General features: G+C 67.6%; 62 protein-coding genes (2 of these 62 only partly in view). 25 read left to right on the forward strand and 37 right to left on the reverse strand.

The window, feature by feature from the left end:
• The 4 genes from CKW34_RS21490 to CKW34_RS21505 form a co-directional block, all read left to right on the forward strand.
• Window positions 1–21: the 3' end of a metal-dependent hydrolase family protein gene (locus tag CKW34_RS21490; protein ID WP_059384034.1), read on the forward strand. The gene continues 1215 nt to the left of window position 1, outside the view; 21 of the gene's 1236 nt are visible here — the last part of the coding sequence; its start codon lies beyond the left edge, outside the window; its stop codon occupies window positions 19–21.
• On the forward strand, window positions 8–433 hold the full coding sequence (locus CKW34_RS21495; RefSeq protein WP_059384033.1) for a nuclear transport factor 2 family protein: 426 nt from the start codon (window positions 8–10) through the stop codon (window positions 431–433). The genes CKW34_RS21490 and CKW34_RS21495 overlap by 14 nt, the downstream gene beginning before the upstream one ends.
• Window positions 430–1518, forward strand: a complete 1089-nt coding sequence (locus CKW34_RS21500) for an acyl-CoA dehydrogenase family protein (protein WP_059384032.1) — start codon at window positions 430–432, stop codon at window positions 1516–1518. Before CKW34_RS21495 ends, CKW34_RS21500 begins: the two co-directional genes overlap by 4 nt.
• A gap of 68 nt (window positions 1519–1586) precedes the next feature.
• Complete coding sequence (locus CKW34_RS21505; protein ID WP_197700708.1) at window positions 1587–2321, forward strand: acyl-CoA dehydrogenase family protein; 735 nt, start codon at window positions 1587–1589, stop codon at window positions 2319–2321.
• A 73-nt stretch (window positions 2322–2394) separates the two neighbouring features.
• Here the strand turns inward: CKW34_RS21505 and CKW34_RS21510 are convergent, their stop codons facing one another.
• A complete protein-coding gene (locus CKW34_RS21510) occupies window positions 2395–2829 on the reverse strand; it encodes a nuclear transport factor 2 family protein (protein ID WP_059384030.1) in 435 nt (144 codons plus the stop codon).
• An 86-nt stretch (window positions 2830–2915) separates the two neighbouring features.
• Between CKW34_RS21510 and CKW34_RS21515 the strand changes: the two genes are divergently transcribed.
• Complete coding sequence (locus CKW34_RS21515) at window positions 2916–3683, forward strand: SDR family NAD(P)-dependent oxidoreductase (RefSeq protein ID WP_016695484.1); 768 nt, start codon at window positions 2916–2918, stop codon at window positions 3681–3683.
• A 139-nt stretch (window positions 3684–3822) separates the two neighbouring features.
• Here CKW34_RS21515 and CKW34_RS21520 read toward each other — a convergent pair whose 3' ends face one another.
• Genes CKW34_RS21520 through CKW34_RS21530 form a run of 3 tightly spaced genes read right to left on the reverse strand, consistent with a single transcriptional unit; the run spans window position 3823 to window position 6764 of the window.
• Window positions 3823–4614: an enoyl-CoA hydratase gene (locus CKW34_RS21520; protein ID WP_016695483.1), complete on the reverse strand. Its 792-nt coding sequence runs from the start codon at window positions 4612–4614 to the stop codon at window positions 3823–3825.
• Entirely contained in the window at window positions 4607–5782 is a 1176-nt protein-coding gene (locus CKW34_RS21525) for an acyl-CoA dehydrogenase family protein (RefSeq protein WP_059384029.1), read from the reverse strand. Before CKW34_RS21525 ends, CKW34_RS21520 begins: the two co-directional genes overlap by 8 nt.
• The gene (locus tag CKW34_RS21530; RefSeq protein WP_059384028.1) at window positions 5766–6764 is read right to left on the reverse strand and encodes an acyl-CoA dehydrogenase family protein; all 999 of its coding nucleotides are present in this window, start codon (window positions 6762–6764) and stop codon (window positions 5766–5768) included. Before CKW34_RS21530 ends, CKW34_RS21525 begins: the two co-directional genes overlap by 17 nt.
• Window positions 6765–6943: 179 nt before the next feature.
• On the opposite strand from CKW34_RS21530, the gene CKW34_RS21535 reads away from it, so the two are divergent.
• From CKW34_RS21535 to CKW34_RS21545, 3 genes are read left to right on the forward strand one after another with little or no spacing between them, the layout of a single operon-like run.
• The gene (locus tag CKW34_RS21535) at window positions 6944–7594 is read left to right on the forward strand and encodes a TetR/AcrR family transcriptional regulator (RefSeq protein ID WP_059384027.1); all 651 of its coding nucleotides are present in this window, start codon (window positions 6944–6946) and stop codon (window positions 7592–7594) included.
• A 46-nt stretch (window positions 7595–7640) separates the two neighbouring features.
• Window positions 7641–8456 carry an acyl-CoA thioesterase gene (locus CKW34_RS21540; protein ID WP_059384026.1) on the forward strand — a complete coding sequence of 272 codons (816 nt, stop codon included), beginning with the start codon at window positions 7641–7643 and terminating at the stop codon, window positions 8454–8456.
• 38 nt (window positions 8457–8494) lie between these two features.
• Complete coding sequence (locus CKW34_RS21545) at window positions 8495–9574, forward strand: NAD(P)H-dependent amine dehydrogenase family protein (protein ID WP_059384025.1); 1080 nt, start codon at window positions 8495–8497, stop codon at window positions 9572–9574.
• Between the two features lie 77 nt (window positions 9575–9651).
• Here CKW34_RS21545 and meaB read toward each other — a convergent pair whose 3' ends face one another.
• Genes meaB through CKW34_RS21560 form a run of 3 tightly spaced genes read right to left on the reverse strand, consistent with a single transcriptional unit; the run spans window position 9652 to window position 13118 of the window.
• Window positions 9652–10533 carry a methylmalonyl Co-A mutase-associated GTPase MeaB gene (gene meaB, locus CKW34_RS21550; protein ID WP_059384024.1) on the reverse strand — a complete coding sequence of 294 codons (882 nt, stop codon included), beginning with the start codon at window positions 10531–10533 and terminating at the stop codon, window positions 9652–9654.
• A 13-nt stretch (window positions 10534–10546) separates the two neighbouring features.
• The gene (locus tag CKW34_RS21555) at window positions 10547–11686 is read right to left on the reverse strand and encodes a thiolase family protein (RefSeq protein WP_026061766.1); all 1140 of its coding nucleotides are present in this window, start codon (window positions 11684–11686) and stop codon (window positions 10547–10549) included.
• Window positions 11679–13118, reverse strand: a complete 1440-nt coding sequence (locus CKW34_RS21560) for a class I adenylate-forming enzyme family protein (protein WP_059384023.1) — start codon at window positions 13116–13118, stop codon at window positions 11679–11681. The genes CKW34_RS21555 and CKW34_RS21560 overlap by 8 nt, the downstream gene beginning before the upstream one ends.
• A 64-nt stretch (window positions 13119–13182) precedes the next feature.
• Here CKW34_RS21560 and CKW34_RS21565 point away from each other — a divergent pair, with 64 nt between their 5' ends.
• Window positions 13183–13950 (forward strand): SDR family oxidoreductase, encoded by a 768-nt coding sequence (locus tag CKW34_RS21565; RefSeq protein ID WP_059384022.1) that lies wholly within the window; start codon window positions 13183–13185, stop codon window positions 13948–13950.
• On the forward strand, window positions 13947–14699 hold the full coding sequence (locus CKW34_RS21570; protein WP_059384021.1) for an SDR family NAD(P)-dependent oxidoreductase: 753 nt from the start codon (window positions 13947–13949) through the stop codon (window positions 14697–14699). The genes CKW34_RS21565 and CKW34_RS21570 overlap by 4 nt, the downstream gene beginning before the upstream one ends.
• Window positions 14700–14771: 72 nt before the next feature.
• Here CKW34_RS21570 and CKW34_RS21575 read toward each other — a convergent pair whose 3' ends face one another.
• Window positions 14772–15707 carry a zinc-binding dehydrogenase gene (locus CKW34_RS21575; protein ID WP_059384020.1) on the reverse strand — a complete coding sequence of 312 codons (936 nt, stop codon included), beginning with the start codon at window positions 15705–15707 and terminating at the stop codon, window positions 14772–14774.
• Between the two features lie 199 nt (window positions 15708–15906).
• Here CKW34_RS21575 and CKW34_RS21580 point away from each other — a divergent pair, with 199 nt between their 5' ends.
• The 5 genes from CKW34_RS21580 to CKW34_RS21600 are packed head-to-tail and all read left to right on the forward strand — an operon-like array spanning window position 15907 to window position 19972.
• A complete protein-coding gene (locus CKW34_RS21580; RefSeq protein ID WP_059384019.1) occupies window positions 15907–16098 on the forward strand; it encodes a ferredoxin in 192 nt (63 codons plus the stop codon).
• A 49-nt stretch (window positions 16099–16147) separates the two neighbouring features.
• The gene (locus CKW34_RS21585; RefSeq protein ID WP_059384018.1) at window positions 16148–17494 is read left to right on the forward strand and encodes a cytochrome P450; all 1347 of its coding nucleotides are present in this window, start codon (window positions 16148–16150) and stop codon (window positions 17492–17494) included.
• 28 nt (window positions 17495–17522) lie between these two features.
• Complete coding sequence (locus CKW34_RS21590) at window positions 17523–18794, forward strand: amidohydrolase family protein (RefSeq protein WP_059384017.1); 1272 nt, start codon at window positions 17523–17525, stop codon at window positions 18792–18794.
• Between the two features lie 49 nt (window positions 18795–18843).
• Entirely contained in the window at window positions 18844–19605 is a 762-nt protein-coding gene (locus CKW34_RS21595) for an SDR family oxidoreductase (protein ID WP_059384016.1), read from the forward strand.
• Between the two features lie 40 nt (window positions 19606–19645).
• The gene (locus tag CKW34_RS21600) at window positions 19646–19972 is read left to right on the forward strand and encodes a DUF4286 family protein (RefSeq protein WP_059384015.1); all 327 of its coding nucleotides are present in this window, start codon (window positions 19646–19648) and stop codon (window positions 19970–19972) included.
• Between the two features lie 47 nt (window positions 19973–20019).
• Here CKW34_RS21600 and CKW34_RS21605 read toward each other — a convergent pair whose 3' ends face one another.
• From CKW34_RS21605 to CKW34_RS21625, 5 genes are read right to left on the reverse strand one after another with little or no spacing between them, the layout of a single operon-like run.
• Window positions 20020–20922 (reverse strand): alpha/beta hydrolase, encoded by a 903-nt coding sequence (locus CKW34_RS21605; RefSeq protein ID WP_080968383.1) that lies wholly within the window; start codon window positions 20920–20922, stop codon window positions 20020–20022.
• Between the two features lie 13 nt (window positions 20923–20935).
• Window positions 20936–21703 (reverse strand): enoyl-CoA hydratase/isomerase family protein, encoded by a 768-nt coding sequence (locus CKW34_RS21610; RefSeq protein ID WP_059384014.1) that lies wholly within the window; start codon window positions 21701–21703, stop codon window positions 20936–20938.
• 1 nt (window position 21704) lies between these two features.
• Complete coding sequence (locus CKW34_RS21615; protein WP_016696164.1) at window positions 21705–22793, reverse strand: acyl-CoA dehydrogenase family protein; 1089 nt, start codon at window positions 22791–22793, stop codon at window positions 21705–21707.
• On the reverse strand, window positions 22780–23685 hold the full coding sequence (locus CKW34_RS21620; protein WP_059384105.1) for an acyl-CoA dehydrogenase family protein: 906 nt from the start codon (window positions 23683–23685) through the stop codon (window positions 22780–22782). Before CKW34_RS21620 ends, CKW34_RS21615 begins: the two co-directional genes overlap by 14 nt.
• A complete protein-coding gene (locus CKW34_RS21625; RefSeq protein WP_059384013.1) occupies window positions 23663–25072 on the reverse strand; it encodes a class I adenylate-forming enzyme family protein in 1410 nt (469 codons plus the stop codon). Before CKW34_RS21625 ends, CKW34_RS21620 begins: the two co-directional genes overlap by 23 nt.
• A 105-nt stretch (window positions 25073–25177) precedes the next feature.
• Between CKW34_RS21625 and CKW34_RS21630 the strand changes: the two genes are divergently transcribed.
• Window positions 25178–26197 (forward strand): ferredoxin--NADP reductase, encoded by a 1020-nt coding sequence (locus CKW34_RS21630; RefSeq protein ID WP_059384012.1) that lies wholly within the window; start codon window positions 25178–25180, stop codon window positions 26195–26197.
• A 52-nt stretch (window positions 26198–26249) separates the two neighbouring features.
• On the opposite strand, the gene CKW34_RS21635 is transcribed toward CKW34_RS21630, so the two are convergent.
• Complete coding sequence (locus CKW34_RS21635) at window positions 26250–26822, reverse strand: TetR/AcrR family transcriptional regulator (protein WP_059384104.1); 573 nt, start codon at window positions 26820–26822, stop codon at window positions 26250–26252.
• Window positions 26823–26910: 88 nt separating this feature from the next.
• Between CKW34_RS21635 and CKW34_RS21640 the strand changes: the two genes are divergently transcribed.
• Window positions 26911–28053 carry an MFS transporter gene (locus tag CKW34_RS21640; RefSeq protein ID WP_059384011.1) on the forward strand — a complete coding sequence of 381 codons (1143 nt, stop codon included), beginning with the start codon at window positions 26911–26913 and terminating at the stop codon, window positions 28051–28053.
• Here CKW34_RS21640 and CKW34_RS21645 read toward each other — a convergent pair.
• The 5 genes from CKW34_RS21645 to CKW34_RS21665 form a co-directional block, all read right to left on the reverse strand.
• Window positions 28034–29455 (reverse strand): apiosidase-like domain-containing protein, encoded by a 1422-nt coding sequence (locus CKW34_RS21645; RefSeq protein ID WP_059384103.1) that lies wholly within the window; start codon window positions 29453–29455, stop codon window positions 28034–28036. The two genes, CKW34_RS21640 and CKW34_RS21645, sit on opposite strands and share 20 nt — an antisense overlap.
• A gap of 110 nt (window positions 29456–29565) precedes the next feature.
• Entirely contained in the window at window positions 29566–30627 is a 1062-nt protein-coding gene (locus CKW34_RS21650; RefSeq protein WP_059384010.1) for a CaiB/BaiF CoA transferase family protein, read from the reverse strand.
• A complete protein-coding gene (locus CKW34_RS21655) occupies window positions 30624–31580 on the reverse strand; it encodes an LLM class F420-dependent oxidoreductase (RefSeq protein WP_059384009.1) in 957 nt (318 codons plus the stop codon). Before CKW34_RS21655 ends, CKW34_RS21650 begins: the two co-directional genes overlap by 4 nt.
• A 46-nt stretch (window positions 31581–31626) precedes the next feature.
• On the reverse strand, window positions 31627–32028 hold the full coding sequence (locus tag CKW34_RS21660) for a cobalamin B12-binding domain-containing protein (protein WP_059384008.1): 402 nt from the start codon (window positions 32026–32028) through the stop codon (window positions 31627–31629).
• Window positions 32028–33605 (reverse strand): methylmalonyl-CoA mutase family protein, encoded by a 1578-nt coding sequence (locus CKW34_RS21665; protein WP_059384007.1) that lies wholly within the window; start codon window positions 33603–33605, stop codon window positions 32028–32030. Before CKW34_RS21665 ends, CKW34_RS21660 begins: the two co-directional genes overlap by 1 nt.
• 86 nt (window positions 33606–33691) lie before the next feature.
• On the opposite strand from CKW34_RS21665, the gene CKW34_RS21670 reads away from it, so the two are divergent.
• Window positions 33692–34525: an SDR family oxidoreductase gene (locus CKW34_RS21670; protein WP_059384006.1), complete on the forward strand. Its 834-nt coding sequence runs from the start codon at window positions 33692–33694 to the stop codon at window positions 34523–34525.
• Window positions 34526–34528: 3 nt separating this feature from the next.
• Here the strand turns inward: CKW34_RS21670 and CKW34_RS21675 are convergent, their stop codons facing one another.
• Entirely contained in the window at window positions 34529–35410 is an 882-nt protein-coding gene (locus CKW34_RS21675; protein ID WP_059384005.1) for a DMT family transporter, read from the reverse strand.
• Window positions 35411–35447: 37 nt separating this feature from the next.
• Here CKW34_RS21675 and CKW34_RS21680 point away from each other — a divergent pair, with 37 nt between their 5' ends.
• On the forward strand, window positions 35448–36851 hold the full coding sequence (locus CKW34_RS21680; protein ID WP_059384004.1) for an aminotransferase-like domain-containing protein: 1404 nt from the start codon (window positions 35448–35450) through the stop codon (window positions 36849–36851).
• Between the two features lie 13 nt (window positions 36852–36864).
• Here the strand turns inward: CKW34_RS21680 and CKW34_RS21685 are convergent, their stop codons facing one another.
• Genes CKW34_RS21685 through fgd form a run of 3 tightly spaced genes read right to left on the reverse strand, consistent with a single transcriptional unit; the run spans window position 36865 to window position 39845 of the window.
• Window positions 36865–37164, reverse strand: a complete 300-nt coding sequence (locus CKW34_RS21685) for a WhiB family transcriptional regulator (RefSeq protein ID WP_059384003.1) — start codon at window positions 37162–37164, stop codon at window positions 36865–36867.
• A 3-nt stretch (window positions 37165–37167) separates the two neighbouring features.
• Window positions 37168–38820 carry a glucose-6-phosphate isomerase gene (gene pgi / locus CKW34_RS21690; protein WP_064059827.1) on the reverse strand — a complete coding sequence of 551 codons (1653 nt, stop codon included), beginning with the start codon at window positions 38818–38820 and terminating at the stop codon, window positions 37168–37170.
• Between the two features lie 20 nt (window positions 38821–38840).
• Window positions 38841–39845, reverse strand: coding sequence for a glucose-6-phosphate dehydrogenase (coenzyme-F420) (gene fgd / locus CKW34_RS21695; protein WP_059384709.1), 1005 nt, complete (start codon window positions 39843–39845; stop codon window positions 38841–38843).
• A 206-nt stretch (window positions 39846–40051) separates the two neighbouring features.
• Between fgd and CKW34_RS21700 the strand changes: the two genes are divergently transcribed.
• From CKW34_RS21700 to CKW34_RS21710, 3 genes are read left to right on the forward strand one after another with little or no spacing between them, the layout of a single operon-like run.
• Window positions 40052–40813, forward strand: coding sequence for a DeoR/GlpR family DNA-binding transcription regulator (locus CKW34_RS21700; protein WP_059384708.1), 762 nt, complete (start codon window positions 40052–40054; stop codon window positions 40811–40813).
• 31 nt (window positions 40814–40844) lie between these two features.
• A complete protein-coding gene (locus CKW34_RS21705; RefSeq protein WP_059384707.1) occupies window positions 40845–41186 on the forward strand; it encodes an ArsR/SmtB family transcription factor in 342 nt (113 codons plus the stop codon).
• A gap of 3 nt (window positions 41187–41189) precedes the next feature.
• The gene (locus tag CKW34_RS21710; RefSeq protein WP_059384706.1) at window positions 41190–41675 is read left to right on the forward strand and encodes an SRPBCC family protein; all 486 of its coding nucleotides are present in this window, start codon (window positions 41190–41192) and stop codon (window positions 41673–41675) included.
• Window positions 41676–41812: 137 nt separating this feature from the next.
• Here CKW34_RS21710 and CKW34_RS21715 read toward each other — a convergent pair whose 3' ends face one another.
• Together CKW34_RS21715 and CKW34_RS21720 are read right to left on the reverse strand one after the other, a co-directional pair.
• Window positions 41813–42754, reverse strand: a complete 942-nt coding sequence (locus tag CKW34_RS21715; protein ID WP_059384705.1) for a L,D-transpeptidase — start codon at window positions 42752–42754, stop codon at window positions 41813–41815.
• A 211-nt stretch (window positions 42755–42965) separates the two neighbouring features.
• Window positions 42966–43595 (reverse strand): hypothetical protein, encoded by a 630-nt coding sequence (locus CKW34_RS21720; RefSeq protein ID WP_059384704.1) that lies wholly within the window; start codon window positions 43593–43595, stop codon window positions 42966–42968.
• 140 nt (window positions 43596–43735) lie between these two features.
• Here CKW34_RS21720 and CKW34_RS21725 point away from each other — a divergent pair, with 140 nt between their 5' ends.
• Window positions 43736–45073: a wax ester/triacylglycerol synthase domain-containing protein gene (locus CKW34_RS21725; RefSeq protein WP_059384703.1), complete on the forward strand. Its 1338-nt coding sequence runs from the start codon at window positions 43736–43738 to the stop codon at window positions 45071–45073.
• A gap of 57 nt (window positions 45074–45130) precedes the next feature.
• Window positions 45131–45568: a PaaI family thioesterase gene (locus CKW34_RS21730; protein ID WP_059384713.1), complete on the forward strand. Its 438-nt coding sequence runs from the start codon at window positions 45131–45133 to the stop codon at window positions 45566–45568.
• Between the two features lie 23 nt (window positions 45569–45591).
• On the opposite strand, the gene CKW34_RS21735 is transcribed toward CKW34_RS21730, so the two are convergent.
• The 12 genes from CKW34_RS21735 to CKW34_RS21790 form a co-directional block, all read right to left on the reverse strand.
• A complete protein-coding gene (locus CKW34_RS21735) occupies window positions 45592–46287 on the reverse strand; it encodes a GAF and ANTAR domain-containing protein (RefSeq protein WP_059384712.1) in 696 nt (231 codons plus the stop codon).
• A gap of 171 nt (window positions 46288–46458) precedes the next feature.
• Window positions 46459–47430: an LLM class flavin-dependent oxidoreductase gene (locus CKW34_RS21740; RefSeq protein WP_059384711.1), complete on the reverse strand. Its 972-nt coding sequence runs from the start codon at window positions 47428–47430 to the stop codon at window positions 46459–46461.
• 48 nt (window positions 47431–47478) lie between these two features.
• Complete coding sequence (locus CKW34_RS21745) at window positions 47479–47790, reverse strand: hypothetical protein (protein WP_231921765.1); 312 nt, start codon at window positions 47788–47790, stop codon at window positions 47479–47481.
• Between the two features lie 158 nt (window positions 47791–47948).
• On the reverse strand, window positions 47949–48263 hold the full coding sequence (locus tag CKW34_RS21750) for a hypothetical protein (RefSeq protein ID WP_059384702.1): 315 nt from the start codon (window positions 48261–48263) through the stop codon (window positions 47949–47951).
• Window positions 48264–48319: 56 nt separating this feature from the next.
• Window positions 48320–48607, reverse strand: a complete 288-nt coding sequence (locus tag CKW34_RS21755) for a hypothetical protein (RefSeq protein WP_059384701.1) — start codon at window positions 48605–48607, stop codon at window positions 48320–48322.
• 42 nt (window positions 48608–48649) lie between these two features.
• On the reverse strand, window positions 48650–48877 hold the full coding sequence (locus CKW34_RS21760; RefSeq protein ID WP_155418986.1) for a hypothetical protein: 228 nt from the start codon (window positions 48875–48877) through the stop codon (window positions 48650–48652).
• 26 nt (window positions 48878–48903) lie between these two features.
• Entirely contained in the window at window positions 48904–50583 is a 1680-nt protein-coding gene (locus CKW34_RS21765) for an FAD-dependent oxidoreductase (RefSeq protein WP_059384699.1), read from the reverse strand.
• Between the two features lie 125 nt (window positions 50584–50708).
• Window positions 50709–50933, reverse strand: coding sequence for a dodecin (locus tag CKW34_RS21770; RefSeq protein WP_016694754.1), 225 nt, complete (start codon window positions 50931–50933; stop codon window positions 50709–50711).
• A 92-nt stretch (window positions 50934–51025) separates the two neighbouring features.
• Entirely contained in the window at window positions 51026–52285 is a 1260-nt protein-coding gene (locus tag CKW34_RS21775) for a serine hydrolase domain-containing protein (RefSeq protein WP_059384698.1), read from the reverse strand.
• An 86-nt stretch (window positions 52286–52371) separates the two neighbouring features.
• A complete protein-coding gene (locus tag CKW34_RS21780; protein ID WP_231921766.1) occupies window positions 52372–52923 on the reverse strand; it encodes a DUF6764 family protein in 552 nt (183 codons plus the stop codon).
• Window positions 52924–53039: 116 nt separating this feature from the next.
• A complete protein-coding gene (locus CKW34_RS21785; RefSeq protein WP_059384696.1) occupies window positions 53040–54092 on the reverse strand; it encodes a DNA polymerase domain-containing protein in 1053 nt (350 codons plus the stop codon).
• 1 nt (window position 54093) lies between these two features.
• Window positions 54094–55158: an ATP-dependent DNA ligase gene (locus CKW34_RS21790; protein ID WP_059384695.1), complete on the reverse strand. Its 1065-nt coding sequence runs from the start codon at window positions 55156–55158 to the stop codon at window positions 54094–54096.
• Window positions 55159–55216: 58 nt separating this feature from the next.
• On the opposite strand from CKW34_RS21790, the gene lppU reads away from it, so the two are divergent.
• Window positions 55217–55384, forward strand: the start of a protein-coding gene (gene lppU, locus CKW34_RS21795) for an LppU family putative lipoprotein (RefSeq protein WP_039585292.1). The gene runs 417 nt beyond the window's last position; only the first 168 of its 585 coding nucleotides appear in the window; it begins with the start codon at window positions 55217–55219; its stop codon lies off the right edge, out of view.

Genomic DNA, 55384 nt, shown 5'->3' on the forward strand with positions numbered 1-55384 from the left:
AAGGTCTATGTCCACAACTGACCGTTCGATCACCGACGACCTCGTCGAGATCAACCAGCTGCTCGCCCGCTACGCGGTGAACATGACGAAGAACGACGTCGAAGGCGTCGTGGCGGTGTTCACCCCCGACGGCACCTACAGCGCCTTCGGCGACGCATTCCCCCTCGATCGGTTCCCCGAGCTCGTCGCGGCCGCACCGAAGGGCCTGTTCATGACGGGCACGGCCCTCATCGAGATCGACGGCGACACCGCGACCGGCACCCAGCCGCTGTGCTTCGTCGAGCATTCCACGCACGACATGCGCATCGGCTACTACAACGACACCTACGTCCGCACGGCCGAGGGCTGGCGTCTGCGCACCCGCGCGATGACCTTCATCCGCCGCAGCGGAACCCACGACTCCGGCATCCCCCACGCCTTCGAACCGGCATGAACGTCACCGAGTTCAGGACCGCCGTCCGCACCTGGCTCGACGAGAACGATCTGACCCCCGGACCGGATCACTCGTTCGACGCACAGGTCGAACAACTCGCCCGCGTGCGGCGGGACCTCTACGACGCGGGCTGGATGCGCTACGGCTGGCCCGAGGAGGTCGGCGGACTCGGCGGCGAGGCCGTCCTGCGTGCCGTGCTCGGCGAGGAGGTCGCGACCCGCGACCTCGCCGAGCCGGGCATCTACTCGATGATCGAGGTGCTCGCGCCCACCATGATCTCCTACGCGCGACCCGAACTCGCCGCGGAGATGGTGCCGAAACTGCTCCGCGGCGAGGAACAGTGGTGCCAGGGCTTCTCGGAACCCGGCTCGGGCAGCGACCTCGCGTCGCTGTCCACCCGGGCCGAGCAACGCGGCGACGAGTGGGTGATCAACGGGCAGAAGGTCTGGACGTCGCTCGCCCAGTTCGCCTCCCGCTGCGTGCTGCTCACCCGTACCGCGCCGGGGCACAAGGGCATCACCGCCTTCTTCGTCGACATGGACACCCCGGGCATCACCGTCCGGCCGCTGCGCACGATGCACGGCGTCGACGAGTTCGCCGAGGTGTACTTCGACGACGTCGTCGTGCCGGCCGACCGCATGCTGGGCAATCCCGGCGACGGCTGGAAGCTCGCGATGGATCTGCTGCCGCACGAACGGTCGACATGCTTCTGGCACCGCATCGCCTACCTGTTCACCCGGTTGGATCGCCTTGTGGACGAGACCGATTCGACGGCGGACGACGAACTCGGCGCGGCCTACCTCGCGCTGCACACCGTGCGGTGCCGGTCGCTCGCCACCCAGCAGCGACTCGCGTCGGGCGCCTCGCTCGGCCCCGAGACCTCCGTCGACAAGATCCTCCTCGCGACCGCCGAACAGCAGTTGTTCGACACCGCACGGGATCTGCTTCCCGGCGTGCTCGAACTGTCCGATACCGAATGGCGGACCGAATTCCTGTATTCCCGTGCGGCGACGATCTACGGCGGCACCGCCGAGATCCAACGCAACATCGTCGCGCGCCGACTTCTCGATCTGGGGGCGGAGTGACGACCTACAGCACTGCACCGGCGCCCGATTCGGACCTCGGCCTGCTCGAGGACGCACTGCGCAAGACCATGGAGAGCACGACCGGTGCCACACTCGACGCGGCGCTGGTCGATCTGGGCTGGCACGACATGCTCACCGAGATGCCCGACGACACGATCCCCATGGTGTTCCGACTGCTCGGCGAGACCGGCGCGCACGCCCCGGTGATCAACGACGTCGTGCTCGTCGACGCGGGTCGTGAGGCCGGTGGGGTCGTACCCCTCCCCTACACCGGCCGACAGTGGATCGAGTGGGCACGCGAGGACCGGGACACCACCGCGCTCGACGCGGAACTGCCGATCGCGACGGTCGGATCCGGTGATCCGGTGCCGGTCGCAGCGGCACGTCGTGCGCTCGGCTGGTGGCTGGTCGGAACGAGCCGAGCGATGCTCGACTCGGCCCGTACCCACGCTCTCGACCGCACGCAGTTCGGCAAGCCGATCGCCGGCTTCCAGGCGGTGCGGCACCGGCTCGCGGAGACGTACGTCGCCGTCGAGGGCGCGGAGGCCACCCTGCGTGCCGCCACCGACGAGCTCGGTTCCCTGCTCGCGAAGGCCGCCGCGGGTCGCGCGGCGATCATCGCGGCACGGCACTGCCAGCAGGTCCTCGGCGGTATCGGCTTCACCGCCGAGCACGACCTGCACCGACACATCAAACGGGCACTGGTGCTCGACGGTCTGCTCGGCAGTTCACGGGAACTGACCCGCGAGGCCGGTGCCCTCATCCGCGCGGAGGGTTCGGCGCCGCGCCTGGTGCACCTCTGACCGTCCGCATGCGACGAAGGCGTGGACACCCTGGAGTACGGGATGTCCACGCCTTTCGTCTACGGACGCGTCGCTACATGTTCTTCGACGGATCGGGATGGTTCGAGAACCACAGGCTCTCCTCGGTGAGCCGGCAACTCTTCCATCCGTCTTCCGTGCGCACGACCTCATGGTGGTAGTTGCCCCCGCAATAGGTCAGGCCGTCGACGCCGGGGAGTTGCATGGGGTTGTAGAACATCGCCCGCACCGTCGCCCGGTCGCCGTCGAGGTCGACCTCGACGTTGGTGACGAAGTGCTGCGACATCGGCAGGTACGACAACGCCTTCTGCAGCTGCGCGAGCACTTCGTCCCTCGGTCCGGGCCGGTATCCCACGGAGCTGTAGTCGAGATGGGCATCCTCGGTGAAGACCGATTCCATCTTCTTCCAGTCCTTGGTGTCCACCGCCGTTGCATAGCGGTAGAGGAGTTCGGTGATGGCGTACTTGTCGCACAGCTCGTCGGGCGTCATGAGGCTCCTTCGACTTCGTCCGGAATTTCATTCTTTCAGAAGAGAACCCCCTTTCCAATACCCTTGTTCTGAGGCATGATCCGTATATGGGACAACTTGACTCTCTTCACGATTTGAGCGGGAAAACTGCTGTCGTCACAGGTGGTTCGCGTGGCATCGGCCGCGCCATCGCGCAGATCCTCGCCGAACACGGCGCCGACGTCGTCGTCGCCTCCCGCAAGCTCGACGCGTGCGAACTCGCCGCGAAGGAGATCGAGGCATCGACCGGCAGCAAGGTGCTCCCCGTCGCCTGCCATGTCGGACAGTGGGACGACTGCAACACGCTCGTCGACACGACCCTCGACCATTTCGGGCGCCTCGACATCCTCGTCAACAATGCCGGAATGTCGCCGCTCTACCAGGATCTCGAATCCATCACCGAAGAGCTGTACGACAAGACCTTCGGCGTGAACCTCAAGGGACCGTTCCGGCTCGCGGTCCGCGCCGGCACGTACATGGCGGAGCACGACGGCGGGTCGATCGTCAACATCGGCACCGCCGGGTCGCTCACGGCGAGCGTGCGCGAACTCCCCTACGCATGCGCGAAGGCCGGCCTGAACGCCCTCACGGTGGGCCTGGCAGAGGCTTACGCACCGAAAGTGCGTGTCAATTCGATCCTTCCAGGTCCGTTCCGCACCGACCTGTCGAAGGCATGGGCTCCGCCGGAAGGCGAGGAGGCATCCTTCGTGCCGTTGCGTCGCATGGGCCGGCCCGAGGAGGTCGCGCCACTCGCACTCCATCTGGCCAGCGACGCGTCGAGTTTCACCACCGGCGCGATCATCCGCGTCGACGGTGGTGTCACCCGTAAGGTCTGAGACACACGCGTGTGGGGCCGCCTCCGGGATTCGGAGGCGGCCCCACACGTAACTGCGTTGTCCATCGGCTACAGGAATCACCATGCGCTACAACAATTTCCGCGGCGAATGGCGAAAGCGGTAGCGAATGCCCCGTGCGCTAGCGGATGTTGTCCTTCATCTCGTCGAGATTCATCAGGACCGGCCACCCACTGTCGCTGAGAGCGTTGCCGTGGCCCGTCTGGTGGATGTCGAAGACCGACTGGATCGCGGCGTAGAAGCCCTGCACGTCGAGGGTCTGGTTGACGGCCCGCTTGGCCTGCCGCAGGCCGAAGGGATGCATCTTCGCGATCTGCTCGGCGAGCGTGCGTACTTCGGTGTCGAGATCGGCGCGGGGCACGACGCGGTTCACCATGCCCGTCTGCTCCGCTTCCTCCGCGGTGACCGGCCGGCCGGTGAAGAGGATCTCCTTGGCCTTGCGTGGGCCGAGTTCCCACGTGTGCCCGTGATATTCGACGCCGCCGATACCCATGAGGACCACAGGATCGGAGAACGACGCGTCGTCGGCCGCGACGATGAGATCGCACGGCCAGCACAGCAGGAGGCCACCGGAGATGCACCGGCCCTGCACCGCGGCGATGGACGGCTTCGGGATGTTGCGCCACCGCAGCGAATACTCGAGATAACGCCGGGACTCGTTGCGGTAGATCATCTCGAGGGTGATCTTGTCCGGAACCGGTTCCCCGCTGCGGAGATCGTGCCCGGCCGAGAAGTGCTTGCCCTCGGCGCGGAGCACGATCACGGAGACCTCGGGATCGTCGCCGGCGCGGGTCCAGGCGGCGTCCAGTTCGTCCAGGAGGGCGCCGTTCTGCGCGTTGGCGACCTCCGGCCGGTTCAGCGTGATGGTCGCGATCCGGTCGGAGGTCTCGTACCCGATGTACTTGTCAGCCACGGGGCAGGCCAAGGACGCGTTCGGCGATGATGTTGCGCTGGATCTCCGACGTGCCACCCGCGATGGTGCCGGCGAAGCTCCGCACGAACCTCTCGAACCAGCTCGACGAGAAGTTGTCGAGATTCCACGGCACGTATGCCGACGTCGTCGCCGGATGGACGAGACCGTCCGGGCCCGCCGCGTCGAGGGCGTGTTCGGCGGCGGTCTGGACTGCCTCGGAGCCGAGGAGCTTGAGCACCGACAGGGCAGGAACGTCCTGCGCTCCGCGGGATTCGCGGACGAGGGCAGCCGAGCCGAGCAGCTTCAGTGCCTGGTGGTCCATCACGAGTGTGGCGTAGCGGTCGCGGTCGAGCACCGTGCGGGGGTGGAAGTCCTCGACGAGGTCCTGCAGCCGGTCGGCGAAACTGAGCCACAGCAGGGTGCGTTCGTGCCCGAGCGATCCGTTCGCGACCGACCAGCCGCCGTTCAACTCACCGATGAGGTTCTCGGTGGGCACGTGCACGTCGGTGAAGAACACCTCGTTGAAGTCGCGGTCGTCGCCGTCGGCGACCGACGGGAACGGCCTGCGGACGACGCCGGGCAGATCGGTGGGGATGAGCAGGACGCTGATCCCCTTGTGCTTCGGAGCATCCGGGTCGGTACGGACGAAGGTCAGCAGCACGTCGGCGTCGTGGGCACCGGAGGTCCACACCTTCTGGCCGTTGACGACGAAGTGGTCGCCGTCGCGCACCGCCCGGGTGCGCAGGGAAGCGAGGTCGGAACCCGCGCCGGGCTCGCTCATTCCGAGGGCCGCGGTGATCTCCGCTCGGAGGATGGGCACCGCCCAGCGTTGCTTCTGTTCGTCCGTGCCGAACGACAGCAGCGAGGCCGCGATGATGCCGAGCCCCTGCGGGTTGAAGCTGTGGTAGATCCGCCGCTTCGACAGTTCCTCGAGGTGGACGTACTGCTGCAGGATCGTCGCGTTGCGGCCGCCGAACTCGGGTGGGTTGCCGGGCAGTAGCCAACCGTGGTCGAACTGGACCCGCTGCCAGCGGCGTGCCCATTCGGGGACGTCGGCGCTCGACCGGGCGCGGACTGTGGCCTCGGACGGATCGGGCAGGTGCTCGTCGAGGAAGGCCACGAACTCGGCGCGGAACTCCTCGACGTCGGAATCAAACGAGAGTTGCACGGTACTCCTCGGCGATCAGTGCGCGGTGCTCCGCGGCGGATCCGAGCATGTGCTCCCCCGCCCGGGCACGCTTGAGCGCGAACTGCAGGTCGTTCTCCCAGGTGAAGCCCATGGCACCGAACAACTGCAGACCGCTGCGGAAGACCGTCGACTGGCATTCTCCCGCAGCAGCTTTGGCCATGGAGGCGGCGAGACGACGACGCGGGTCGTCCTCCGCGATCGTCAGTGCCGCGAAATACGCGAGGGCGCGGGCACGTTCGACGGCGACGTGCATGTCGGCGGCGCGATGCTTGACGGCCTGGAACGACCCGATCGGCACACCGAACTGCTGGCGGTTGCGCACGTGGTCGAGCGCGAGATCCAGGATGCGGCGACAGGCACCGACCATGGTGACGGCGAGTCCCGCGAGGGCGACGTGCCGTGCCTTCTCCACGTCGACGTCGGTGTCCGGGTCCGCCTCGACCCGCACGTCGTCGAAGACGATGTCGGCCAGGTGCAGGACCGGATCGAAGGCGGAGGTACGGCGGGCCGACACCTGATCGGCCCGAACGGTGAACACACCTGCCTCGGTGACGACGGCGATGTCGTCGGCACGGTCGCCGTCGAGCACGCGGTGCGCGGTGCCGCGGAGCAGCCAGCCGTCCGCGTCGCGTACGGCGGAGACACCTTCGTAGACGGCGGCGCCCGCACGGTCCGGCTGCGTCCGGCCGGCGACGAGCGGGGCGAACTGGGTGGTGGTGGCCAGGAAGGGGGTGGGGTCGGTTGTCCGGCCGAGTTCCTCCAGGACGATCGCGAGCTCCACTGCGGCCTCGGACTCGACCAGTTCCGTCCATCCCAGGCCCACATAGGTCTTCCACAACGGGGCCGGATCGGCGCCGTTGTCGACGACGGTGCGGACGAGTGTCGACGGGCATTCCTTCGCCGTCACTTCCCGGACGGTCTTCTGCCACAACTGCTGATCGGAGTCGAACTCGAAAAGCATTCCGACTTGCCTCCTTCCTGGCGCTGAGCCTGGTATCGCGATGAGAATAACATTCTCTTTTCGAGATAGTAATAGTCTCGAATCAGTGCGGGGAACGGAAGGACAGTCCCGCAATGCGTCCCTACTCTCCGGTACAGTGCTCCTATGTCCACTCCACGCGACACAGGGCGATCCGGGCAGTGACGGGCGCCAGCGAAGAACCGGCCTGGAAGCAACGCGCAGTCGAGCGCTCCATCCGGACCGCCAAACTGCGCGCCGAGCAGCGCGTACAGCGCTTCCTCGACGCAGCGCAGGCGATCATCACGGAAAAGGGCAGCACCGACTTCACGGTCCAGGAGGTCGTCGACCGTTCGAAGCAGTCGCTTCGCAGCTTCTACCTGCAGTTCGACGGTAAGCACGAGCTGCTGCTCGCGCTCTTCGAAGATGCCCTGAGCCGCTCTGCCGATCAGATCCGTGCCGCTGCCGCCGGCGAGAAGGCCCCTCTCGACCAATTGCGCGTCGCGGTGGAACTGCTGTTCGAGTCGTCCCGGCCCGACCCGACGGCCCAGCGACCGCTGTTCACCGACTTCGCGCCGCAGCTGCTGCTCACCCATCCTGCCGAGGTGAAGGTCGCGCATGCACCGATGCTCGCGCTGTTCACGGAGCTGATGGAGAAGGTCGACGCCGAGGGCAGCCTCCGCGAGGGGCTGAACCCGAAGCGGATGGCCGCCATGACGATGCAGACCGTGATGTTCATCGCTCAGTCGAGCGGAGGCGACGACAGCACGACCCGTCCCATCACGGCCGACGAGGTCTGGAACTTCTGCTCGCAGGGATTCGCCGCCCGCTGACGAGAACACCATTCTCAAATCGGAGTAGTTCACTTACACTCGGCTCGTGACCGAGTTGTGGAACGACCTCCTCGCCTGTCTCGATCTGCGCTCGTCCCCCGTGGACGAGGAGCGCCCCGAGTCGGTGGTGTTCGAGGGCAGCAATCAGCACCTCGAATACCACCGGCTCTTCGGGGGCCAGCTGCTCGGTCAGTTCGTGCGTGCCGCCGAGCTGACCTGCCCCGAGAAGAGCATCAAATCCCTGCACACCGTCTTCGCCCGTGAAGGACGCGCCGACGAGCCCGTCCGCTACGAGATCACCCGCCTGCACGAGGGCCGGACATTCGCCACGTTGACGGCGGTCGCGCGCCAGTCGAAGGGCGTCCTTGCCACGGCATCGGTGTCCATGCACGTCGGCGAGGACGGCCCCGAGGTGCAGACCGTGCCGTCCGTACCCCAGGTGTTCGACGAGAGCACGCGCGCCCCGTTCTCGTTGATCCCGTGGGAGACCCGCGCGACGACCGACCTCGAGGATCGCGGAGTCTCGGCGCCCGAGTTCGAGATGTGGATGCGCACTCCCGAGGTCGACGAGGCGTACGCGCCGGCACTCGCCGCCTACGCCACCGACCTCAACCTCATCGGTACCGCACTTCTTGCCGTCGACGGCTTCGACCACACCGGCAACGGAACGGCTTTCACGTCCGCGGTCACCTCGCACAATCTGTGGTTCCACCGCCCGTTCCGCAGCGACGACTGGTTGCTGCTGCGTCAGCACAGTCCCCTCGTCGCCCACGGACGGTGCTTCGGCCGCGGCGACCTGCTCACCGAGAAGGGCTCTCTCGTCGCCTCTTTCGCCCAGGAAGCCCTGTTGCGCCTGCCCTGACGGTTCCTCCCACGAACACCGATCGAGATCGAGGTGTCATGCAACGACAGTCCGCCCCCGACGATGCCGCCGTCGAGACTCCGTCACCCCGCCCTCTGCGCGTGGTGCAGTGGGCGACCGGAACGATCGGCACCCGCGCGCTGCGCGCGGTGATCGACCATCCCTCCGTCGAACTCGTCGGCGTGTACGTGCACAGCGACGACAAGGCCGGTCGCGACGCGGGCGAGTTGTGCGGACGCGACCCGGTCGGTGTGCGCGCCACGAACGATGCCGACGAGATCATCGATCTCGGGGCCGACTGCGTGCTGTACATGCCGCTGCTGTTCGACCTCGACGAAGTGTGCCGAATCCTCGCCTCCGGCACGAACATCGTCACCACCCGGGGAGAGTTCCACCGCCCGGCGGGTATGGATCCGGTGACGCGTGAAGCCGTGGAGGCCGCGTGTGCACTCGGCGGTACGTCGATCCACAGCACCGGCAGCAGTCCCGGTTTCGTCACGGAGGCCGTGCCGCTCGTGCTGACCTCCATCCAGCGGAGGATGGACCACCTCGCCATCGACGAGTACGCCGACCTCTCTCAACGGGACTCCCCCGGAATCCTGTTCGACGTCATGGGATTCGGCGGCGATGCAGGAGAGTTCGCGGACGTCCGGCTCGCCCACGTGGAGTCCAATTTCGGACCGTCGCTGGCCGCCCTGGCCGACGCGCTCGGCCTGACCCTCGACACCATCCGGACCACGGGCGAACTCGCCACGGCACGTTCCACGGTCACCATCGCCGCCGGCACTATCGAAGCGGGAACGGTGGCCGCGCAACGCATCACGGTGTCGGGCATCCGCGACGGCCGCGAGCTGATGCGGTTCCGCCCCACCTGGTACTGCACCGATCAGCTCGATGCCGATTGGGACCTGCACGCGACCGGCTGGCACATCACCGTCGACGGCGACGCGCCCCTCGACATCGACATGCGTTTCCCTATCCCCCTCGAGCGGATGAGCGAGATCTCCCCGTCCTACACCGCCAACCGCGCGGTGAATTCGATCGCGGCGGTGTGCGCGGCGCGGCCGGGTATCCGGACGACGGTCGAACTTCCGCTCGTCGTCCCGGTTCTGGCCTGAGTCGACGAACGTTGACGCGGTGAAACGGGGTAGGCACCGGTTACAGCGGTAGCAAACCCCGTTTCACCGCGCGAACCTCACGACTGTGCGGATACGGCCGCTCCGTCGACGAGTCGTGCGGCCGCCGAGTACGGATCGTCGCGACCCTCGGCGACGGCCTCCGCCAGCGCCTCCAACTCCGCGTGGTTGCGCAGGAGGGTGTGTGCCAGCGACAGGATCTGACTGCGGGCCCGCGCCGTGCGGCGTTCTGCGGTGTCGGCCCGCTGGTGCGCCTCGATCGCGTCGACGAGGTCGTCGACACCCTGGCCGGTCGCGGCGACGAGCTCGAGGATCGGGACCTTCACGTCGCCGCGGAGGTCGCGCACCGTCTGATCGGCACCGTCGCGGTCGGCCTTGTTGACGACGACGAGATCGGCGACCTCGAGCAATCCGGCCTTGGCGGCCTGGACGGCGTCTCCCCCACCCGGATTGAGGATGACGACGGTGGGTTCGGCGACCGAGGCGATCTCGATCTCCGACTGACCCACGCCCACGGATTCGAGCAGGATCACGTCGTAACCCAAAGCTGCCAGCAATCGGATCGACGCAGGGACGGCGGCTGCGAGTCCGCCGAGATGTCCGCGGGAGGCCACCGACCGGACGAACACACCCGAATCGCCGACGTGCGCGGCCATGCGGATGCGGTCGCCGAGCAGCGCACCGCCGCTGTAGGGGGACGACGGGTCGACGGCCAGCACCGCGACCCGCAGTCCCCGTTCGCGGTAGGCGGTGGTGAGCGCCCCGACTGTCGTGGACTTGCCGGCCCCGGGCGGGCCCGTGAATCCGACGACCCGCGCGCGGGCGGGTTCGAGCAGCGCGAGCACCTCGTCCCGGCGCGGTCCTTCGACGAGGGTCAGCAATCGACCCGCGGCACGCGGGGAGCCCCCGCGTGCCGCGTCGATCAGTTCACCGATGTTCACGGCGTATCCCGGTTCACGGTGCCGGCACCTCGATCACGACGGCCGAGCCCATGCCACCACCCGCGCACATCGACGCGACACCGATGCCACCGCCGCGGCGACGCAGTTCGTGGGTGAGGGTGACGAGCATGCGGGCGCCGGTCGCGGCGACCGGATGGCCGAGGGAGCAGCCGCTGCCGTTGACGTTGACCTTCTCGGGGTCGATCTCGAGCAGCTTGATGCACGCGACGCACTGCGCGGCGAACGCCTCGTTGATCTCGAACAGGTCGACGTCGCCGATGGACAGACCGGCGCGCTGGAGTGCCTTCGGGATCGCTTCGACGGGAGCGAGTCCGGTGATCGCAGGGTCGACACCCACCGACGCCCACGACAGCACCGTGCCGAGCGCGGGCAGACCGAGATCGCTGCTGGCGATGGCCAGCGCGGCGGCCGCATCGTTGCCGCCGCAGGCGTTGCCGGCGGTGATGCTGAAGCCCTCGATCTCCGGGTGCAGCACCTTGAGCGACGCGAGCTTTTCGAGGCTCGTCTCCCGCCGCGGGTGTTCGTCGGTGTCGAACAGGCCGTGTGGGGTGTCGATCGGGACGATCTCCTCCTTGAAGCGGCCCTCGTCGATGGCGCGGATCGCGACCTGGTGCGAGCGCAGCGCCCAGGCGTCCATCTCCTCACGGCCGATGCCGGCCTTCACCGCGGCGTTCCAGCCGACGGTGATGGACATGTCGCGGTTCGGGGCCTCGGGGCTGTCGGGGTGGCTGGGCGACATCCACGGCACCCACTCCTCGCCTTTCCGGATGAGCGATCGCGGCGAGGTCGACGCGGAGTTGACGCCACCGGCGATCACGATGCGGTCCATGCCGGAGCGGATGCTCGCCGCGGCGGACTGCACGGTCGACAGGCTCGCCGCGCAGTGCCGGTTCTGTGCGAGACCGGGCACGTGGGTCAGGCCGGCGGTGAGGGCGGCGTGGCGGGCGATCACACCGCCGCCGTACAGGCCCTCGCCGAGGATCACGTCGTCGATCAGGCTCTTGTCGAGGTCCTCGGTGGTCGCGGTGACGATGTGCTCCGCGAGGGTGAACGCGTCGGTGTCGCGGAGCGTGCCCTTGACGGCGGTGCCGACCGGGGTGCGCAGGGCGGAAACGATCACGGCATCAGGCATGGGTGGCCTCCAGTTCGGCGAGAAGGGTGCGACGCAAGAGCTTTCCGGTCTCGGTCTTGGGCAGTTCGTCCCGGAAGACGATGTTGTCGGGGGTCTTCGAGGAACGCAGGCGTTCCTTCACCCACTGTCGGATCTCGTCCGGATCGCCGTCGCCGACGAGGACGGCGACGATGCGTTGTCCCCATTCGGTATCGGACACGCCGATGACGGCGGCCTCGGTGATGCCCGGGTGGGCGAGCAGGACGTCCTCGATCTCGGCGGGGGCGATGTTCTCGCCGCCGCGGATGATGGTGTCGTCGGAGCGGCCCTCGACGTACAGATATCCGTCGGAGTCGAGCCGGCCGAGATCGCGTGTGGAGAACCACCCCTCAGCGTCGAGGACGCTGCGGTTGCCGTATTCACCCGAGATCTGTTCGCCGCGGACGAAGATCAGGCCGGTCTCGCCGGACGGGACGGGTTCGCCCTCCTCGGAACGGATCTCGATCTCGATGCCGGGGAGCGGGCGGCCCACCGAACCGAGGCGGTCGCGGACGGCCGGATCGGTGGAGCCGAAGGCGGTGCGGTGGTCGTCGGGTCCGAGAACCGCCACGGACGACGCGGTTTCGGTGAGACCGTAGGCGTTGACGAAGCCGGTGTCCGGGAAGGCGCGCAGCGCGTGTTCGAGGACCGGGCGCGGCGTGCGCGACCCGCCGTAGGCGAGACTCGCCAGCGTGGGGGTGTCGGCCGTGTCGTCGCCGAGGGCGGTCACGATGCGGGCGAGCATGGTCGGGACGAGCATCGCGTGGGTGACGCGTTCGCGTCGGACCGTCTCGAGCCAGACCTGCGGGTCGAAGGCCGGCAGGTACACCACCCGGCGGCCGGTGTAGAAGTTCGACAGCAGGTTGGTCAGGCCGGCGATGTGGTACGGCGGAACCGAGACGAGCGATGCGTCGGTCTCGGCGGCCGAACCGAACTCCATCGTGTTGAGCACGTAGGCGAGCAGGTGCCGGTGCCGCAGGATCGCGGGCTTCGGATCCGAGGTGGTGCCGCTGGTGTAGATGATTGCGGCGACCGTGTCGCCGTCCCACTGCGGTTCGAGCGGCGGCTCGGGATCGCCTGTGGCGTAGGAGTCGTCGACGAGGACGTCGAGATCCTCCTGCTCGAGCACGAGTGCGCCGGGGTGCTTGGCCTTCAGCGCGCCGAGCTGTTGTTCGCCGAGCCGGTAGTTGAGCGGCACGAAAGGAACCCCGGCCAGCGCCGAACCGAACAGCGCCACCGGATACGCGAGGTGGTTGGACCCCAGGTAGAGCACCGCCGGATGATTCCGGAACTGCGCGGCGGCACGACGTGCGAGGGCGTCGAGACCGGCAGCGGTGAGGGTCCGGTTCCCGACGGTCGCAACTGCTCGCTCGCCGGTGCTTGCGGCCATTTCTAGAATCATGCTTAGGTTCATGAGAACATTATTCTCACAGACAGAGAGCTTTACTTTCAAGAGCTCGGATCTCGAAGGAGGCAGCATGCAGGTAGCAGGAAGCTCCGCGATCGTCGTCGGCGGCACGGGTGGCCTCGGGCAGGCCACCGTCCGGCGTCTCCACGAGGCGGGCGCGAAGGTCGTCGTCGCCGACGTCAACGACGAGAAGGGCAAGGAACTCGAGCAGGAGCTCGGTGTGCGATACGTGCGCACCGACGCCGGCAGCGAGGAATCCGTCTCGGCCGCCATCGCGGAAGCGGACTCGCTCGCGCCGCTGCGCATCTCCGTCGACTGCCACGGCGGCCCGGCCGGCGGCGGACGCCTCGTCGGCAAGGACGGCAGCGCCATGCCGCTCGAGAACTTCACCAAGACCATCGAGTCGTACCTGACGTCGTCGTTCAACGTCATGCGCCTGGCCGCCGCCGCCATCGCCAAGCAGGACCCCTTCGACGACGAGGGCTCCCGCGGCGTCATCGTGAACACCGCGTCCATCGCCGGTTACGAAGGGCAGATCGGGCAGCTCCCCTACGCGGCCGCGAAGGGCGGCGTCATCGGCATGACGCTGGTCGCCGCACGCGACCTGTCGCCGCTCGGTATCCGCGTCAACACCATCGCGCCGGGCACGATCCTCACCCCCGCCTACGGCAAGGCCGGCGACCAGCTCGAGGCGTACTGGGGCCCGCAGATCCCGCATCCCAAGCGCATGGGCCGCCCCGCCGAGTACGCGACGCTCGTCGCGTCCATCGTCGAGAACGACTACCTCAACGGCGAGGTCATCCGCCTCGACGGTGCCCTGAGGTTCCCGCCGAAGTGAGCCCGCTCGCAGGGAAGGTCGCGTTCGTCGCCGGTGCCAGTCGTGGCATCGGCGCTGCGATCGCCGTCGCTCTCGCCGAGGCGGGGGCCTCTGTGGCGGTCGCGGCACGCTCCGAGCAGGAGGGCAAGCTGCCCGGCACCATCGGCTCGGTCGCCGAGCGGATCACCGACGCCGGAGGCCGGGCCCTCCCGGTGCCGTGCGACGTCACCGACGAACAGTCCGTCGACTCCGCGATCGCCGCGACGGTCGCCGAGTTCGGCGGGCTCGACATCCTCGTCGCGAACGCCGGGGTGCTGTGGATGGGGCCGATCGAGACGACCCCGGCGAAACGCTGGCAGTTGTGCCTCGACGTCAACCTCACCGGCGTGTTCACCGTGACCAAGGCAGCGATCCCGCACCTGCGCGAGCGCGGCAGCGGGTCGATGATCGCGGTGACCACCAGCGGTGTGACGATGACCGACCACGGCTCGAACGCCTACTGGGTGTCCAAGGCCGCGGTGGAACGCCTCTACGTCGGGCTCGCGGCCGACCTGCGGCAGGACAACATCGCGGTCAACTGCCTCGCGCCCTCACGGGTCGTCCTCACCGAGGGCTGGACCGCCGGCGGTGGCGGACGGGAGATCCCGCCCGAGATGGTGGAACCACCGGAGACGATGGGCGCCGCCGCGGTGCTGCTCGCGCAGCAGGACGCGAACGGGATCTCCGGCACCGTGCAGCGTTCGGAGAGCCTCGTGTCCGCGAGGGGATGAGGTTGCCGCACGAAGGGAGGTCCGGCACCGGGCCTCCCTTCGTGCTTCCGGGCGCGAATCCGCTTCGACGGTTCAGCGGTCCAACCGCGCGACGAGCCGTCCGGTCACTTCGTTGCGACGAAGGCGTTCCAGGCCATCACCGATCCCCTCGAAGCCGATCTCGGTGTATGCGGGTTCGATCTCCCGTCTCACGAACAGGTCGTACACCTCCTCGATGTCCTCGACGGTCCCACCGAGGGAACCCACGAGCGTCCTGCCGAGGAGCGTCGGCGTCTTCACGGTGAACGTCGGCAGGCCCAGACCGACCTGCACCACGGTGCCGCCCCGGGCGACGGCGTCGATCGCCTTCTGTGTGGTGTCGAAACCGGCGTAGTCGACCACGAGGTCGAATCCTCGGCCCGCCCATTCGGCCGCGTCCCGCACGACATCCGTCGCGCCGGCCTGCCGGGCGAGATCCCATGCCGATTCCTTCGTCTCTGCCACGTGCACCTCCGCACCGGCCAGCACGGCCGCACGAGTCCCGATCTGCCCCAGACCGCCGTAGCCGATCACACCGACCTTCATCCCCGTCGACGCACCACCGACCTTGATGATGGCGTGGTACGAGGTCATTCCCGCATCCGTCGCGAGGGCGGCCAGCGACAGGTCCAGCCCTTCGGGCACCCGGGCGAGATCGCGGGCATCGGCGACCAGCTTGTCGGCGAACCCACCGTGGGAGAACATGCCGAGCGGCGGACGCACGCCCGACGAGCAGACGCCGACGACGTCACCGATGCTCCAGCCCTCGACCCCGTCGCCCAGTGCGCTGATGACGCCGGCGTTCTCGTGTCCCTGCGTCATGGGCAGGAACGGCATCGTCTCCTCTCCGACCTCCATGTACATCAGGTCGCTGTGACACAGTCCGGCCGCCGCGACGTCGATCACCACCTCGCCCGGGCCGGGTTCCGGTTCCGGAACCTCGTTCAACGAGATCGGTCGCCCGGCTCCTTCGAACTGCCATGCCCTCATATCCGCACCGCCCTCATGCTCTGCTTCTTCGATCGCACCTCTTGCAGGCCGACACCTGTGACATTACTGTTCTCATCAACCGGAACGGCATTCTTGGAACAAAGATCGTGAGAATGTTTACAGGGAACACGGATCGAGTCGCGGTGCAGTTCCGAACCGACTGCAGAACAACAGAATTCGCCGACGATCGGAGAACGTCATGAAGGTGGAAGTCGATCCTCACCGCTGCCAAGGACACACACTGTGCACCATGGCCGCCCCCACGCTCTTCGAACTGAGCGACATCGACGGGCACGCCACGGCCGTCGACACCGAAGTACCCGTCGATCTCGCAGAATCCGCACGCGAGGCCTACCGCAGTTGCCCCGAACAGGCGATCTCCGTCCTGTGACACCACCCGACCGCACCACCATCCATCGGACGCACGAGAGGGCAACACCGTGAGCGCTGACGAGGCCGTCGTCGACACCGAGCACCGGACACCGGTCTATCAGTTCGACAGGCACGCACCGGACTACCGGGGCCGATTCTCGGAAATCACTACCGAGATGCACTCGAAATGCCCCGTGGCATGGTCCGACACGCACGGAGGTCACTGGGTCGCCGCAGGCGGCGAGGCAGTATTCACCCTCGCACGCTCGGCGAACATCTCGAACGACCACGACGTGAAGGGAGTACGGCGCGGCTACAAGGGCATCATGATCCCCACGGCCGTCCGGGCATCCGGCGTGCGCGGTGGGATCCTGGAGATGGACGACCCCGAACACCGGGAATTCCGAAGCGTACTCAATCCGTATCTGTCTCCCGCTGCCGTGAAGAAATGGGTTCCCCTCATCGACGAGGTGATCCGCGCGTGCCTCGACGAGAAGATCGAGACCGGCAGCATCGACTTCATCGACGATATGGTGAACATCGTTCCCGCCGTCATCACCCTCGCGATGCTCGGGATTCCGGTCGCCAAGTGGAACGTCTACTGCGAGCCCGTCCACGCCGCGATGTACACGCCGCCGGACTCGCCCGATGTCCACCGCGTCGCCGAACTGCACCGGTTGATGGGAATGGATCTTCTCGCCAGCCTCCACGAGATCCGGGAAAACCCCCGTCCCGGAATGGTCGATGCCGTCGCCCGCGCCACCATCGACGGGGAGACACCCGACGATCTCGAACTGCTCGGTGTGCTGAGCCTGCTCATCGGCGGTGGTTTCGACACGACGACGGCGTTGACCTCGCACGCGCTCGAGTGGCTGTCGCAGAACCCCGATCAGCGCGAAATCCTCAGCGCCGAGCGGGACACGCTGCTGGATTCGGCAACAGAAGAATTCCTGCGCTTCTATTGTCCGTCGGCCGGGGACGGCCGCACGTTCTCCGCCGACACCCAACTCGACGGCGTCGAGTTCAAGGAGGGCGAACGTATCTGGCTGTCGTGGGCGATGGCGAACCGGGATCCCGAACTGTTCACGGATCCGAACGAGATCGACCTGGAACGCAAGGGCAACCGGCACTTCAGCTTCGGACTCGGAGTGCACCGCTGCATCGGATCCAATCTGGCGCGAACCATGTTCAAGCGGATGTTGCTCGCGGTACTCGACCGGATGCCGGACTATCGCTGCGACCCCGAAGGCACGGTCCACTACGAGTCCATCGGCGTCATCCAGGGCATGCGGCAGCTTCCGGCCACCTTCACGCCCGGTCCGCGCCTCGGCGACGGACTCGACGAGACCCTCGACCGGATCCAGAAGATCGTCGACGAGCAGGGAATCGCAGCGCCGGTGACGGCACAGAAGTAACCGGCACCGGCTGCGGAAAGGGATCCTCATGAAGACCGAAGACATGGTGATGATCAGCATCGACGACCACGTCGTCGAACCCGCGGACATCTTCGAGAAGCACTTCCCCAAGAGCCTGATGGACCAGGCTCCCAAACTCACCACCCATCCCCGCAATCCGAGGGTGCAGGCCTGGCAGTTCCAGGGCACCGTCGTCGGCAGCTCCGGCCTCAACGCCGTGGTCTCGTGGCCCAAGCACGAATGGGGCATGGACCCCACCGGGTACGCGGAGATGCGGCCCGCCGTCTACGACATGGATATGCGCGTGCGCGACATGGACGCCAACGGCACCCTCGCCGCGACACTGTTCGCCACCTTCCCCGGCTTCGCCGGCACCCACCTGGCGAGCCTGCCCGACAAGAAGCTCTCCCTCGCCGCGTGCAGGGCTTTCAACGACTGGGTCGTCGGTGAGGTCCCGGACGCACACCCGGGCCGGTTCATACCGATCGGCATCATCCCCTTCTTCGATGCGGACGAATCCGTTGCCGAGGTTCACCGGATCGCAGCCATGGGATGTCGCTCGATCAGCATCCCCGAAACTCCCTACGGTGTCGGGGAAGGGTTCCCCGACTTCAAGTCCGGCTACTGGGACCCGATCTTCAAGGCGTGCGTCGAACACAACATCGTGCTGTCCCTGCACATCGGAGGCGGCATCAACCTGGTCAAGCGGCCCGAGGGATTCGACATCGACAACATGCTGATGCTCACGCCGCTCATCTCGACAATCGCGGCCACCGACATGATGCTCAGCGGCGCGTTCAAGAAGTTCCCCGACCTCAAGGTCGCGATGAGTGAGGGCGGCGTCGGATGGGTGGCGCCGTGGCTGGACCGCCTCGACCGGCACATCGTCAACCAGTCCTGGACCGGAACGAGCTTTCTTCCCGACGGGATGAGCCCGACCGACGTGTGGCGCAAGAACTTCCTCGCCTGCTACATCACCGAACCCAGCGGACTGAACAACCGTCACCGGCTCGGCATCGACACCATCGCGTGGGAATGCGACTACCCGCACTCGGATTCCACTTGGCCGCACTCACCCGAGATCCTGAAGAGCGCGCTGGACGCCGCTCGGTGCACCGACGAAGAGATCGACAAGATCACCTTCGCCAACGCCGCGCGGTTCTTCGACTGGGATCCGTTCGCGCACACCCTGCGTGAGCAGGCCACCGTCGGCGCGCTGCGGGCACGCGCCACCGATGTGGACATCAGCGAGACCTCCAAGGAGGAGTACCGCCGCCGCTACGAGCTCACCCACTCCTGAGCCGCCCGGAACAACACCACCGACCCGCTTCGACCGACAAGGAAAACCCATGACAGACACTCCCCAGCTGGCCGGCAAGGTCGCCATCGTCACCGGCGCCGGTGGCGGGATCGGCCGGGCCTACTCCCGCGGCCTCGCCGAGGCCGGAGCGGCAGTCGTCCTCGCGGACGTCAACCTCGCATCCGCTCAGGCCGCGGCGGACGAACTCGCAGCGGACGGTCACCGTGTCCTGGCCGTCGGAGTCGACGTCAGCGACGAGGCCAGCACCACCGAGATGGCCGCGACCGCAGCCGAACACTTCGGATCGGTCGACATCCTCGTCAACAATGCGGGACTGATGGCCGAGGTCGTCGGCGAGGGATCTCTCACGACGATGGACATCGAGCTGTGGAACCGTACCCTCGCCGTCAACCTGACCGGCCCGCTCCTGTGCACCCGCGCCGTGGTGCCGTACATGAAGGAGCGCGGCTACGGCAAGATCGTGAACCAGTCCTCGAGCGGCGCGTTCATGGCCGCGCAGGCCTACGGCATCACCAAACTCGGACTTGTGAGCATGACGGTCTCGCTGTCGCGTGAGTTGGCGCCCTTCGGCATTCGTGTGAACGCGATCGCTCCCGGCATGGTCAACACCGAAGCCGGCTCGATCGCCTCACCGCCCGAGCTGAAGGAGATGGTCAAGCACGCCATCCCGTTCCCGTTCGGTGAGCCCGAGGAACTGATCCCCGGCCTGCTGTACCTCGTGTCGTCCGGCAGCGACTGGGTCACCGGACACACCCTCAACATCGACGGCGGCTGGGTCGTCCGGGTCTGAAACACCAGTACACCAACCCTTCTCACAGACAGGACCACGCATGAAGCACTACTTGCTCGTCGAGTCGTACCCGTCGCATCCCGAGCGGCTGGAAGAGTTCAACAAGTGGTACGACGAGGTGCACATCCCCGAAGTGGTGGCCCTCGACGGATTCGTCGGTGCCACACGGCTGTCCCCGGCCGACGCGGACGGCGGCCCGTCGGTCACCCTCTACGAACTCGAGGGTGATCCCGCGGCGGCCAAGGCCAACGTCCACGCCGCGGCGGCAGCGAAGCAGCTGAACATGTCGGACTCGCTCAGCTACGGTCCCATCCCGAAGATGCGGATCATGGAAGTGAAGTCGGAGTACGTCAAGCCCCGTTCGTGAACGGAGCACGGAATCCGTAGGGCCGCTGCCGGGATCCGGCAGCGGCCCTACGAGCATTCCAGGGAGAGCGCATTTTCCAGGGTGGCGCACTGTTCGTCGAAGAATCCGCGCGCGACCCCCGTGCGCGAGGCCACCGAATCGAAACCGTGGAAGGCTCCGTCGACGATGTGCAGAATGCACGGGACACCCGAGGCCCGTAGCCGTTCCGCGTACGCGCGGTCCTCGTCGAGGAACAGATCGTGCGTGCCCACCCCGATCCAGGCCGGGGGCAGACCCGACAGATCGGTGCGACGCGCCGGCGCCGCGACCTCCGGATCGGCCGAACCCAGGTAACTCGTCCAGCCGAACCGGTTGCTGAACGCATCCCACATCCGGATGTGCGCGGGACCGTCGCCGGTGCGGTCGTCCAGCATCGGATAGGCCAACAGCTGGAAGGCCGGCGCCGGCAGTTCCCTGTCCCGGAGCAGAAGTGCCAGTGCCGCAACCAGACCCGCCCCGGCGCTCGCACCTCCGATCGCGATACGCGCCGGATCGACCTCCGGCCGGCTCCGCAACCACTCGTAGGCGCGCAGACAGTCCTCGAGCGGAGTCGGATAGGGATGTTCGGGTGCCAATCGGTAATCGACCGAGGCGACGGCGATACCGAGCCGGTCGGCGAACCGCCGGCACAGCGCGTCGTCCTGCGCGGCCCGGCCGAAGACGTACCCGCCACCGTGGATCCACAACAGGGCCGCACCGGGTTCGGTGCCTGCGCGGGCCGGAGCACCGAACCAGCGGACCGACACGCCCGGTTCGAAGACGTACACGTCCGGGTCGGTGCCCCGGATCGCGCGGGTGAGCATGCGCATCACCGGCAACGATCGCGGGGTCACCGCACGACGTGGGGCGAGCAGCGCCACGGTCCGCAGATCGGGATGGAAGCTCGACAGCGAACGCAACCGTCCGATCACACGGTCTCTCCGATCACGATTTTCCTGCGGTCATCCTCGCGATGTTCGCACGGAAGTCGTCGCTCTGGAAGGTCATCTCCTCGGCACTCATCGCGTAGTCCAGGCTCGCGAGCACCGCCCGCTCGAGGTGGATGTTGAGCAGCCGCTTGGTAGCCTCCACGGCCTTCTGCGGTTGCTCCACGAGACGCTTGGCGCACGCGAGTGCCTCGGCGAGCGGATCGGCGACGACATGGTTCGCCAGGCCGAGTTCGCGGGCCCGCTCGGCGGGGATCCGCTCCCCGAAGAAGGCGAACTCCTTCGCGTGCAACAGGCTGATCTGCAGCGGCCAGGTCAGCGGACCACCGTCGGCCGCGACCAGCCCGACCTGCACGTGGGGATCGGCGAGATAGGTGCCCTCCCCCATGTAGACGACGTCGCTCAGGGCGACCAGGCTGCACCCGAGTCCCACCGCCGGGCCGTTGACCGCAGCGACCACAGGCACGCGGCAGCGCGCCATACCCAGGACGATCTCGCGTCCGTCGGCGATGGTCTTCGCCCGCAGTTCGGCGTCCTGCCCCAGTTCGGCGAGATAGTCGAGATCCCCGCCGGCGGAGAACGCCTTGCCGGCACCGGTGAGCACCACGGCGCGGACCTCGCGGTCGGCGCTCAGCTGCGGCCACAGCCGGGCGAGTCCCGCGTGCAGCGGATCGTTGACCGCGTTGTACTTCGACGGCCGGTTGAGCGTGACGATCCGCAGCGGCCCCTCGGCGCGGACCTCGATCTCGTCGGGCATGCCGTACATGTCAGACCCCCAATCCGAGGATGCGCGAAGCGATGATGTTCTTCTGGATCTGCGACGTGCCGCCCATGACGGACTGGGCGCGGCTGTACATGTACGAGCCGAGGAGTTCCTCGTCGCGGCTGCCCGCGACTGCCAGGGCTGCGTGTCCGACCGACTGGTCCACCCACGTCATGAGCAGCTTGTCGAGCGACCCCTCGGAGCCGTGCGAGACACCGTCGAGCTGCTCGGACAGTCGCCGCCGCACGTGCAGACGCAGCATCTCCGACTGCACCGCCGCCCAGGCCAGATCCTGCGGGGGCGGACCGTCGACGCGCTTGGCGAGCTGACGCACGAGTTTGCCGTAGCGGGCGGCGAATCCGAGGGTGGACGGTTCGCGCTCGTGGCCGACGACGGTCATCGCGACCCGCCAGCCCTCCCCGGGAGCCCCGACCATGCGGCTTGCCGGCACGCGGGCACCGTCGAACAGCACCTGGCCGAACTCCTTGGTGACGCCGCTGATCATCTTCAACGGTCGCTGCTCGATGCCGTCCTGGTGCATCGAGACGATGAACGCCGAGATACCGCGGTGCCGCGGCGCATCCGGATCGGTGCGGGCGAGCAGCAGGCACCAGTCGGCGACGTCGGAGTAACTCGTCCAGACCTTGTGGCCGTGGATGACGTATTCGTCGCCGTCGCGGGTCGCCGTGGTGGTGAGCGACGCGAGGTCGGAGCCGGCACCGGGTTCGCTGAATCCCTGGCACCACCGTTCGGTGCCGTCGATCATGCCGGGCAGGAACCGTTCGCACAGTTCGTCACTGGCATGGTGACCGAGGCCGACCACGAGATATCCCAGACTCGGCCGCGGCGGGCATCCCGCGACGGCGAGTTCCTCGTCGAGGATCACGTCGAAGACGGGCGGAAGATCCTGCCCGCCGTACTTCTTCGGCCACGACAGACCGAAGAACCCTGCGCTGTAGAGCGCCTGATGCCATTCACCCTGCCGAGCCCAGTACTCGTCACCCGAGGTGGGGAACTTTCCGGCCTGATCGGCGAGCCAGGTCCGCAGCCGGGCGCGGAATGCGGCTTCTTCCGGCGAGTCACGAAAGTCCAAGGTCGATCTCCTCCAGGCTCACGGGGAACAGTTCGGTGGACGTCAGGGCCCGCCGCAGGTACACGTGCTCGATGCACTCCCAGGTGTTGCCGATCCCGCCGTGCACCTGAACGGCGGTCTCGCAGACGGTGCGCGCGGCGCGCGCGGTGTAGATCTTGGCGATGCGCGCGGCGCGGATCGCTTCCTCGGGCGTCAGCTCGTCGACGGCCCACGCCGCGTGCCGCAGCACGCTGATCGAGCCTTCGATGAGGGCTTCGCTCTCGGCCAGCATGTGCGCGACCGCCTGGTACGACCCGATCGTGTTTCCGTACTGCTCACGGATCTTCGCGTAGTCGACGGCCACCGCCTGCGCGCCCCGTGACACCCCGACGAGGTCGGCGCACGTGACGACGAGCGCGAGAGCATGTGCGCGGTCGGCGTTCTCGGAGGAGAGTTCGCCGAGCGTCTCGTCCGGTTCGGCGAACGTCGCGAACGAACGGGTCAGGTCCGCACCGGGCGCGGGCTCACCGACGGCCGCGGTCGACACCGTCCGGTCCCGGAGGACGAGGACGCGATCGAGGCCGTGCGCGTCGAAGGCGTCGGCACCGACGGCGATGGCGCGCGTCGGCTGGTCGTCGGAGAAATGCCGGTGCAGGTCGTCGGCGAGCACCGGACCGAAGAACGGCACGTCGACGAGTCCGCGCCCGAATTCCTCTGCCACGATGGCGACTTCGACTCCCGACGCGCCGTCGGAGCGCAGGGAGCGCCAGCCCGTCGAGGCGACGGTCTTCTCCAGCCGTGCCCGGCGTGCCGCGTCGTCCAGATCCGACACCGAGCGGGCACCCAGATCGTCGGCCAGTTTGGCGGCGGCGTCGCGCAACTGCTGTTGTTCAATGGTCAGACGTACGTCCATGGCGCTCCTCGAGTTGTCGGCGCAAGACCTTGCCGGACGGCAGGCGGGGAATGTCGGGCACGAAGATCACGCGTCCCGGTCGCTTGTACGACGCGAGTCGTTCGGCCACATAGGTGGAGATGTCGTCGGGATCGAGTGTCGCGGTGGTGGCGATCGCCGCGACGACCGTCTCGCCGGCCGCACCGTTCTTCGTTCCGAAGACGGCGCAGTCGGCGATGTCGGGGTGGCCGTGCAGCACCGCTTCGACCTCGGCGGGAGCGACCTGGAATCCGTTGACCTTGATCATGTCCTTGGCACGGTCGGTGATCCGCAACCGGCCGTCGGCGTCGAGCCATCCGACGTCGCCGGTGCGGTACCAGCCGTCGCAGAACGCCCCGGCGGTCGCGTCGTCGGGCAGGTATCCGGCCATGGCCGAGGCCGACCGCACCTGGATCTCTCCGGTCTCGCCGGCCGGGACCTCCCGGCCGGTCCCGAGTTCGACGATCCGCAGTTCGAGGCCGGGCGCAGGTACGCCGACGCTGTCGAGGCGGGCGTCGCCCACCGGATTGCAGGTGATGACGGGGACCTCGCTGGCTCCGTAGGCCGGCAACCAGGTCACGCCGGTGCGCCGGGTGACGGTCTCCGCGACACTCGCGGTGACGGGTGTGGCGCCCCACATGATGTAGCGCAGCGACGACAGGTCGAACGATTCGAGATCCGGATGCGAGGCGATCGCGAGGGCGATCGGTGCGACGGCCATCTCGACGGTGATCCGGTCGCGCTCGATGGATTTCAGCATCGCGTCGAGGTCGAATCGCCGGTGCAGCCGCATCCATCCGCCGGCGTCGAGCACGGTGGCGATGTTGAGCAGGCCGAGGATGTGCGAGGGAGGGGTGACGATCTGGAGCCGGTCGCCGGCGGTGAGTCCGAGGACCTGCCGCCAGTGCGCCACGGCCGCGGCGAACGAGGAGCGGGTGTGCCGCACGGCCTTCGGCAGGCCCGTCGTACCGGAACTGAAGACGAGCAGTGCATCGGCGTCGGGGTCCACGGGGGTTGCGGTGAAGTCGCCGTGATCGGGTTCGATCGGGTCGTCGAGGTAGAGCATCGGCATCGCGGCGGCGAGGACGGGGTTGTCGCCGACGGCGAAGGCCGGTTCGGTGAGCCGGAGGGCGTGCTCGACCTCGCCGCTTTTCCAGGCCGGGCTCAGCAGGACGACGACGGCGCCGAGCCTGTCGATGGCCCGGTAGGCCACGACGAATTCGGGGCGGTTGGACGACATGAGTGCCACGCGGTCGCCGGGACCCACGCCGCGATCTGCCAGGACACGAGCGAGTCCGCAGGTGAGCGCATCGAGTTCCGCGAGGGTGTACTCGCGGTCTTCGAAGGCCAACACGGTGGGCTCTGTCATGGTGCTCTCTCGCGTCGCAGCAATACCGGTCGAGAGGTCTTGCTCTCCTGAATGAGAATAGTACTCTCGTTCTTGCAGAACATTGATACCAGGAGGAGACGGTCCATGGCGAGACCACCTTTGTTTCAACGCGCGACCGTGACCCGGATCGTGAAGGAGACCGACGACGCCCGCACCTATGTGCTCGCTCCCCTCGACGGGCCCTTCACCTACAAGTCAGGGCAGTTCTGCACCTTCAAGGTGAAGGTCGACGGCACCGATCTGTATCGCTCGTACTCGATGTCGAGCGCGCCCGAGACCGACACCGAGATGATGACCACCGTCAAGCGGGTCACCGGCGGAGCCGTCTCGAACTGGCTGCACGACAACATCGCGGAAGGCGACGAGGTCGAGATCACCCGACCCGCAGGCACTTTCCTTCTCCGCGACGCAGCCGGTCCGGTGCTCGGCTTCGCCGGCGGAAGCGGCATCACGCCGATCCTGTCGCTCGCCAAGAGCGCACTCGCGACGACCGACCGGCCGGTGCGCCTGCTGATCGCCGACCGCGACCGCGCGTCCGCGATCTTCGCGAGCCTCACCGACGAACTCGCCGACCGGTACGCAGGTCGCCTCGAGGTAGTGCGGCACTTCGACGACGAGAGCGGACTGCTCACTCCCGACGCCGTGCGCGCCTTCGTCGGATCCGACGGCGGCGCCGACAGCTACCTGTGCGGCCCGGAAGCGTTCATGGACATGGTCGAGGCCGCGCTCCCCGGCCCCGGCAACATCTACAGCGAACGGTTCGGCAGCGCAGCCGAACCCATCAAGGCCGAGGACGCCCAGGAGGCGGAGTCCGCCCCGAGCGGGGAGGTGAGGGGCACCGTCTCGATCCGCCTCGGCAACCAGCGCGTCTCCGTGCCCCGGCACGCCGGTGAGACACTGCTCGAGAGCGCGCGTCGCGCGGGCCTGGCGCCGCCGTTCTCGTGCGAGGCCGGCAACTGCGCGACCTGCATCGCGAAGATCACCCACGGCAGCGCGACGATGCGCGTCAACGACGCATTGTCCGAGGAGGAGATCGCCGACGGCTACATCCTCACCTGCCAGGGCGTGCCCGACAGCGAGGACATCAAGGTCAAGTACGTCTGATGCCGATTCGGTTGTTTCGACGGCGTCATACGCGGTGGAAACAACCGGATTTTCACTGGTAGGTCAGGGCGGCCGAATGCGCCACCCTGCGACCCACCTCGATCGGTGACGACGGCCGGCCGCGCAGGAAGCTCGCGAGGGTTCCGTTGTAGGCGGTGAGCACGTCGTCGGCGAGGTCCTGCGCGTTCGCCCCGGCCACCGGTTTCGCAAGGTGCAGGAGTCGCTCGGCGAGCAGGTCGCTGTCCGCCGCGAGCATCTCGCCGATCTCGTCGGTGGGTTCGGCGAACTCCGTCGCTGTCGCGAGGAAGGCGCACCAGCGGGCGGGTGATTCCGAATCGTCGCGGTACGCGGCGAGGGCGTCGAAGATGGCCAGCAGACGTCCGATGTCGTCGTCGGCATCGACCACGTGCCGGTCCCACACCGCGCGCCACTCCGCCAACCGGACCCGCAGCGCCTCGGCGACCAGGGATTCCTTGCTGCCGAAGTGCGTGTACAGGGACGCTGCCGAGACTTCGGCCCGGCGGAGCAGGTCGTCGACGGGTGTCGCCCGGATCCCGCGGTCGAAGAGCATCTCCTCGGCGGCCCGGAGCAGACGGGTGCGGGCAGCAGGACGAGCCGTGGACATGACCACACTGTAACGCTCGTTCTTCTGAAACGATCGTTTCGGAGTAGAGTAACGGTCGTTCTGGTCTTCGATCCGTTCGGGGGACGCGATGCATCCACTCGTCATCGCCGGCACAGCTCTGATCGCGACCACCTACGGGCTGGCGCGGTTCGGCTACGGACTCTTCCTGCCCCAGTTCACCGACTCGTTCGGGATGGGCTCGACGGTCGCCGGTGCCGTCCAGGCCGGCAGTTTCCTCTCGTACTGTCTCGCGGCGATCGTCGCGTCGAGGACGAGCGGACGCCCACGTCTCGTCGTGGCCTGCGCCGGAGCCACGGCGGCGATCGGTGCGCTGGGGGTGGCGGCGTCGACGCACACGATCGTCTTCGCGCTGAGCGTGATTGTCGCCGGAGCCGGGGCCGGTTTCGCCACTCCCGGGCTGGTGACGCTCGTCGAACGCAATGTCGCTCCCGATCGGCAGGAGAACGCGCAGACGATCGTCAATTCGGGAACGGGGGTGGGACTCGTCGCCGCCGGAGCTCTGGTGTTCGCCACCGCAGGCCAGTGGCGTGTGGGATGGGTCGTCATCGCGATCCTCACCGCCGGGGTCGCTTTCACCGTCCTCCGCACCGACCGACGTTCCGACGATCGACGGGATCGTTCACACACCACGCCTGTGCGGATCGGCGAACTGTCCCCGCTGATCCGTCCCCTCCTCGCCGCAGCACTGGCCGGTGCGTCGAGCGCGGCGATCTGGACGTTCGGCCGGTCCGTCATGAGCGACGGCACCGGCGGGGAGACCTACTCGGTGCTCGCGTGGATGGTCCTGGGCGCCTTCGGGGTGCTGGGGGCGACCGCGGGCCGGATCGTGCAGACCTGGAACCTGCCGGTCGCGTGGACGTTCACCACCACCGCCATGTCGGTGGCCACCGTTCTGCTGGGGTTGCTGCCCGGAACACCGATCCCCGCCTACCTCTCCGTCGCCTTGTTCGGCGCGAGCTACATCGCGATGAGCGGGGTGCTCATCGTGTGGGCCGTGCGGTCGGTCGCCGAACGCGCAGCCGAGGGCACCGTGGCGTTGTTCATCGCCCTGGCCGTGGGCCAGGCCGCCGGATCGGTCGTGTTCGGAGCCCTGCTGGGTTCGACGTCGACCGCGACCGCCTTCGTGGTGGCGGGCATCGTCGGTCTCCTCGCGGTGGCGCCGGCGGTATCGCTCCCCCGGTCCCGCACTCTCACGCCTGTCGGTCGGTGATCACGGGAAGCCAGTCCTCGTCTCCGTCCGTGTTCGGCCCCGGTGTGGAGATATCGCCGTTCCCGTCGGGAGTGGCCGGCTGCCGAGGCCCGGTCGCGTCGGCGGGGTCGATCCACTCGAGGGTCGCCGACTCCGGTACCAGGGCAGGATCGAGCCGGATCGTGCGCTGCGTCGGAACATAGACGACGGCGAGTGAACCGTCCGGTGTCCGGGCGGCGGTGACGTACTCGTCGTCGAGGACGTCGATCATCTCGTCGCTCGTCCACGGGGTGCCGCGACCTGCGACGACGAGCGGTTCGTCGATGTCCGGCACGAGTTCCCACCACGGCCACGACTGCCACAGTTCGCGTATCGCCCGCAGTTGCGCGACGGCGGAGGTGTCCAGTCGGGATTCCCACCCGTCCGGGAACTCCCAGTCGTCGGAACCCCGGAACTCGCCGGGCGAACCGGAGGTCAGTGCCCACAACGCCTGACGTCGGAGCGTCTCGTCGGTGGTCGGCGCCGTGTCCTCCTGGTTGTTCTCGCCTTCGTAGTTGCCCTCCGAGAACAGTGCGGGTCGCGGGTCGCGGGTCCCGTCGGCACGCTCGTAGGCCTGCAGGACCGCCTGATAGGTCGGCGCGTAGGTGTAGACGAAGTTCCAGTCCACGATCGGCTCCCAGAACGGATGATCCGTCGAGAGCAGCTTGTCCCAGCCCAGCTGGATCGTGAACGGTGCGTCGGAGCCGGCATCACGGATCCCATCGAGCATCGCGCGCAGCACGAGGTCCGACTCGGCACCGGCCGCGAGATCCTCCGCCTCCGGTGAATAGTCGCCGCCGGTCATCCAGACGATGTTCGGGAACTCCGCGTACCGCTGCGCGAATCTCCGCCCGTATTCGAAGGCTTCCTCGGGTGTGGTCGAGGCGAAGACGTGGGTGAGATTCCATCCGTCCATCGGATACAGGAACACCGTGTTCCCGTGGCGGCACGCGATCCGGAGATAGTCGTCGACGCGCGACCAGTACGCCTCGTTCCACTGCGTGATGTCGCCGTCGACGAACGGTTCGATGCCGTCGAAGGTGGCGCCTTCGTAGCTCGGCCCGCCGTTCACCGGCACGACGATCGCCGACATGATCGACGCGTCGAACCCGTTGCTCTCGCGGTCGGTGAAGTACAACTCGGCCTGCTCGGGCGACCAGTCGGCCATCCCCGACCACGGCGAGTCGCCGCGGACGAGGACGGGATCACCGTACTGATCCTCGAAATAACGACCGTCGGCGCTGACGGACGAGACGAAGCGATGGTCGGCGGCGTCGCATTCCGCATCCACCGCCGGGACGTTCGTCGGCTGCTGCTCTTGGTCTCCGGCATCGGAACAGGCCGCGACCAGAAGCAACACCGTCGCCAGGACTGCTCGCTTCATCGCCACCCCCACCGCGCCCGTGGTACGTCCAGGCTACGGAGGAGGCGGCGGTTCGGAGCAGAATCACGGAACGCAGTATCACCGAACGCAGAATCACGGAACCTGTCGGATCAGGCAGGTCCCACGGTCACCGGCGCGTCGGTGTGCTCACCCAGCTTCGGAGGCGGTCCGTACTGCGGTTCGTACCCGATCACCCGGATCGGGCTGCCTACCAGACGGAAGTCACCGGCGGTGACGACCATCTCGGGAGTCGCGTCGAGCGCGTCGGGCAGTGATCGGACCGCGGCCGCCGGCACCCCGAGCGGACGGAGACGGGCCTCCCAGCCGGCAGCGGTGTCGCGCGAGAGCGCCTCGGTGACCACCGCGAGCACCTCGTCGCGCCGCTGTGCGCGTTCGGCCATGGTCGGAAACCCGTCGATCTCGGCCTCGGCAGCGAAGATCCGCCAGAAACCGTCGTGCGTGACGAACAGCGCGAGCGTGCCCTCGGCGGTCGGGAACAATTGCGCGGGAACGTAGTACGAGTGTGCCCCGTTCGGCATGCGTCGCGGCTCGGTGCCCTCGTTCAGATACGCCGAGGCACGGTAGTTCAGCTGCGACAGCATGACGTCGCGCAACGACACGTCGACCTGGCCCCCGCGACCGGACACGATCTGCGCGAGCAGACCGAGCGCGGCGGTCATACCCGTCGAGTTGTCGGCCGCCGAGTAACCGGGCAGCATGGGCGGGCCGTCGGGGTCGCCGGTCAACGCCGCGACACCGGTCTGGGCCTGCACCACGTAGTCGAAGGCCGGGTCGTCGCCGCCGTCGAGCCCGTATCCCGTGATCGCGACGCAGACGATCGTCTCGTTCCATCTGCGCAGCGCGTCGTAGGTCAGGCCGAACTTCCGGATGGCCGACGGCTTGAGATTGACCAGTAGCGCATGGGATTCGGCAGCGAGCTCGCCGAGGCGGCGCATGCCGTCGTCGGTCGTCAGGTCGAGGCAGATGCTGCGCTTGCCCCGGTTGAGGCTCGCGAAGTAGGCGTCGCTCACCTGGCGGGAGAGATCCCCGGTGGGCGGCTCGATCTTCGTCACCTCGGCCCCGAGATCGGCCAGCAGCATCGTCGCGTACGGGCCCGCGAGGATGTGACCGACCTCGAGGATCCTGATCCCCGCGAGCGGACCTGCCGTCACCGCAGTTCCTTCACGAGTTCGGCGACGACCTCGCGGGTGCGGTACTTCGACGCGACCAGCTCGTCGCGGGTGTTGCCGATGGGCAGCAGCCGCATCGACAGGTCGGTGACGCCGGCCTCCTCGTAGCGGCGGAAACCGGCGAGGATCGCGTCCTCGTCGCCGACGATGGCCATGTCGCCGATGTCCTTCGCCTGTCCGTGTTCGAGGAGCCGCTGGTAGTTGGGCGAGATCTCCGCTTCGGCGAGAATGCGATTGGCGCGCTCGCGGGCGACGTCGACCTCCGACGGTGCGCACAGGCAGACCGGTACGCCGGCGACGATCCGCGGTTTCGGCTTACCCGCTTCCTCCGCGGCCTTGGTGATGCGCGGCGCGATGTGTTCGGCGATGGCGCGTTCGTCGGCCATCCACAGCACGGTGCCGTCGGCGAGTTCGCCGGCGATCTTCAGCATCACCGGGCCGAGCGCCGCGACGAGCATCGGCATCGGTGCGACCGGCGCGATGTCGAGGGGATTGTGGACCTTGAAGGTGTCGTTCTCGACGTCGATCGAACCCGGCAGGTCGCGCGCGGCGTTCAGCACCTCGAGATAGTCGCGCGTGTACTTCGCTGGCTTGTCGTAGGGCAGGCCGAGCATGTCCTGCACGATCCAGTGGTGCGACGGGCCGACACCGAGGGCGAGGCGGCCACCGAGCGCGGCGTGCGTCGACAGCGACTGCCGCACCAGGTGGACCGGGTGCTGTGCCTGTAGAGGCACGACGGCCGTACCGATCTCGATACGCGACGTCCGCGTGCCCATCAGGGCGACGGCCGTCAATGCGTCGAAGTCGGTGGGGATCTGCGGCACCCACACGGTGTCGAGGTCGGCCGACTCGGCCCACTCGACGTCCTTCAGCATGCGGTCGACCTTGCGGTTGGTGTCGCCCTGTTCCGGGCCGACCATCACTCCGATACGCACGATTCCTCCAGGTTCCCGAACTCGATGATGTGGGTGTGTACCGGGCTCAGGACGCCTCGGACGTCCCGGTGAGCTTGCGGATCTCGGTGACGAGCACGTCCAGCGGTGTGCTCGTGGGGAACACCGCCGCGGCGCCGGCATCGAGCAGTTTCGGCACGTCGCCCTGCGGGATCGTTCCACCGACGATGACGTCGATGTCGCCGGCGTCCGCCGCGCGCAGACCTTCGACGACCTTCGTGGTGAGGGCGACGTGGGCACCCGACAGGATGCTCAGTCCGACCACCGCGACGTCCTCCTGCACGGCGATCGAGACGATGTCCTCGACCTTCTGGCGGATGCCGGTGTAGACGACCTCGAAACCGGCGTCGCGCAGGGCACGCGCGACGATCTTCGCTCCGCGGTCGTGTCCGTCGAGTCCGGGCTTGGCGACGAGAATGCGGGCGCTCATCAGAACACCACCGGCTGCTGGAACTCGCCCCACACGTTCTTCAGTGCGGAGACCATCTCTCCCACCGTACAATACGCGTTGGCGCAATCGATCAGGGCATGCATGAGGTTGTCGGTTCCTTCCGCTGCGCGGGACAGGGCCGCGAGTGTCGTGCGCACCGCGTCGGGGTCGCGTTCGGCCTTGACCTTCGCGAGTCGCTTCAGCTGCATCTCGCGGCCTTCGGCGTCGAGTTCGTAGGTGGAGATCTCGGGTTGCGGTTCGTCGGAGACGAACTTGTTCACACCGACCACCGGCCGGTCGCCGTTCTCGATCTCCTGGTGGATCTTGTAGGCCTCGTCGGCGATGAGGCCCTGCAGGTAGCCGTCCTCGATCGCACGGACCATGCCGCCGTGCTTCTCGAGATCGGCCATGATCTCGACGATGCGCTCCTCGGTCGCGTCGGTGAGCGCCTCGACGAAGTACGACCCACCGAGCGGGTCGGCGACGCGGGTCACGCCGGTCTCGTAGGCGAGGATCTGCTGCGTGCGCAACGCGAGGGTCGCCGATTCCTCACTGGGCAGGGCGAACGGTTCGTCCCAGGCGGCGGTGAACATCGACTGCACGCCGCCGAGCACCGACGCCATGGACTCGTAGGCGACGCGCACGAGATTGTTCTGCGCCTGCGGCGCATACAGCGAAGCGCCACCGGCGACGCATCCGAAGCGGAACATCGACGCCTTGTCGGTGGTGGCGCCGTAACGCTCGCGCACGATCGTCGCCCAACGGCGTCGTCCGGCACGGTATTTGGCGATCTCCTCGAAGAAGTCGCCGTGGGTGTAGAAGAAGAACGAGATCTGCGGGGCGAACTGGTCGATGGTCATCCGCCCGCGCTCGACCACCGTGTCGCAGTAGGTGACACCGTCGGCGAGGGTGAACGCCATCTCCTGCACCGCGTTCGCGCCGGCATCACGGAAGTGGGCGCCGGCCACCGAGATCGCGTTGAAGCGCGGCACTTCCGCGGCGCAGAACTCGATGGTGTCGGCGATGAGACGGAGCGACGGCTCGGGCGGCCAGATCCACGTGCCGCGGGAGGCGTACTCCTTGAGGATGTCGTTCTGGATGGTGCCGGTGAGCTTCTCGCGCGGCACCCCCTTCTTCTCCGCGGCGGCGACGTAGAAGGCGAGCAGGATCGCGGCGGTGCCGTTGATGGTGAAACTCGTGCTGATCTTGTCGAGCGGGATGCCGTCGAACAGCACCTCCGCATCGGCGAGCGTGTCGACGGCGACGCCGACGCGGCCCACCTCCTCACCGACCTCGGGGTCGTCGGAGTCGTAGCCGCACTGGGTCGGTAGATCCAGCGCGACCGACAGTCCGGTTCCGCCCTGCTCGAGCAGGTAGCGGTAGCGGCGGTTGGACTCCTCCGCAGTACCGAACCCGGAGTACTGACGAAACGTCCACAACCGGCCCCGATAGCCGTTGGGGAAGTTCCCGCGCGTGAAGGGAAAGCTTCCCGGCGCCGGCGGTTCGGCAGCGCGGTCGCCCGGCCCGTAGACAGGCTCGAGCGGGATACCCGACGAGGTTTCTGCGAAGTCGTTCACGCCGGATACATTACTTGCAGAAAAAGAGAATGCCAATATCATTGCGGAGAACAGAGCTGGACAATCGAAGGCGACCAGGGAGAACGATGTCGAGTCAGAATGCCCTCAGCGACCGCACCATGGTCATCTCCGGCGCGAGCCGCGGTATCGGACTGGCCATCGCGGTCGCCGCCGCCCGTCGGGGCGCGAACGTGGTGCTCCTGGCGAAGACCGCCGAACCCCACCCCAAACTGAAGGGGACGGTGCACACCGCCGTCGCCGACATCGAGGCCGCCGGCGGCAAAGCTGTCGCGGTGGTGGGCGACGTCCGGAAGGAGGACGATGTCCAGCGGGCCGTCGACACAGCGCTCGAACGGTTCGGCGGCGTGGACATCTGCGTCAACAACGCCAGCGCCATCGCCACCGAACCCACCGAATCCCTCTCGGTGAAGAAGTACGACCTGATGCAGGAGATCAACTGCCGCGGAACGTTCCTGCTCTCCAAGGCGGCGCTGCCGCACCTGCGGGAGTCGCCCAACCCGCACATCCTCACCATCGCCCCGCCGGTCAACATGAACCCGCACTGGCTCGGCGTGCACCCCTCGTACACGCTGTCGAAGTACGGAATGTCGCTGCTCACTCTGGGATTCGCGGCCGAATACGCCGACGCGGGCGTCGCGGCGAACTGCCTGTGGCCCGAGACCTACATCGCGACCTCCGCCGTGGCCAACACCCCCGACGGTGAAGCGCTGCTCGCCGCCTCCCGCAGCCCGGAGATCATGGCCGACGCCGCGGTCGAGATCCTCTCGCGACCGGCGAAGGAGACCACTGGGCAGTGCTTCGTCGACGCCGACGTCCTGGCCGAGGCCGGGGTAACGGACCTGTCGCGGTACGGCGGCGGCGACAACCCGCGCTGGGACTTCTTCCTCGACAAGGACTGACGTTCAGTTCCGACGGACGCGGACGGCGGTGCCGGCACACAGCACGACGACGGCACCGCCCGCCACCACCGCCCAGGTCAACGGTTCTCCCAGCAGCCAGGCGGCCCAGCCGACCGTCATGATCGGCTGGGTCAGTTGCACCTGCCCGACCCGCGCCATCGGCCCGATCGCCAGGCCTCGATACCACGCGAAGAACCCGAGGAACATGCTGACGATGCCGAGATAGGCGAACGACGCCCAGTGCGTCACCCCGCCCTGCGGCACTCCGTCGGCGAGCGAGACCAGGGTGAGGGTCACCATCAGCGGCGACCCCAGCACCAGCGCCCACGAGATCGTCTGCCACGCACCGATCTCCCGCGCCAGCAGTCCGCCTTCCGCGTAACCGACGGCTGCGGCGACCACCGCGCCGAGCAACAGCAGATCGGCTCGCCCGAATCCCGCGACACCTCCGCCGCGCAGCCCCGCGAAGGCCATGACGGCGACCGTCCCTGCACCCGCCGCGACCCAGAACGGGATCGGCGGCCGTTCGTGGGCCCGCAACACCGCGACCACCGCGGTCGCGGCCGGAAGGATCGCGATGACGATCGCGCTGTGGTTCGCCGGTGCCGTGGTCAGGGCGTACGAGGTGAGCATGGGAAATCCGATCACCACCCCACCCGTGACGACGGCGATCCTGCGCCACTGATGCGTGTTCGGGAGTCGTTGTCCCGTGAGCGCGAGTGCCGGAGCGGCGAGAACCGCCGCGACGACCGCGCGGCCGGCGGCGACGAACAGCGGTGACATCGCTCCACTTTCGACGGCGATGCGAGTGAGCGGCACGGTCAGGGAGAAACCTGCGACGCCGAGCAGACCCCAGGCGAGCCCGCGAGGATCGGGCGATAGCACTGGCCGGTCGGATACGATAGCGCTACTCTTTGCTCTCATGTCGAACAGTAGCAGTTCCCAACTCGTTGCGGAACTGACCCGGTGGATCGCCACTGCCGCACCCGGCGCCCGGTTGCCGTCGACGAGATCGCTCGTCGCGCAGTACGGCGTCAGCCCCGTCACGGTGCAGAAGGCACTGAAGACACTCCAGACCCGGGGGCTCGTGGAGAGCCGCACAGGAGTCGGCACCTTCGTCCGGCAGATCCGCACGTCGAACACGATCGACCACAGCTGGCAGACGGAAGCGCTCGGAACGGCACCGCCGCTCCCCCGCGCCTCCGCCGCCCTGCGCACCGTGCCCAACGACGTGATCACGCTCCACTCCGGCTATCCCGACCGCACACTGCTCCCCGAACGCCTTGTCCGCGGAGCGTATTCACGCGCATCCCGCAGCGATGCCGCCGTCGGACGGACACCGGCGGCGGGACTTCCCGAACTGCAGGCGTGGTTCGCCGCGGAACTGACGGAAGCGACGGATGCACGCACCGCCCCGCCGTCCGCGGGCGACGTGATCATCACCCCCGGCAGCCAGAGCGGACTCGGGTCGATCTTCCGCGCGCTCGTCGGCGCCGGCAATCCCCTCGTCGTGGAGTCACCGACCTATTGGGGTGCGATCCTCGCGGCCACGAAGGCGGGTGTGCAGCTCGTCCCGGTTTCCAGCGGACCCAACGGACCCGATCCCGACGAACTGGCCCGCGCCTTCGACCGGACCCGGGCGCGTGCCTTCTACGCGCAACCGAACTTCGCGAATCCCACCGGGGCGCAATGGTCGTCGTCGACCGGTGATCGGGTCCTCGACGTCGTGCGCAATGCGGGAGCATTCGTCATCGAGGACGACTGGGCCCACGACTTCGGGATCTCGACCGAGTCCGTTCCGCTCTTCGCACGCGACGACTCCGGCCACGTCGTCTACGTCCGCTCACTGACCAAGAGTGTCGCGCCGTCGGTGCGGGTCGCGGCGATCGTCGCGCGAGGACCCGCTCGCGAACGCATCCTCGCCGACGTGCAGGCCGAATCCGTCTATGTGAGCGGCGTTCTCCAGACGGTCGCGCTCGACGTCGTCACCCAGCCGGCATGGCAGACCCATCTGCGGGCTGTTCGTCGCGAGCTCGAATCGCGCCGCAACCTCCTGGCGAGCGAACTTCGCGAGCTTGCACCGGATGTGGATGTCGACGGACTGCCGCCCGGTGGGCTCAACCTGTGGGGCAGGCTCCCGGACGACGTCGACGCCGAGGTCGTCGCGCGCGAGTGCGAGGCAGCCGGGGTGCTCGTCGCGGCGGGCGGCGAATGGTTCCCGGCGGAGCCCACCGGTCAGTACCTCCGGCTCAACTTCGCAGGACCGAATCCGGCGGCCTTCCGGGAGGCCGCCCGGGTCATCGGGCGAGTCGTCTCCGGCGGGTGAGGACGGGCGGTCATCACCGGCTCGTGCGGCGCCGGCGGGTCCTCCTCACCCGAGTGCGTTCGTCCTCCGTGAGCCCGCCCCAGATCCCGTAGCGTTCACCCGAATCGAGGGCGTACTGCAGGCACTTCTCCCGCACCGGACAACGAGCGCAGACCTTCTTGGCCGAGGCCATGCGGTTCTCCCTCGCGTCGCCCCGCTCGTTGTCCGGGTGGAAGAACAACGAGCCGTCCGCGTCACGACAAGCCGCGTCCATCTGCCAATCCCATTCCTCGGCAACGGGAGGCGGCAGATAGAGCAACTTCAGCGCGGGCATGTCCTACCTCCCTCCGTCGCGCAGGGTGCGATAGATCTCGATCAGGTGATCGGTCGACGCGTCGCCGGTATCGGGGCTCTCATCACCGGCGAGCACCGTCTGCAGGGCGGTGGCCTGGGTCTTGCCGAGTTCGACACCCCACTGATCGAACGAGTCGATCCCCCACACGACGCCTTGGACGAAGGTCTGGTGCTCGTAGAAGGCGATGATCTGCCCCACCACCGAGGGGGTCAGTTCCGGGGCGAGGATCGTCGTCGACGGCCGATTGCCGGGCATCACCTTGTGCGCCACCAACGCCTCGTCGACCCCTTCGGCACGCACCTCGTCGGCATCGCGGCCGAAGGCGAGGACTTTGGCCTGGGCGAACATGTTCGCCAGCACCAGCGCCTGCATGCTCGTCTGCCCGTCGCGGGCGGGTAGGTCGTCGCCGGAACGCGCGAGGCCGAGGAAGTCGACGGGGACGATCTCGGTGCCCTGGTGCAGCAGCTGGAAGAAGGCGTGCTGACCGTTGGTACCGGGTTCGCCCCAGAACACCTCCCCGGTCGGGCACGAGACCGGGGTGCCGTCGGCGCGCACGGATTTGCCGTTCGATTCCATGGTCAGCTGCTGCAGATAGGCCGGCAACCGCGCCAGATCCTGCGCATAGGGCACCACCGCCCGCGACCGGTGGCCGAGGATGCTCGCGTTCCACACCCCGATCAACCCCGCCAGCAACGGCGCATTCTGTGCCGGGGCCGCGGTGGCGAAGTGTTCGTCGATCGCGTGCATGCCGGCGAGGAACTCGGCGAACCGGGCCTTGCCGATGGCGCACATCACCGCCAGCCCGATCGCCGAACCGACCGAATAACGCCCACCGACCCAGTCCCAGAACTCGAACATGTTCGCCGGGTCGACGCCGAACTCGACCACCCGCTCCGTATGCGTCGAGACGGCGACGAAATGCTGGGCGACGGCGTCTTCGCCGAGGGCGTCGACGAGCCAGCGGCGGGCGGCGGTGGCATTGGACAGGGTTTCGAGGGTGGAGAAGGTTTTCGAGGCGACGATGAACAGTGTGGTGGCCGGGTCCAGGTCGGCCAGCGCGGCGGTCAGATCGGCGGGGTCGACGTTGGAGACGAATCGCGTCGCCGGCCCGTCGTGGAAGCGCCGCAGTGCGCGGGTGACCATCGCCGGGCCGAGATCGGAGCCGCCGATGCCGATGTTGACGACCGTGGCGATCTTCTGTCCGGTGGCGCCGCGCCAGGCGCCGGTGCGGAGGCGGTCGGTGAACTCGCCCATCCGGTCGAGCACGGTGTGGACGTCGGCGACGACATCGACCCCGTCGACCACCGACTCCGCGTCGCGGGGTAGGCGCAGGGCGGTGTGCAGCACCGCGCGGTCCTCGGTGACGTTGATGTGCGCACCCGAGAACATCGCCTCGCGAGCGGTGGCCACACCCATCTGCTCCGCCAGCTGCAGGAGCAGTTCGAGAGTGCGACCGGTGAGGCGTTGTTTGCTGAAGTCGACCACCAGATCCCCGGCGTGCGCGGTCAACGCTTGCGCCCGCTGCGGTTCGATCGCGAACAGCTCCCGCAGGGACACCGCGGCGATCTCGTCCCGATGGGTTTCGAGGGCCCGCCAGGCCTCCGTGGTCGTCACATCCCGTGTTTCCGTATCCATGTTTCTGCCAACGTCTTTCGTCACGCCAGTGCGCGCAGGCGCGGCGCGAGATCGCGTTCGAACAGTTCCAGGAACCGCTTCTGATCATGACCCGGCGCGTGGAACACCAGATGATTCAACCCGGCATCGACATACGCCTTGACCTTCTCGACCGCCTCGTCCGGATCCGACGCCACGATCCACCGCTTGGCGACCTGCTCGATCGGCAACGCATCGGCCGCTGCTTCCATCTCCATCGGATCATCGATGGAATGCTTCTGCTCCGGCGTCAACGACAACGGCGCCCAGAACCGGGTGTTCTCCAAGGCCTTGTCCGGGTCGGTGTCGTACGAGATCTTGATCTCGATCATCTTGTCGATCCCGGCGACATCCCGCTCGGCCTTCTCCGCACCCTCGGCGACCGCCGGCAGCAGCTTGTCGGTGTAGAGCTCCATGCCCTTGCCCGAGGTGCAGATGAACCCGTCCCCACCGCGTCCGGCATAGCGGGCCACCACCGGACCACCGGCGGCGACATAGACCGGAATCCCACCTTCGGGCACGTCGTAGATCGACGCCCCCTTGGTCGTGTAGTACTCGCCCTCGAAATCCACCCGATCCCCGCGCCACAGCTCGCGCATCAACCGCACCGACTCGCGCAGCCGGGCGAAGCGTTCCTTGAACTCCGGCCACTCCCCGGCATATCCGGTGGCGATCTCGTTCAGCGCCTCGCCCGTGCCGACACCGAGGAAGATCCGCCCCGGATACAGACACCCCATCGTCGCGAACGCCTGCGCGATCACCGCCGGGTTGTACCGGAACGTCGGCGTCAACACCGAGGTCCCGAGCTGCAGGCGTTCGGTGCGCTCGCCCACGGCGGTCATCCACGCCAGCGAGAACGGGGCGTGCCCGCCGTTGTGCCGCCACGGCTGGAAATGATCCGACACCGTCGCCGAATCCATCCCGTGCGCCTCGGCCAGCACACCCAGCTCGACCAGCTCGCGCGGGCCGAACTGCTCCGCCGACGCCTTGTATCCCAACTTCAGCATTACCGTGCAACCTCCGAACAACGTGGTGCCAGCGAAACGATCACGCACAATCGCGCAAATCCTGCACGAAATCATGCACACTGAGCGCAGACAGTGTCAATATCCACGCAGAGGTGTGTCGCTTCGTGCGTTATGGTCGTGCACCGACCCCGACCACGGCGTCCGAGTACCCAGAAAATCGAGTGCCCAGAGCCCTAGGAGCAATCGTGTCAGCGACCGCACGGCGACGTGAGATCTTCCACCGAATCCTCGCCGACGGATATGTCGATGCGAAGACCCTCTCGGCCGATCTCGGCGTCGATGCGTCCACGATCCGTCGCGATCTCGATTCGCTCGCCCGCGAAGGGAAAGTCGAGCGCACACACGGGGGCGCCCGAGCGGTCGAGGGCGCGGGTCACGAGGTGCCGTACGCCCTCAAGAAGGACGTGCGCCGCGAGGAGAAGGCGGCGATCGCGGCGGTAGCGGCCGCCATGGTGTCCGACGGCGACAGCGTGGTGCTCGACAGCGGTTCCACGACCTACGAGGTGGCCGTGGCACTGCGCCACAAGGCGTCGCTGACGATCCTCACGAACGACCTGCGTATCGCGAAGTATGTTGCGGCATTTCCCGACGTCCGGCTCCTCGTGTCCGGAGGCGAGCTCCTCGGTTCGGTGTACACCCTGGTCGGCGACCACGCCGTGCAGTTCCTCTCGGACTACTCCGCCGACTGGGCGTTCCTCGGCGCCGACGCCGTGCACCCCACCGCCGGCATCACCAACACCAACACGCTGGAGATCCCGATCAAGCGAGCGATGATCCGGTCGGCCGAGAAGGCGATCGTCGTGACGGATCATTCGAAGTTCGGAGAGCGCGCACTCGCCCGCGTGGCGACTCTCGACGAGATCACCTCCATCGTCACCGACGACGGTCTCGACGAGGAGCATCGCGCAGCCTACGGCGACCGACTCGTCATCGCTCCGAAGTCTTGACATACAACCATTCGGTTGTACATTTGGAGATGTGAGCGGAGACGACGAGGACCGGGCCGATGCCCTGTTCCACGCGCTCTCCGACCGGACCCGTCGCGACATCATGCGACGCGTCCTGGCCGAGGACCACTCGGTGTCCGCTCTCGCAGCGAACTACGACATGTCCTTCGCTGCAGTGCAGAAACACGTCGCCGTGCTGGAGAAGGCCGGTCTGCTCGTGAAGCGACGCAGCGGTCGCGAGCAGTTGGCCAGTGGTGACGTGACGGCAGTGCGGTCGGTGGCGTCCATGCTCACCGAGCTGGAGCAGGTCTGGCGCGGTCGCATCGCGCGCATCGACGAACTCATCGCATTCGAATCCCCCGAGGAAGGCTGAGAAATGCCTGTAACCGACGTCCGGCACGACTCCGACACATTGACTCTGACCATCACCGCCGAGTTCGCCGCCCCGGTGGCTCGCATCTGGCAGGTCTACGCCGATCCCCGTCAGCTGGAGAAGATCTGGGGACCCCCGACCTTCCCCGCGACGGTGGTCGACCACGATCTGAAGCCCGGCACCCGCACCACCTACTTCATGACCGGCCCCGACGGCGAGAAGTACGCCGGCTACTGGGACATCACGGCCGTCGACGAACCGACGAGTTTCTCGTTCGCGGACGGTTTCGCAGAGCCGGACTTCACCCCGAAGCCGGAGCTGCCCGTCTCACGCAACGTCTACAACTTCGAGGAGTTCGAAGGCGGCACGCGAGCAACCTATGTCAGCACCTACCAGAGCGCCGAAGCACTCCAGCAGGTACTGGACATGGGTGCGGTCGAGGGTGCCTCGTCCGCGATCAACCAGATCGACGACCTGGTGGCTGCCTGACAGCACCGAAAGGCCGACGCCCCCTGCCCTTTCCGGACGAGACGAACCGGAGAGCAGGGGGCGTCGGAAAGCTTGCTGGCAGTATGACGGAGATCGGGTCGTGCGACGGAGATCAGAGATTCAGTCGCCCAACGGAATCAGAGATTCCAGTCGCCGAGACCGTCCCAGCCGTTGAGGGTTCCGCCGGCGGTGTTCTGCACGATCACCGGGTCGCCCTTCTTGGCGTTCTCGTAGAACCACTTGCCGTCCTCGGTGCTCACATTGAGGCAACCGTGGCTGACGTTGGTGTTGCCCTGCGCGCCGACCGACCACGGGGCGGCGTGGAGGAAGATGCCGCTGTTGGACATCCGCGTCGCGTACTCGACGTAGGTGCGGTACCCCTCGGGGCTGTCGACGGGAACTCCGTAGGTCGACGAGTCCATGTACATGTCGCGGTACTTCTCACCGACGATGTACGTGCCGTTGGGAGTGTCGTGGCCGGGCTTACCGAAGGACGTCGGCATGGTGCGGACGACCTCGCCGTTGCGGGTCACGGTGATGGTCTTGGTGTTGTTGTCGGCCACCGTCACCAGGGCGTCGCCGATGGTGAACGACGACTGCGTGTCGCCGGCCTTCACGGTCACCGCGGTGTTCGCGGGCCAGAACTCGAACGGCTTCCAGCGGACCTGCGTGTTCGACGCCCAGTAGAAGTGCCCGTCGACGGGCGGCTGCGTGGTGATGCGGATGGCGCGTTCGGCGGCTGCACGATCTCCGACGGCCTCGTTGAAGCGGATGATGATCGGCTGCGCGACACCCACTGTCTCCCCGTTCGACGGGTTGACGGACGGAGCGGAGAACGGCGCGGCCGGCTCGGGAGCGAGCTGAGGCGGAAGCTGCGGCGGCGTCACCCCGGGCGGCGTGAGTCCTTCGATCAGCTCCTGGACACTCGGCACCTCGGGCCCACCGGGCCACAGCGGTGCCGCGCTCGCAGGACCTGCGGTGGCCAGTGCCACGGCGGCTGCGCCCACGAGTGCAGCACCGATCCGCGCAGATCGGCGGCCCGTGCGGCGACGGTTCGACAAAGCTCGCTTTTCGAACATTCCACAACCCATCGTTCAGCGGTGCGCCGCGCCTTATTTCCCCTGCGCGGCGTGCTCGTACCCGTTCATTAGATACAGGACGGTTACGGACGGGCAATTCGAATGCGGGCCGTCCCGGCGTTTTCCCAGGTCAGCGAACCGAATGGTCTATTACGAATGCAGACGGCCACGGCGCGGGTGAACGGATATCGCCCGCGCCGCAGACCGGCGGTCACACCATTTCGGGCACGTCGAGGTGTGCGATCGCGAGTTCGAACTCACCGGTGTCGAGAACCGTGGCACCCGCCGCCCGGGTCACCTCGGCACGGATACCATCAACGCGTTCCTTGTTGCGGTCCATCGCCTCGGCGCTGTCGAACGTCAGCGAGGACACTCCGCGACCGCGGGTGCGGTCGATCATCAGGCTGGCGCTGCAGAAACCCTCGAGTTCCTCCATCCTGGGCAGCGCCGCCATCTTCCACATGTCCGCGCCACGCTCCAGCTGGGCAGGATCGAGCTCTACCCACGTGACACGGCAGCAGGACCCTCGGCTCGCATGGTGATCGCGGTGCATGACCGCGATCTCCCAATTGGCCACGTCCGTGGTGGCGTGGAACATCCGGGCCGCCTCGTCCCGGAGCATGCGTGCCATGCCTTCGCTGGAGCGCAGCACGTCCCCGTCCCGCCAGGAGCTGGTGGCGATGCATCGGCCCGAGCCGCGGTCGATCAGCAGGGACAGCCCCAGGCAACCGTCGATGTCCGCCAGGGCAGGCATCACGATGTCGCGTACGTGCTTGATCCCGGCGTCGATATACGACGGATGCGCATGAATTGTGGTGGAGCGTGCAAACACGATCGGCACCCCTCTCCTCAGGGCGGCGCCAACACGGCGTCGCCGGTCGTTTCGGCGCGACCCCCCACCCGAAACCACCCGTGTTCACACTGCTCCCCTACTCGGCCGTAGGCAATAGACGACCGGTCTGCGTCTGCCATCCTCGAAGGGTGGCGGCATCGAGCGGTATCGACCGCATCGGTCCCGGCGACCTGACCGAACTCGTCTCGGACGTGGGACGGGCACCTCTGAATGTCGGTGCTGCGATCTTCTTCGCCGGTGAGAACCTGCGTGATCCGACGACACTGATGGCGGTGCTCACCGAACGACTCGTCGGGATCCGCCGGCTGCGGCAATGCCTGATCGAACCGGCGCTCGGGCTCGGACGTCCCTACTGGATCGACGACGACCACTTCGACGTCGATGCCCATCTCTCGCAGGTGCGATGCCCCGACCCCGGCGACAGGGACGCCGCACTGACGCTCGCCGTGGACGCGGTCACCCGTCCACTGTCTCGATCCCGACCGTTGTGGCGCGCGGTTCTCGTCACCGACATCGCGGACCCGAACGGGCACACGGCGTTGGTGATGGTGCTGCACCACGTCCTGGCCGACGGGATCGGCGGTCTGGCGATCCTGGCGCATCTCGTCGACGGCATGGACAGCACGCCGTCCATGCGCGAACAGCGCACATCCGGGCAACCGAGTGCGCGAGAACTTCTCTACGACAACGTGATCGGCCGCCTGCACACGCTCCGCCGGGCACCGCGAGCCGTCGCACGACTTCCTGCCGCATGGGCGGAACTCGGGCGAGGCGCCGGCGGACGTGCCCCGCGTTGCTCGCTCAACGCGCCCACCGGTGTTCGTCGTGCGGTCGGGACCGTCGAGGTGGAGCTGGGCACCGTCCGCCGAGCGGGACGCCGATGGGACGCGACGGTCGACGACGTGCTGCTGGTCGCGGTCGGTGGTGCCCTCGGCACGATTCTGCACGGGCGCGGCGAGTTCCCGCCCGACCTGGTGATCTCGGTACCGGTCTCCGCCCGCACCGTCGACACGAGTGGGCAGCTGGGTAATCGCGTCGGTGTCATGCCCGTCCGGGTACCGCTGGACGGGACCCCGGAGGGCCGGCTGGTATCCGTCTCCCGCGCCACCCGGCTACAGAAGACGAACGTGCGGGGGTTGTCCGCCGAGCTGCTGGGTCCGGTCTTCCGCGCGCTCGCGGCCGCGGGGATGTTCCGTCGGTTCGTGGACCGGCAACGTCGGGTCAATTCTTTCCTGTCCGACCTGCCGGGACCGTCGTCGACGATCGCCGTGGCCGACGCACCCGTCACGTCGATCGTGCCGTTGATCGTCAGCACGGGGAACGTCGCTGTCGCCTTCGCCGCACTGTCGTATGCCGGCACGCTGACGGTCGCGGTCGTCGTCGATCCCGACGTCGCCCCCGAGGTCCGTGACCTCACGGAGGCCGTGCGAGAACAGTTCCGCTCGATCGTTGCCTCCGCACAGTGACCGCGGGTCGCTCCGATGTGGCGGTCGGGAAGCGAGGATCGGGGTACCTTGCTGGGCATGTCGGAGGAGATCGCCGAGATCCGTACCCTCGCCGATGCCCGGAAGGTGTTGGCATCGCAGCCGTTCAGCGTCCTGCTCGGAGCTCGTCTGACCGAATACGAGCGCGGCCGGGCGGTACTGGAGATACCTTTCAGGGAGGAACTGCTCCAGCAGTTCGGTTTCGCGCACGGCGGGGTTCTGGCCTATGCGGCCGACAATGCGCTCACGTTCGCCGCAGGCACGGCCCTCGGACCCTCGATCGTGACGACCGGCATGAGTCTCGACTACCTGCGGCCCGCCGGGGGCACGCTCCTACGCGCGGTCGCCACCGTCGTCAGCAACAGTCGCAGGCAGGCGTTGTGTCGTTGCGAGATCTACGCCCTCGCGGAGGACGGCGTGGAGAAACTGTGTGCCGCAGCGCAGGGAAGCGCTCGCGTGATCGACCTGAACGGGTGAACGACGGAACCACCGCATGAAGGTCAGTCGGGTTGGGGTCCGAGTTCGACGATGCGGGCGGCGATCGTCGCTACCGGCACATTCGATTCCTGCGACAAGGCGACCATCATCGCGAAGGCACGATCGGCGTCCACGGCGAAGCGTTCCATGAGCATGCCCTTGGCCTGGCCTATGAGATCCCGAGATGCGATCGCCGAGTGCAATTGCATCTGCCGACGACCCGAGACGAATGCGATCGCGGCGTGGGCTGCGAGCACCTCCCCGATGTGAATCGCGGCCTCGTCGAAGGCATTTGCTTCGGAGGAGAACAAGTTCAGAGCTCCGGCCTGCATGTCGTGGGTGTAGAGCCGGAACGACACGACGCTGCGTACCCCGGCTTCGACGGCTGCAGGCGTGAACATGGGCCAGCGCGACTCGGTGGCCAGATCGTCACTGCGGGTGAACACCGTGTCGACAGCGGAATCGACGCACGGCCCTTCCCCGACCCGGGCCTGCAATGCATCGATCTGTGGCGGCAACTGTGACGTCGCTGCGTGCGATTCGAACTTTCCGCGACCGGTGATGACGAGGACGTCGGCGCTGTCGGTGCCGGGAATCAGTTCCACGGCGGCGGTCGTGATCCGTTGCAGAGTCGTGTCGAGATCCGTACCCGCACCGTCGAAGGACCGCGCGAGCTCGGCCATCGTGCGGCTCAGACGGTCGGGGTTCAGGTCGGACATGAGGCACACCTTCCGAAAGGTCGGTGCGCTCGTCGGCGGCACCGATGACAGTAGAAGCATCGGCACCGTCACAGCGACACCGAGGTACGGGACCACCAGCCTATCCGCGTGATCGGTCCGGACAAGGGCTCAGCGGCACATGCAGAGACGCTCAATACCTCGATACGGCGTTCAGCCGAGGCCGAAGATCCTGGCCAGGCGCATATCGGAGTCGTACAAAGCGTCGGTGTCGAAGGTGGAGGCGGAACTGAGCACCTCGTTCGCGCCGGTGGAGGCGATCAGCTTCTCGAGCCCCTCGGCCACCTGATCCTCGGTTCCGGCCAGCGAACCCTTTGCGGCCTCGTCGACGATGCGGCGCCGACGCTCGGTCATCGGCTGCCGGCGGATCTCCTCGACCGGGGACAGCGGCGGGAACGCACCCGCTTCGCGCGAGACGGCCATCGCCCAGGCCTCCGGAAGCTGCAACTCCCGAGCTTCGGCTTCGGTGTCGGCGATGAGGATGTCGAGCCCGACGACCACATAGGGCTCCGCGCCGGGTGTGCCCGGGCGGAAGTCGGCGCGATAACGGTCGAACGGTTCCGATCCCTGCCGCAGAAGAGGCCCGGCGACGACGACGGGCAACCCGAGACGCGCTGCCAGTCGCATGCCCTGCCGCGTGCCGAGGACGAAGATCGGAGGTGGCTCGGACAGTCGAGGGCGCACCGTCAGTTCGGCGGTGCCGTGTAGATAGCCGCGCAGTTCCTCGATGTCGGCGGCGAAGTCGTCCGTGTCGGCCTTGTGGGTACGCAGCGCATCGCGCACGGGTGCGGTGAATCCGAGGGAACGACCGACACCCAGATCGATCCGCCCCGGGTGCATCGCTTCGAGCATCGCGAACTGTTCGGCGACGACGATCGGTTGGTGATTGGGCAACATCACCCCACCCGATCCCACCCGGATCCGGCTCGTCCGATCCGCGATCGCACCGATGAGCAGCGGCGGAGCGCCCGACGCGATGCCCGGTACGGCGTGGTGTTCGGCCACCCAGAAGCGGTGGTAACCGGCCTCCTCGGCGAGTTCGGCGCGACGCAGGGTCTGGCGCAATGCGGCAGCGTCCGGCTGCCCCTCCCGAGTCCGGGAGCGGTCCAGCAACGACAACGCCACCTGCACGGTCGTCTCAACACCGCGACCGTCGCGGATCTTCCCTGCAGGTCAGGGATCCTCGGGTCCCCAAGCACGTCCGGCTGCGATCCAGTCCCCGTGGAAGTGGAGTTGCCCGTGCTCCGAGGCCTTCTGCGCCGCGGCGACACCGTGCGCATCGGCGACGTACAGCAGGAGGTTGGCAATGGCGTTTCCGACAGCGACGACCTGGTCGCGGGCATCGCTCGCTCGGGTCGCCACCTCGGCGAGTGCGCGCCCGGCACCGATAGCCCCCGCCAGGGACTGGTGCTGGAGCTGGGTGCAGCCGGGACGACCGCAGGACAGACACAGGTCCGATACGTGATCACCCGTCGGAGTCCTCATGTCATTTCCTGCCGAAACATAAAGCCAATTATGTCCGATTTCGTTTCGGTGCCGAATGGGAGGCGCCGACGCGCTCGACAATTCCACTCCGAGCGGCGAGCCGAGACAGCCTGCACACGGCATGGAAATGCACCGCTCTGCGCGTAATGACTTGCGAGTCAGCGCAATTCGACGTTCATCATTTCGGTACGAGCGACCGTGCGATCACGCTCGTCGGCAAGAGCGAGACGACGCTCGTCGTTCATGTAGCCGTCCAGCGCGTCCTGCGATTCGAAGGTGAAGAATTGGATTTCGCGGGGTCGGCCCTCGGGGCCGTCGGTGACGGACCGCTGCACAGCACCGTCGGTGACGCCCCGCTGCACGACGCGACCACCGTGGTCGCCGACGAGCCGGAGGACCGCGTCCTCGTACGCGCTCATCGCCTCATCCATACCGGGCTTCGCCCACAACAGGACACACAGTGAGATCGCCATGGCGGCACGCTACCCGACCCGACGCCGCATCCCACTCGGCGTCCCGGACGAACTGTTCACGGCCGCGGGTTCTTCCGGGTCCACCGTGGCCGGTCGCTGCGGGTGGCCGCCGTGCAGCGACGACACGGGACGACTCCGTGCTCGCCCAGTTCCGCCAGGTACAGCGCGTCGCTCCACGGCACGTGCGGAAAGCGATCGAGGCGGGCGCGGGAGAGTTGCACCCCGCACAGGGTCTGATTGGTGCCGGGCGTCCATGCGTGGGTGTCGCCGGACGGGTAGCGGATCCCGTCGGTATCGGTCCATCGGCCCGACGCAGCGACCGCCGGGCTGGTGTGCTGAGCCATGGGTCCGGATTCCCGCTACCGGACGGGATCACGCCCTCGTCCCTACGGCTCCTTCGACTCGCTGTCGCTGTCGCTGTCGTGGGAGGTGCGCGGCACGTTCAGCACGATGGTGCCGTTGGGGTCGGTCGGGAACGGTTCCACCTCGACCACCAACGAACTCTCCGGGGCGTCCGGTTCGACGTCGAACGGATCGTCCCAGGTGCGTCCCACCAGGTCCAGAGCTCCGATGTTCTCCACCGCGCGCCCCAGCCGGGCCCGACGACTCCTCACAGACTCCCCCTTCGGCGACCGGCGGCTCACGATTCGATACGGGATGCTGCGAGCATCTCCTCGATCGAGACGAACTTCAGGCGCGAGCGTCCCACCGCCGAACCGCGGGCCTTCTCCTGCTTGTCGATCTGCAACCAGCCCCGGTAATCGATGCGCTCCGGGCGCCGCTCGGCCACCAAGGTGGCGAGCTTCTCCCGATCGGCGACCGGCTCGGGCAGCTTGCCCTCGACGAAATCGTCGAGGATCTTCTCGACGGTTTCGGCCGAGCACTGCTTGTTGGTGCCGATCACCCCACTCGGACCGCGCTTGATCCAGCCGGCGGTGTAGACACCGGGCACGGGCGTTCCGGTCTCGGCGTCGATCACCCGGCCGCAGTCGTTCGGGATGACCCCGCGCCGCTCGTCGAAAGGCAGCCCGGCCAGCGCGGTGCCGCGGTAGCCGATCGAGCGCAGCACCAATCCCGCTTCGAGGGTTTCGGTCTGCCCGGTCGGGCGGGCCTCGAGACGGCCGTCGACCTCGACGAGTTCGTTGCGTTCGAGCGTGATCGACTCGACCACACCGTCGCCGGAGATCTCCACCGGCGAGGCGAGAAAGCGCAGCACGATCCGCTTGTTGCCCTCGGTGGGGGTGCGCTGCGCAAAGCCCTCGACCTGCCGCACCTTCAGCGCCAGGCGGGGTTCGACCTCCGGATCGTCGATCAGCGCGCGGCTGACCGGATCGAGTTCGACCTCGACCGGATCGACGACCACGTCGACGCCGGGCAGCGAGCCGAGCGCGAGCAACTCCGGGTTGGTGTAGGCGGCCTGCGCCGGGCCGCGCCGGCCCACCACCACGACCTCACGGATGTTCGAGGTGCGCAACGCCTCGAGCGCGTGCTCGGCGATGTCGGTGTGGGCCAGATCGTCCGGGTCCATCACCAGCGCCCGCGCCACATCCAGGGCGACGTTGCCGTTGCCGATGATCACTGCGCGCTCGGCCGACAGGTCGAAGGTGCGGTCGGCGAAATCCGGGTGCCCGTTGTACCAGGCCACGAACTCCGTCGCGGCGTGCGAACCCGCGAGGTCTTCACCGGGGATGTTCAGCCTGCGGTCGCCCGCCGCGCCGACGGCGTAGATCACCGCGTGGTGGTGGGCGAGCAGTTCCTCGTGGGTGATGTGGGTGCCGACCTCGACGTTGAAATAGCACTGGGTGTTCTTGTGGCCGATGGCGCTGCGGAAGACGTCGCCGACCCCCTTGGTGCTCTGGTGATCGGGGGCCACCCCGGCCCGCACGAGCCCGTAGGGGGTGGGCAGACGATCGAAGATGTCGACCTGCACCGCCGAGTGCGTCACCAGATCCATCGCCGCGTAACAGGCGGCCGGACCGGACCCGACGATCGCGACCCGCAGGGTGCCCAGCTCGGCGGGCAGCTTGCGGCGCGTGCGCAGTTCCGGCCAGTCCGGTCCGATCGGGTACCGCCGGTAGTACTCGGCGTTGATCTCGAGGTAGGGCTCCTGCGCCGGGGTCAGTTCGTTGTCGGCGGCGATCGCATCGACCGGGCACTCGTCGACGCATGCCCCGCAGTCGATGCACGTGTCCGGATCGATGTACAGCATCTCCGTCGTGGCGAAGGGTGCTTCGTCGGGCGTCGGGTGGATGCAGTTGACCGGGCAGACCTCGACACAGGAGACGTCGTTGCAACACGCCTGGGTGATTACATAAGCCACAGTTGTACCTGCCTACAGTGCCGATTCCGGACAACGAACGGGCCTCAGACTAGTACACGTTCCAGTTTCGGTCGAGAACCAGGTTCTCGAAATAATATCATCGGATTTCCGGCTGCCGAAGCGCGTCAGATGTCCGTTTCGGTGCTCGACTCGATACGGAAACCGATCTTGAGCGTGACCTGCGTATGGGCCACCCGGCCGTCGTCGATGTGACCCCGGATGTTGACCGTCTCGAACCACTCGAGATGCCGTGTGGTCTCCGCTGCTCGGGCCACCGCTTTCGCGATCGCGTCGTCGACTCCCGTCGTCGACGATCCGACGACCTCGATCACCCGGTAGACATGGTTCATGGCTGAACTCCTCGAATCGGCGATGCTCCGATTCGGATCGTCCCGCCCCCGAGCGACCCCCGTCCCCGGAACCACGAAAATGACAGGAAGATTCAGGCACGACGCGCGAGCGACCGGGCGAGTTCGCCCAGACGCGCCAGACGCAGGTCCCCGAGCGGGATCGCGCCGGCGCCGAGCCGGTTGGTGACGAAGGCGAGCGACAGGCCGGTGTCGAGATCGGCGTACGCCCCCGAACCGCCCACTCCGTAGTGCCCGAGCGCACCGCGCGGGCGCTGGATGCTGGCGAAGATGGGCTGGTGGTAGCCGAGCCGCCACGCCATCGGCACCCCGAGCACGTAGTCCCGGCTGCGCACCCGCACGCGCGACATCTCGTCGATCGTGGTGGCGTCGAGGAACTTCACGCCGTCGATCGTCCCGCCGGCGGCGATCGCCCCGTACATACGCGCGAGCGAGCGGGCGGTGAACACACCGTTCCAGCCCGGCATCACCGAGTCGTGCACGGCCGGGTCGCCGACGAGCCGGTCGAAGCCGTCGGGCATTGCAGCTTCGGCGAGACCGCGGGTCGGTTCGAGTCGCGACAGCACCGCGGCGCTCGCACCCCAGTGCAGTCCGACCGGAGCGAGTCGTGGGAACAGCTTCGCGATGCGGCCCCGCTCGTCGTGCGGCACGCGGTACCAGAAGTCGGGATCGCCGAGGGGCCGAGCGATCTCCTGCTCCACGACCTCCACGAAGGGCAGGCCGGTCACCCGCTGCACGAGTTCGGCGACGAGCCATCCGTAGGTGACGGCGTGATAACCCGATCCGCGCCGACGCCGGCGATCCGGCACCGCCTGCTCGAGTGCCGCGACGGTCGCGTCGTAGTCGAGGATCCCGCGCGTCCCCGGAACCAGGCCGCGCACCCGGTGCAGGCCGGATCGGTGGGTCATGACGTCCGCGACGGTGATGCCTTCCTTGCCGTTCGCGGCGAACTCCGGCCAGTACTGCGCGACGGGCGCGAAGTAGTCGATCACTCCACGCTCGGCCAGACGGTGCACGACGGTCGACGCCACGCCCTTACCGGTCGAGAACGACAACGCCATGGTGTCGCGGCTCCACCGGCGGTCGGGAGCCGACCAGCCGGACCAGATGTCGAGGACCTTCTCGCCGTGGAGATAGGCAGTGAGTGCGCCGCCGCCGTCCCGGGGACGCTTGTACAGCGAGAAGAACGCGTCGGCCAGGCGCAGGAATCGCGGATCGACGACCATCTCGGTGGGCGCCGCCGGACCCGGCCGGGCGTCGATCTGCCCGGGGACGTGCACCGGCGCGAACGACGCTGTCGCCCCGGCAGGTTCGAAGACTGCTCCGGTCGTCATGTGCGACAGGCTACGACGACACGGAACGTAAAGGAAGAGTTTACGTACAGTCTGTTTGTCGACGATCCCGCCGAGACGCGCCGAATCTACGGCAGGAGCGACGGCGGTGTCTGCGCGCCGGGAGTGAAGTACCGGAAGTCACCCAGCACGACGCACCCGCGTACGGCCTCGACATCGAACGCGGCCGCCGCCGTGCCCTCGCACAACACCGGATCGTCGGCGTCGCCCACATAGGCCTGCGACTGCGGACCCGCAGCGACGACCGCCGTGCCCGGACTTTCGAGTACACCGAGCGCCAGGGCCTGCGCGCCCACACCGATCGCGAACAGCCGTCCCGACGTGCTCTCCCCGGCGCCGACACCACCGTCGAATCCGGCGGCCACCACCTGTGCGGCGCCGCGCGCATCGGCGAATCCCACGCCCCGCTCGCCGTAACTCCACGCCTCGGCGGTGCCGTCGGTGGACGCGCCGCACGCTTCGTCGCCGTCGATCTGCACGACCTCGGCCGGGGCACCCGGCGGTGCCGTGCAGGTCGTGGCCGCGGACGCGGTCTGAGGAACCAGGAATCCGGCACCGATGGCAGCAGCGAACGCTGCTCCGACGCCGAGAACCCGACCGGACGCCCACGAGCGAATCACGACATCGACCTTTCCGAACCTCATGCGACTGTTTTCTCGGACAGTTTATGGACTCACGCTGCGGGAGGTCTCATAGTCGAGGTCACGACAGGGACGCGATTCCCCGAACGTTCCGGTCACGCGTCCTTCGCCCGGTCGGTGTCGCGGGACGGTTGGACTCGTTTCGGCTCCCCCGGCATCTTCGGGTGATTGGGTGGGTACGGCAGGTCGCCGAGACCGTCCGCCGCGTCCCGCTCGGCCATCTCGAGCAGGACGTCCAGCGAGTGCGCGTGTGCGTCGAGATCCGCCATCGGATCGCCGCGCTTCGCCAGCAGATCCGGCACCGTGGCGATCGTGAAGTCGTCGGGTTCGGCGTCGACCAGTTCGTCCCAGGTCAGCGGGGTCGAGACGGTCGCGATCGGGGTGCGGCGGACCGAGTAGGCCGATGCGATCGTCTTGTCGCGCGCGTTCTGGTTGTAGTCGAGGAAGAGCCGCTCCCCGCGTTCCTCCTTCCACCACGCCGTCGTCGCCCGCCCGTCGCTGCGCCGCTCGATCTCACGCATGAGCGCGATCCCGGCGCGACGGACGCCGACGAAATCCCATTCGGGCACGATCCGCAGATAGACGTGGAGTCCCCGACCACCGGACGTCTTGGGATATCCGGTGAGGCCCAGTTCGTCGAGGAGCGGGCGCACGACCTCCAGCGCCACGGCCCGCGCGTCGCCGAAGTCGGTTCCCGGTTGCGGGTCGAGGTCGATGCGCAGTTCGTCGGGGCGGTCGGTGTCGCCGCACCGCACCGGCCACGGATGGAAGGTCACGCACCCGAGGTTCGCCGCCCACACCACGTCGGCGGCCGAACACACACGCAGCGCATCGGCGGTACGTCCCGACGGGAACGTGATCTCGCAGGTCGCCACGTGGTCGGGTCGCTTGACCGGTGCCCGCTTCTGATAGATCTCCTCCCCCTCGATGCCGTCGGGGAAGCGCTGCAGATGCGTCGGCCGATCGCGCAGAGCCGTCAGGATCGGGGCGTCGAACTCGGTGGCGATCCTGCGGTAGTACTCCACGAGGTGCCGCTTCGTGCCACCCTCGGCGCCGAGCTGCGGGAAGTAGATCTTGTCGGGATTCGACAACCGCACGGGCGTGCCGTCGACGTCCAACTCCTCCGCGGGCGAACGCTTCGCGGCCATGTCAGTCCTCCGTCCGGTCGAGCACATCCGACAGGTCGTAGCGCACCGGCACCTCCAGTTGGTCGAACGTGCAGCTCTCGGGGTCGCGGTCGGGACGCCACCGCAGGAACTTCGCTGCGTGCCGGAACCGCATCCCCGCTCCCGACACACCTTCCATCTGGTCGTACGCGACCTCCACGACACGTTCGGGACGCAACGGCACCCAGCTGCGATCCACCGCCGAACGCCACCGCGTCGGTTCACCCTGCTCGACGACGTCGTCCCCGAGTCGCAGCGGCTGCAGTTCGGCGAGCAGTTCCTCACGTCGCTCCCGCGTGAATGCCGAGGCTCCGCCGACCATCGCGAGCTCGCCGTCGTGAAAGAGCCCGAGCAGCAACGACCCGATGCCCCCGACGCTCTTGTGCATGCGGTAACCCATGAGAACGCAGTCGGCGGTGCGAGCGTGCTTGAGTTTGAGCATCTCCCGCTTGTCGGGCACGTAGAGCCCGTCGAGCCGCTTGGCGATCACGCCGTCGAGCCCGGCGCCCTCGAACTCCTCGAACCAGCGGCGAGCGGTATCGGTGTCGGTCGTGGCCACCGTGACATGGCAGCTCTTACCCCCGCCGATCTCGGATCGCAGCCGCGCGCGCCGCTCCGCGAACGGGGTCTCCATGAGGTTCTCGTCGCCGAGAGCGAGCAGATCGAAACCGACGAACACGGCCGGTGTCTGCTCCGCGAGCATCGTGACCCGGCTGGCGGCCGGATGGATCCGCTCGGACAGCGCCTGCCAGTCGAGCCGGGTGCTGCCGTCGTGGTCGCGCGGGACGACGATCTCCCCGTCGACCACACACCTGCGGGGCAGTTCGGCGCGCGCGGCATCGGCGAGTTCCGGGAAGTAGCGCACGAGGTCCTTGCCTCCGCGCGAACCGAGAACCACCTCGTCGCCGTCGCGGAAGACGATCGCCCGGAAACCGTCCCATTTGGGTTCGTAGGACCACTCGTCGGGACCGTTCTCGGGTTGGGAGGGGACGGTGGAGGAGACCTTGGCGAGCATCGGGGCGAGCGGCGGCACCACAGGCAGGTCCATGCGGCACATCGTTCCACCCCGTACGGGTACCGGCAGCACTTCCGTAGGCTCTTCGACCATGAACATTCTCCGCGGGGCGGCCGGTGCCGCGATGGCGTTGGCAGCAGCAGGGGTGCTCGGAGGATGCGCGACCCAGGTCGAAGGGCAGGCCGTGCCCGCCGCGAACGCCCTGGACACGTCCACGGCGCCGTCCTTCTCCCTACCCACCACGACCCCGTCGGCGTCG

The organism is Rhodococcus rhodochrous (genome assembly GCF_900187265.1).
Classification (GTDB): Bacteria; Actinomycetota; Actinomycetes; order Mycobacteriales; family Mycobacteriaceae; genus Rhodococcus; species Rhodococcus rhodochrous.

Coding starts and splice junctions, on each gene's coding strand:
- CKW34_RS21495 (WP_059384033.1), top strand. CDS start 8: ATGTCCACAACTGACCGTTCGATCACCGACGACCTCGTCGAGATCAAC.
- CKW34_RS21500 (WP_059384032.1), top strand. CDS start 430: ATGAACGTCACCGAGTTCAGGACCGCCGTCCGCACCTGGCTCGACGAG.
- CKW34_RS21505 (WP_197700708.1), top strand. CDS start 1,587: ATGGAGAGCACGACCGGTGCCACACTCGACGCGGCGCTGGTCGATCTG.
- CKW34_RS21510 (WP_059384030.1), bottom strand. CDS start 2,829: ATGACGCCCGACGAGCTGTGCGACAAGTACGCCATCACCGAACTCCTC.
- CKW34_RS21515 (WP_016695484.1), top strand. CDS start 2,916: ATGGGACAACTTGACTCTCTTCACGATTTGAGCGGGAAAACTGCTGTC.
- CKW34_RS21530 (WP_059384028.1), bottom strand. CDS start 6,764: ATGCTTTTCGAGTTCGACTCCGATCAGCAGTTGTGGCAGAAGACCGTC.
- CKW34_RS21545 (WP_059384025.1), top strand. CDS start 8,495: ATGCAACGACAGTCCGCCCCCGACGATGCCGCCGTCGAGACTCCGTCA.
- CKW34_RS21555 (WP_026061766.1), bottom strand. CDS start 11,686: ATGCCTGATGCCGTGATCGTTTCCGCCCTGCGCACCCCGGTCGGCACC.
- CKW34_RS21560 (WP_059384023.1), bottom strand. CDS start 13,118: ATGAACCTAAGCATGATTCTAGAAATGGCCGCAAGCACCGGCGAGCGA.
- CKW34_RS21565 (WP_059384022.1), top strand. CDS start 13,183: ATGCAGGTAGCAGGAAGCTCCGCGATCGTCGTCGGCGGCACGGGTGGC.
- CKW34_RS21575 (WP_059384020.1), bottom strand. CDS start 15,707: ATGAGGGCATGGCAGTTCGAAGGAGCCGGGCGACCGATCTCGTTGAAC.
- CKW34_RS21580 (WP_059384019.1), top strand. CDS start 15,907: ATGAAGGTGGAAGTCGATCCTCACCGCTGCCAAGGACACACACTGTGC.
- CKW34_RS21590 (WP_059384017.1), top strand. CDS start 17,523: ATGAAGACCGAAGACATGGTGATGATCAGCATCGACGACCACGTCGTC.
- CKW34_RS21595 (WP_059384016.1), top strand. CDS start 18,844: ATGACAGACACTCCCCAGCTGGCCGGCAAGGTCGCCATCGTCACCGGC.
- CKW34_RS21600 (WP_059384015.1), top strand. CDS start 19,646: ATGAAGCACTACTTGCTCGTCGAGTCGTACCCGTCGCATCCCGAGCGG.
- CKW34_RS21610 (WP_059384014.1), bottom strand. CDS start 21,703: ATGTACGGCATGCCCGACGAGATCGAGGTCCGCGCCGAGGGGCCGCTG.
- CKW34_RS21620 (WP_059384105.1), bottom strand. CDS start 23,685: ATGGACGTACGTCTGACCATTGAACAACAGCAGTTGCGCGACGCCGCC.
- CKW34_RS21625 (WP_059384013.1), bottom strand. CDS start 25,072: ATGACAGAGCCCACCGTGTTGGCCTTCGAAGACCGCGAGTACACCCTC.
- CKW34_RS21630 (WP_059384012.1), top strand. CDS start 25,178: ATGGCGAGACCACCTTTGTTTCAACGCGCGACCGTGACCCGGATCGTG.
- CKW34_RS21635 (WP_059384104.1), bottom strand. CDS start 26,822: ATGTCCACGGCTCGTCCTGCTGCCCGCACCCGTCTGCTCCGGGCCGCC.
- CKW34_RS21640 (WP_059384011.1), top strand. CDS start 26,911: ATGCATCCACTCGTCATCGCCGGCACAGCTCTGATCGCGACCACCTAC.
- CKW34_RS21645 (WP_059384103.1), bottom strand. CDS start 29,455: ATGAAGCGAGCAGTCCTGGCGACGGTGTTGCTTCTGGTCGCGGCCTGT.
- CKW34_RS21660 (WP_059384008.1), bottom strand. CDS start 32,028: ATGAGCGCCCGCATTCTCGTCGCCAAGCCCGGACTCGACGGACACGAC.
- CKW34_RS21670 (WP_059384006.1), top strand. CDS start 33,692: ATGTCGAGTCAGAATGCCCTCAGCGACCGCACCATGGTCATCTCCGGC.
- CKW34_RS21680 (WP_059384004.1), top strand. CDS start 35,448: ATGTCGAACAGTAGCAGTTCCCAACTCGTTGCGGAACTGACCCGGTGG.
- CKW34_RS21685 (WP_059384003.1), bottom strand. CDS start 37,164: ATGCCCGCGCTGAAGTTGCTCTATCTGCCGCCTCCCGTTGCCGAGGAA.
- pgi (WP_064059827.1), bottom strand. CDS start 38,820: ATGGATACGGAAACACGGGATGTGACGACCACGGAGGCCTGGCGGGCC.
- fgd (WP_059384709.1), bottom strand. CDS start 39,845: ATGCTGAAGTTGGGATACAAGGCGTCGGCGGAGCAGTTCGGCCCGCGC.
- CKW34_RS21710 (WP_059384706.1), top strand. CDS start 41,190: ATGCCTGTAACCGACGTCCGGCACGACTCCGACACATTGACTCTGACC.
- CKW34_RS21715 (WP_059384705.1), bottom strand. CDS start 42,754: ATGTTCGAAAAGCGAGCTTTGTCGAACCGTCGCCGCACGGGCCGCCGA.
- CKW34_RS21730 (WP_059384713.1), top strand. CDS start 45,131: ATGTCGGAGGAGATCGCCGAGATCCGTACCCTCGCCGATGCCCGGAAG.
- CKW34_RS21735 (WP_059384712.1), bottom strand. CDS start 46,287: ATGTCCGACCTGAACCCCGACCGTCTGAGCCGCACGATGGCCGAGCTC.
- CKW34_RS21745 (WP_231921765.1), bottom strand. CDS start 47,790: ATGAGGACTCCGACGGGTGATCACGTATCGGACCTGTGTCTGTCCTGC.
- CKW34_RS21750 (WP_059384702.1), bottom strand. CDS start 48,263: ATGGCGATCTCACTGTGTGTCCTGTTGTGGGCGAAGCCCGGTATGGAT.
- CKW34_RS21755 (WP_059384701.1), bottom strand. CDS start 48,607: ATGGCTCAGCACACCAGCCCGGCGGTCGCTGCGTCGGGCCGATGGACC.
- CKW34_RS21770 (WP_016694754.1), bottom strand. CDS start 50,933: ATGAACCATGTCTACCGGGTGATCGAGGTCGTCGGATCGTCGACGACG.
- CKW34_RS21775 (WP_059384698.1), bottom strand. CDS start 52,285: ATGACGACCGGAGCAGTCTTCGAACCTGCCGGGGCGACAGCGTCGTTC.
- CKW34_RS21785 (WP_059384696.1), bottom strand. CDS start 54,092: ATGGCCGCGAAGCGTTCGCCCGCGGAGGAGTTGGACGTCGACGGCACG.
- CKW34_RS21790 (WP_059384695.1), bottom strand. CDS start 55,158: ATGGACCTGCCTGTGGTGCCGCCGCTCGCCCCGATGCTCGCCAAGGTC.